Annotated in this window: 53 protein-coding genes and 1 pseudogene (1 of these 54 running past the window's edge); 36 read left to right on the plus strand and 18 right to left on the minus strand. The window is 61.8% G+C overall.

Going from position 1 to position 53,554, the window contains the following annotated elements; genetic code table 11:
* The 7 genes from AC0L3U_RS04090 to AC0L3U_RS04120 form a co-directional block, all read left to right on the plus strand.
* A protein-coding gene (locus tag AC0L3U_RS04090) for an ABC transporter permease (RefSeq protein WP_473360785.1) crosses the window boundary here: on the plus strand, positions 1–247 show its end. It extends 1,865 nt beyond the left edge of the window; only the last 247 of its 2,112 coding nucleotides appear in the window; its start codon lies off the left edge, out of view; its stop codon occupies positions 245–247.
* Between the two features lie 69 nt (positions 248–316).
* Positions 317–1,369, plus strand: a complete 1,053-nt coding sequence (locus AC0L3U_RS04095) for an SMP-30/gluconolactonase/LRE family protein (protein ID WP_473360786.1) — start codon at positions 317–319, stop codon at positions 1,367–1,369.
* On the plus strand, positions 1,366–2,907 hold the full coding sequence (locus AC0L3U_RS04100; RefSeq protein ID WP_473360826.1) for a sugar ABC transporter ATP-binding protein: 1,542 nt from the start codon (positions 1,366–1,368) through the stop codon (positions 2,905–2,907). Before AC0L3U_RS04095 ends, AC0L3U_RS04100 begins: the two co-directional genes overlap by 4 nt.
* A 13-nt stretch (positions 2,908–2,920) precedes the next feature.
* Positions 2,921–3,706 (plus strand): GntR family transcriptional regulator, encoded by a 786-nt coding sequence (locus tag AC0L3U_RS04105; protein ID WP_473360787.1) that lies wholly within the window; start codon positions 2,921–2,923, stop codon positions 3,704–3,706.
* Positions 3,703–4,578, plus strand: a complete 876-nt coding sequence (locus tag AC0L3U_RS04110; protein ID WP_039800042.1) for a 3-hydroxyacyl-CoA dehydrogenase family protein — start codon at positions 3,703–3,705, stop codon at positions 4,576–4,578. The genes AC0L3U_RS04105 and AC0L3U_RS04110 overlap by 4 nt, the downstream gene beginning before the upstream one ends.
* Positions 4,579–4,661: 83 nt before the next feature.
* Complete coding sequence (locus AC0L3U_RS04115; RefSeq protein WP_473360788.1) at positions 4,662–6,254, plus strand: AMP-binding protein; 1,593 nt, start codon at positions 4,662–4,664, stop codon at positions 6,252–6,254.
* A gap of 68 nt (positions 6,255–6,322) precedes the next feature.
* Entirely contained in the window at positions 6,323–7,570 is a 1,248-nt protein-coding gene (locus tag AC0L3U_RS04120; protein WP_473360827.1) for an acyl-CoA dehydrogenase family protein, read from the plus strand.
* Positions 7,571–7,805: 235 nt separating this feature from the next.
* On the opposite strand, the pseudogene AC0L3U_RS04125 reads toward AC0L3U_RS04120, so the two are convergent.
* From AC0L3U_RS04125 to dctP, 6 genes and pseudogenes are all read right to left on the minus strand, one after another.
* Positions 7,806–8,269: pseudogene (locus tag AC0L3U_RS04125) on the minus strand (IS630 family transposase); the annotation flags it as partial.
* A 304-nt stretch (positions 8,270–8,573) separates the two neighbouring features.
* Positions 8,574–9,482, minus strand: a complete 909-nt coding sequence (locus tag AC0L3U_RS04130; RefSeq protein WP_473360789.1) for a tripartite tricarboxylate transporter substrate binding protein — start codon at positions 9,480–9,482, stop codon at positions 8,574–8,576.
* A gap of 137 nt (positions 9,483–9,619) precedes the next feature.
* Complete coding sequence (locus tag AC0L3U_RS04135; RefSeq protein ID WP_473360790.1) at positions 9,620–10,537, minus strand: SMP-30/gluconolactonase/LRE family protein; 918 nt, start codon at positions 10,535–10,537, stop codon at positions 9,620–9,622.
* A gap of 13 nt (positions 10,538–10,550) precedes the next feature.
* Complete coding sequence (locus AC0L3U_RS04140) at positions 10,551–11,858, minus strand: TRAP transporter large permease (protein WP_249808537.1); 1,308 nt, start codon at positions 11,856–11,858, stop codon at positions 10,551–10,553.
* Positions 11,855–12,409, minus strand: a complete 555-nt coding sequence (locus tag AC0L3U_RS04145) for a TRAP transporter small permease (RefSeq protein WP_247300391.1) — start codon at positions 12,407–12,409, stop codon at positions 11,855–11,857. The genes AC0L3U_RS04140 and AC0L3U_RS04145 overlap by 4 nt, the downstream gene beginning before the upstream one ends.
* A 6-nt stretch (positions 12,410–12,415) precedes the next feature.
* The gene (gene dctP / locus AC0L3U_RS04150; protein WP_247300392.1) at positions 12,416–13,414 is read right to left on the minus strand and encodes a TRAP transporter substrate-binding protein DctP; all 999 of its coding nucleotides are present in this window, start codon (positions 13,412–13,414) and stop codon (positions 12,416–12,418) included.
* Positions 13,415–13,624: 210 nt separating this feature from the next.
* On the opposite strand from dctP, the gene AC0L3U_RS04155 reads away from it, so the two are divergent.
* Genes AC0L3U_RS04155 through AC0L3U_RS04165 form a run of 3 tightly spaced genes read left to right on the plus strand, consistent with a single transcriptional unit; the run spans position 13,625 to position 17,112 of the window.
* Positions 13,625–14,821 carry a CaiB/BaiF CoA transferase family protein gene (locus AC0L3U_RS04155; protein WP_247300395.1) on the plus strand — a complete coding sequence of 399 codons (1,197 nt, stop codon included), beginning with the start codon at positions 13,625–13,627 and terminating at the stop codon, positions 14,819–14,821.
* 38 nt (positions 14,822–14,859) lie between these two features.
* Positions 14,860–16,008, plus strand: a complete 1,149-nt coding sequence (locus tag AC0L3U_RS04160; protein WP_247300396.1) for an acyl-CoA dehydrogenase family protein — start codon at positions 14,860–14,862, stop codon at positions 16,006–16,008.
* A 12-nt stretch (positions 16,009–16,020) separates the two neighbouring features.
* Entirely contained in the window at positions 16,021–17,112 is a 1,092-nt protein-coding gene (locus tag AC0L3U_RS04165) for an acyl-CoA dehydrogenase family protein (RefSeq protein WP_473360791.1), read from the plus strand.
* On the opposite strand, the gene AC0L3U_RS04170 is transcribed toward AC0L3U_RS04165, so the two are convergent.
* Positions 17,109–18,056, minus strand: coding sequence for an IclR family transcriptional regulator (locus AC0L3U_RS04170; RefSeq protein ID WP_473360792.1), 948 nt, complete (start codon positions 18,054–18,056; stop codon positions 17,109–17,111). The two genes, AC0L3U_RS04165 and AC0L3U_RS04170, sit on opposite strands and share 4 nt — an antisense overlap.
* Before the next feature lie 101 nt (positions 18,057–18,157).
* Between AC0L3U_RS04170 and AC0L3U_RS04175 the strand changes: the two genes are divergently transcribed.
* Complete coding sequence (locus AC0L3U_RS04175; RefSeq protein ID WP_473360793.1) at positions 18,158–18,535, plus strand: hypothetical protein; 378 nt, start codon at positions 18,158–18,160, stop codon at positions 18,533–18,535.
* Here the strand turns inward: AC0L3U_RS04175 and AC0L3U_RS04180 are convergent.
* A complete protein-coding gene (locus tag AC0L3U_RS04180) occupies positions 18,522–19,325 on the minus strand; it encodes an enoyl-CoA hydratase-related protein (RefSeq protein WP_473360794.1) in 804 nt (267 codons plus the stop codon). The genes AC0L3U_RS04175 and AC0L3U_RS04180 overlap by 14 nt on opposite strands.
* Positions 19,326–19,430: 105 nt before the next feature.
* On the opposite strand from AC0L3U_RS04180, the gene AC0L3U_RS04185 reads away from it, so the two are divergent.
* From AC0L3U_RS04185 to AC0L3U_RS04240, 12 genes are all read left to right on the plus strand, one after another.
* A complete protein-coding gene (locus AC0L3U_RS04185; protein ID WP_247300401.1) occupies positions 19,431–20,210 on the plus strand; it encodes an IclR family transcriptional regulator in 780 nt (259 codons plus the stop codon).
* 138 nt (positions 20,211–20,348) lie between these two features.
* Positions 20,349–21,095 (plus strand): dienelactone hydrolase family protein, encoded by a 747-nt coding sequence (locus AC0L3U_RS04190; RefSeq protein ID WP_473360795.1) that lies wholly within the window; start codon positions 20,349–20,351, stop codon positions 21,093–21,095.
* A gap of 130 nt (positions 21,096–21,225) precedes the next feature.
* Positions 21,226–22,338: an ABC transporter substrate-binding protein gene (locus tag AC0L3U_RS04195; protein ID WP_473360796.1), complete on the plus strand. Its 1,113-nt coding sequence runs from the start codon at positions 21,226–21,228 to the stop codon at positions 22,336–22,338.
* A gap of 70 nt (positions 22,339–22,408) precedes the next feature.
* Complete coding sequence (locus AC0L3U_RS04200) at positions 22,409–23,251, plus strand: branched-chain amino acid ABC transporter permease (protein ID WP_473360828.1); 843 nt, start codon at positions 22,409–22,411, stop codon at positions 23,249–23,251.
* Between the two features lie 22 nt (positions 23,252–23,273).
* Positions 23,274–24,287, plus strand: coding sequence for a branched-chain amino acid ABC transporter permease (locus AC0L3U_RS04205; RefSeq protein ID WP_473288776.1), 1,014 nt, complete (start codon positions 23,274–23,276; stop codon positions 24,285–24,287).
* Positions 24,268–25,053: an ABC transporter ATP-binding protein gene (locus tag AC0L3U_RS04210; RefSeq protein ID WP_473360797.1), complete on the plus strand. Its 786-nt coding sequence runs from the start codon at positions 24,268–24,270 to the stop codon at positions 25,051–25,053. The genes AC0L3U_RS04205 and AC0L3U_RS04210 overlap by 20 nt, the downstream gene beginning before the upstream one ends.
* Positions 25,043–25,756 carry an ABC transporter ATP-binding protein gene (locus AC0L3U_RS04215; RefSeq protein WP_473360798.1) on the plus strand — a complete coding sequence of 238 codons (714 nt, stop codon included), beginning with the start codon at positions 25,043–25,045 and terminating at the stop codon, positions 25,754–25,756. The genes AC0L3U_RS04210 and AC0L3U_RS04215 overlap by 11 nt, the downstream gene beginning before the upstream one ends.
* A 37-nt stretch (positions 25,757–25,793) precedes the next feature.
* Positions 25,794–27,017, plus strand: a complete 1,224-nt coding sequence (locus AC0L3U_RS04220; protein WP_473360799.1) for a CaiB/BaiF CoA transferase family protein — start codon at positions 25,794–25,796, stop codon at positions 27,015–27,017.
* Positions 27,018–27,030: 13 nt separating this feature from the next.
* Complete coding sequence (locus AC0L3U_RS04225; protein WP_473360800.1) at positions 27,031–28,101, plus strand: acyl-CoA dehydrogenase family protein; 1,071 nt, start codon at positions 27,031–27,033, stop codon at positions 28,099–28,101.
* 11 nt (positions 28,102–28,112) lie between these two features.
* On the plus strand, positions 28,113–29,270 hold the full coding sequence (locus AC0L3U_RS04230; protein ID WP_247300416.1) for an acyl-CoA dehydrogenase family protein: 1,158 nt from the start codon (positions 28,113–28,115) through the stop codon (positions 29,268–29,270).
* A gap of 26 nt (positions 29,271–29,296) precedes the next feature.
* A complete protein-coding gene (locus tag AC0L3U_RS04235) occupies positions 29,297–30,073 on the plus strand; it encodes an enoyl-CoA hydratase/isomerase family protein (RefSeq protein ID WP_473360801.1) in 777 nt (258 codons plus the stop codon).
* Between the two features lie 7 nt (positions 30,074–30,080).
* Positions 30,081–30,941 carry an amidohydrolase family protein gene (locus AC0L3U_RS04240; protein ID WP_473360802.1) on the plus strand — a complete coding sequence of 287 codons (861 nt, stop codon included), beginning with the start codon at positions 30,081–30,083 and terminating at the stop codon, positions 30,939–30,941.
* Positions 30,942–30,962: 21 nt separating this feature from the next.
* On the opposite strand, the gene AC0L3U_RS04245 is transcribed toward AC0L3U_RS04240, so the two are convergent.
* From AC0L3U_RS04245 to AC0L3U_RS04275, 7 genes are all read right to left on the minus strand, one after another.
* Entirely contained in the window at positions 30,963–31,418 is a 456-nt protein-coding gene (locus AC0L3U_RS04245) for a PaaI family thioesterase (protein WP_473360803.1), read from the minus strand.
* A gap of 106 nt (positions 31,419–31,524) precedes the next feature.
* Complete coding sequence (locus tag AC0L3U_RS04250) at positions 31,525–32,694, minus strand: NADH:flavin oxidoreductase/NADH oxidase (protein ID WP_473360804.1); 1,170 nt, start codon at positions 32,692–32,694, stop codon at positions 31,525–31,527.
* 150 nt (positions 32,695–32,844) lie between these two features.
* The gene (locus AC0L3U_RS04255; RefSeq protein ID WP_106950580.1) at positions 32,845–33,168 is read right to left on the minus strand and encodes a hypothetical protein; all 324 of its coding nucleotides are present in this window, start codon (positions 33,166–33,168) and stop codon (positions 32,845–32,847) included.
* 180 nt (positions 33,169–33,348) lie between these two features.
* On the minus strand, positions 33,349–34,560 hold the full coding sequence (locus AC0L3U_RS04260; protein WP_473360805.1) for an ABC transporter substrate-binding protein: 1,212 nt from the start codon (positions 34,558–34,560) through the stop codon (positions 33,349–33,351).
* 100 nt (positions 34,561–34,660) lie between these two features.
* A complete protein-coding gene (locus AC0L3U_RS04265; protein ID WP_473360806.1) occupies positions 34,661–35,815 on the minus strand; it encodes an NADH:flavin oxidoreductase/NADH oxidase in 1,155 nt (384 codons plus the stop codon).
* A gap of 51 nt (positions 35,816–35,866) precedes the next feature.
* The gene (locus AC0L3U_RS04270) at positions 35,867–37,078 is read right to left on the minus strand and encodes a CaiB/BaiF CoA transferase family protein (protein WP_473360807.1); all 1,212 of its coding nucleotides are present in this window, start codon (positions 37,076–37,078) and stop codon (positions 35,867–35,869) included.
* A 16-nt stretch (positions 37,079–37,094) separates the two neighbouring features.
* Complete coding sequence (locus AC0L3U_RS04275; protein WP_473360808.1) at positions 37,095–37,940, minus strand: amidohydrolase family protein; 846 nt, start codon at positions 37,938–37,940, stop codon at positions 37,095–37,097.
* A gap of 457 nt (positions 37,941–38,397) precedes the next feature.
* Between AC0L3U_RS04275 and AC0L3U_RS04280 the strand changes: the two genes are divergently transcribed.
* Together AC0L3U_RS04280 and AC0L3U_RS04285 are read left to right on the plus strand one after the other, a co-directional pair.
* Entirely contained in the window at positions 38,398–39,138 is a 741-nt protein-coding gene (locus AC0L3U_RS04280; protein ID WP_247300438.1) for an IclR family transcriptional regulator, read from the plus strand.
* A gap of 372 nt (positions 39,139–39,510) precedes the next feature.
* On the plus strand, positions 39,511–39,966 hold the full coding sequence (locus AC0L3U_RS04285; protein WP_473360809.1) for a hypothetical protein: 456 nt from the start codon (positions 39,511–39,513) through the stop codon (positions 39,964–39,966).
* Between the two features lie 72 nt (positions 39,967–40,038).
* Here AC0L3U_RS04285 and AC0L3U_RS04290 read toward each other — a convergent pair whose 3' ends face one another.
* Positions 40,039–40,176 (minus strand): hypothetical protein, encoded by a 138-nt coding sequence (locus tag AC0L3U_RS04290; RefSeq protein WP_473360810.1) that lies wholly within the window; start codon positions 40,174–40,176, stop codon positions 40,039–40,041.
* A 309-nt stretch (positions 40,177–40,485) separates the two neighbouring features.
* Entirely contained in the window at positions 40,486–40,959 is a 474-nt protein-coding gene (locus tag AC0L3U_RS04295) for a cupin domain-containing protein (protein ID WP_473360811.1), read from the minus strand.
* Positions 40,960–41,064: 105 nt separating this feature from the next.
* Between AC0L3U_RS04295 and AC0L3U_RS04300 the strand changes: the two genes are divergently transcribed.
* Complete coding sequence (locus tag AC0L3U_RS04300) at positions 41,065–42,615, plus strand: winged helix-turn-helix domain-containing protein (RefSeq protein ID WP_473360812.1); 1,551 nt, start codon at positions 41,065–41,067, stop codon at positions 42,613–42,615.
* Between the two features lie 289 nt (positions 42,616–42,904).
* Positions 42,905–43,339 carry a YybH family protein gene (locus tag AC0L3U_RS04305; protein WP_473360813.1) on the plus strand — a complete coding sequence of 145 codons (435 nt, stop codon included), beginning with the start codon at positions 42,905–42,907 and terminating at the stop codon, positions 43,337–43,339.
* A gap of 18 nt (positions 43,340–43,357) precedes the next feature.
* On the opposite strand, the gene AC0L3U_RS04310 is transcribed toward AC0L3U_RS04305, so the two are convergent.
* Positions 43,358–43,588, minus strand: coding sequence for a hypothetical protein (locus AC0L3U_RS04310; protein ID WP_473360814.1), 231 nt, complete (start codon positions 43,586–43,588; stop codon positions 43,358–43,360).
* A 440-nt stretch (positions 43,589–44,028) separates the two neighbouring features.
* Between AC0L3U_RS04310 and AC0L3U_RS04315 the strand changes: the two genes are divergently transcribed.
* From AC0L3U_RS04315 to AC0L3U_RS04355, 9 genes are all read left to right on the plus strand, one after another.
* Positions 44,029–44,382, plus strand: a complete 354-nt coding sequence (locus AC0L3U_RS04315; protein ID WP_473360815.1) for a response regulator — start codon at positions 44,029–44,031, stop codon at positions 44,380–44,382.
* 144 nt (positions 44,383–44,526) lie between these two features.
* The gene (locus AC0L3U_RS04320) at positions 44,527–45,261 is read left to right on the plus strand and encodes an alpha/beta fold hydrolase (protein ID WP_473360829.1); all 735 of its coding nucleotides are present in this window, start codon (positions 44,527–44,529) and stop codon (positions 45,259–45,261) included.
* Positions 45,262–46,422, plus strand: coding sequence for a PAS domain-containing sensor histidine kinase (locus tag AC0L3U_RS04325; protein ID WP_473360816.1), 1,161 nt, complete (start codon positions 45,262–45,264; stop codon positions 46,420–46,422).
* A gap of 163 nt (positions 46,423–46,585) precedes the next feature.
* Positions 46,586–46,960, plus strand: a complete 375-nt coding sequence (locus AC0L3U_RS04330; RefSeq protein WP_473360817.1) for a hypothetical protein — start codon at positions 46,586–46,588, stop codon at positions 46,958–46,960.
* 153 nt (positions 46,961–47,113) lie between these two features.
* The gene (locus AC0L3U_RS04335) at positions 47,114–47,314 is read left to right on the plus strand and encodes a hypothetical protein (RefSeq protein ID WP_473360818.1); all 201 of its coding nucleotides are present in this window, start codon (positions 47,114–47,116) and stop codon (positions 47,312–47,314) included.
* A gap of 663 nt (positions 47,315–47,977) precedes the next feature.
* On the plus strand, positions 47,978–50,182 hold the full coding sequence (locus AC0L3U_RS04340) for a PAS domain S-box protein (protein ID WP_473360819.1): 2,205 nt from the start codon (positions 47,978–47,980) through the stop codon (positions 50,180–50,182).
* A gap of 454 nt (positions 50,183–50,636) precedes the next feature.
* The gene (locus AC0L3U_RS04345; protein WP_085357201.1) at positions 50,637–50,942 is read left to right on the plus strand and encodes a hypothetical protein; all 306 of its coding nucleotides are present in this window, start codon (positions 50,637–50,639) and stop codon (positions 50,940–50,942) included.
* A gap of 621 nt (positions 50,943–51,563) precedes the next feature.
* Positions 51,564–52,166 carry a LabA-like NYN domain-containing protein gene (locus AC0L3U_RS04350; RefSeq protein WP_473360820.1) on the plus strand — a complete coding sequence of 201 codons (603 nt, stop codon included), beginning with the start codon at positions 51,564–51,566 and terminating at the stop codon, positions 52,164–52,166.
* An 837-nt stretch (positions 52,167–53,003) separates the two neighbouring features.
* Positions 53,004–53,554: SGNH/GDSL hydrolase family protein (locus AC0L3U_RS04355; RefSeq protein WP_473360821.1), on the plus strand; the 551-nt coding region annotated here is incomplete at its 3' end.

The following is a 53,554-nucleotide window of genomic DNA, read 5'->3' on the forward strand; positions in this document are numbered from 1 at the left end:
TCCGCCGGACGAGTGGCTGTGCCCGGGCATCAACTACGGCTGCGTGATCAAGTTCGACGACCATGGCGTGGTGACGGAATCGCTGTGGGATCCAGGCGGGCTCTCGCATCCGACCATCACGTCGGTCCGCGAACACAAGGGTTATCTCTATATCGGCGGTCTCGAGAACAACCGTATCGGCCGCATTCGCCTGCAGGACGCCGACCCGACGTGGGAAGCGCACAAGTCCTATTGGGAAGGGGCCTGAGCCATGTCTCTGCTTGGCGATATCATCGATCGCGTGTTGTCTCCGAACCGGGAAATTCACGGCATTCCCGTGCTCGACGGCGCGTTCTCCCCGAACCAGCGGCTCGATGAGGCCCGCCAGCTCGGCGATGACATCGAGCGGCCGGACGACATCGTGCTGGGGCAGGACGGCACTCTCTATGTCTCGACCGGGAATCGCATCCTGCGTTGCACCGGGGCCGATTTCGAGACGCGTGCGGTGTTCGCGACGCTTGACGGGCCGGTCGGGGGACTAGCATGCGCGCAGGACGGCCGGCTGCTCGCCTGTGTTTCCGGCGCAGGGCTGTTGGCGCTGTCTCCATCTGGTGAAGCCGTCGGCAAGCTCGAAAGCGTCGGCGGCGAGAAGATTTCCTGTCCATTGTCGGTGACGGTCGCTCCCGATGGAGCGATCTATCTGACTGATGGCTCGCGCAACAACCGGCCTGAACTCTGGCTCGCCGATCTGATGCAGAACCGGGCCCCGTCGGGCCGTCTCATCGCCTGCAATTCCTCGCTCGGTGATGCGCGCGTGCGCGCGGAAGGTCTCGCATGGCCGCTCGGCGTGGTCATATCCGGGGACGGCAGGGAAGTGTGGGTCGCCGAATCTTGGGCCCACCGCTTGACCGCATTTTCGCGCGCGGGTGACGACAAGCGTGTGATCGCCAAGAACCATACCGGCTATCCGGCGCGGCTCGCCCGGGGCACGGACGGCGAAATCTGGATGGCCTTCTTCGCGCTTCGCACCCAACTGACCGAATTCGTCCTGCGCGAACGGGGGTTCTGCGAAGAGATGATGCGGACGGTTCCGCCCGAGCTGTGGATCGGGCCGGCGCTGGATGGTCGCCTCAATCCGCGCGAGCCGACCCAGATTGGCCGCATCAAGAAACTCGGAATCCAGAAGCCGTGGGCGCCGCCGCGCTCGTATGGCCTCGTCGCCCGTCTCGACGCTCAGGGTGGGGTGATGGAAACGTTGCACAGCCGCGTCGATGGCCGGGTCCACGGAGTCATGGCAGTCCGCCCGATCGGTTCCCGCGTGCTGGCGGTGTCCAAGGGGCGCGATTGCCTCGTCGAACTGCCGCTTGGTTGCGGCGTGCAAGAAGGATGAACGCCATGCCGGCGGAACAACAGGCTGCGGCCCCGCTGCTTCAGATCGTCAATGGAAGCAAGGTCTATGGCGGCCTTCACGCGATCGATGGTGTCAATTTCGATCTGCGACCAGGCGAAATACACGCGCTGCTGGGCGAGAACGGCGCGGGCAAATCGACGCTCTGCAAGGCGATTGCCGGCGCGATCACGCTGACCTCCGGCGACTATCTGATCCAGGGGCGCAAGGTTTCGTTCGCGTCACCGAAGGAGGCGCTGGAGGGAGGCGTCGCGATGGTCTACCAGGAATCCAGTCTGGTGCCCTCGATGACGGTGGCGCAGAACCTCGAGCTCGGCATGGAGAAGTGGGTCACGGTCTACAGCAAGATCAACATTGCGGCGACCCAGTCGCTGCAATCCATGAACTTCAACGTCGACCCGCTGGTGCTGGTGGAGAACCTCGGAACGGCGAAACGGCAGATGGTCGAGATCGTGCGTGCAGTTCGCCACAACGCCCAGGTCTTCATTTTCGACGAGCCGACCGCATCGCTGACCCCCGAAGAGACGCAGCATCTGTACCACCTTCTCAACACGCTGAAAGAGAAGGGTGCCGGGATCATCTTCATCTCGCACGCGCTGGAAGAGGCCCTCAACATCGCCGATCGCATCACTGTGCTCCGCGACGGAAAGCTCGTCGCCACTGCACCGGCGAAGGAGGTGACCCGCGATTCACTCGTGCGGATGATGGTCGGTCGCAAGGAGACGGCCGCGCAGTACGAGACCCACGGCGCCGATCCGGATGCGCCGAAGCCTCATGCGCCGCGCGGCGAGAAAGTGCTTTCGGTCGAAAACGTGACGATGGGCAGCATCGTCAAGAACATGTCGTTCTCCGTGTTCAACCGTGAAGTCGTCGGCATCTTCGGGCTGGTCGGAGCGGGGCGTTCCGAGATCGCGCAGATCGTCAGCGGCGCGCGCAAGCGGAACTTCCTGCGAGGCGGGATGATCTATCTGCGGGACAAGCCGGTCCGCTACCGGGTGCCGCGGCAGGCCGTGCGCGACGGCATTGCCTACATTACGGAGGACCGCAAAGTGGACGGCTTCTTCGAAACGATGACGGTGGATCAGAACATCTATCTTGGCTATCTGTCGTCACCGCGCGTCAAGCGGTTCCTCTATTCGACGCGCGAGATGAAGCGGATCGCCGATCAGTGGATTTCGGCGCTCTCGATCTCGGCATTGAAACGAACGCTGAAAATTGTTGAATATTCCGGTGGCAACCAGCAGAAAGTCGTGGTGGGAAAGTCCCTGGCCCAGGAGCCTTCGGTGGTCATCTTCGACGAACCGACCCGAGGTGTCGACGTCAGCGCTATTCCGCAAATCCACGATGCAATTCGCAAGCTCGCGCGCGAAAACAAGGCGGTTGTCGTGATTTCCTCCTATCTGCCGGAAATTCTGGCTATCTCGGATCGGATCCTTGTCGCTCGCGGCGGGCGTATCGTCGAGGAAATGGCGCGGGCTGATGCGACCTCGGACAAGATCATGTATGCGGCCATTCATTGATAAAGGGCCATTCATGAGTGCTGATCAGCGGTCCCCTCCTTGGAAAGACGTGGCGCGGGACGGCGATGAAGATGATCCGGATGCCGGCCGGCTGATGAGCGAGCGGATCGCAAGCGAGATTCGCAGCGCCGTGTTGAGCGGCGAGATGCGTCCGGGCATGCGTATTCGTCAGGAGCTTCTTGCGACTCATTTCGGGGCGAGCCGCATTCCCGTGCGCGAGGCGCTGAAGCAGCTCGAGAACGAAGGGCTCGTTGTGATGGCGCCGAATCGCGGCGCCTGGATTGCGGACGTCAATTCGGAAGAATCGATCGAAATCTACAAGATTCGCGAAGCCGTAGAGCCGCTCGCGATCGGTGAGAGCGTTCCGAATCTGACCGACGAGGATGTCGCAGCGCTTGACCGCATCGTGGGCGAACTCGAGCACGTGACCACGCTCGAGGACTATATCCAGCTCGACCGGGAATTTCATCTGCGTACCTATTCGCGCGCGGGGATGCCCCAGCTGCTCGCCATGGTCGAGCGCTTCTGGAACAGTACGCAGCATTTTCGGCGGCAGTTCGTGAGCGAAACCTACGCCAAGGACGGGTTGCCGTTCTCCGATCCCCAGCATGTCCTGATCATGGACGCGATTCGGGCGCGCGACGTCGACGCCGCGCAGGTTCTGGTGCGTCTCCACATCCGTCGGACGCGTGTTGTTATTCAGACGACCGAGCGCGGGGCGGTTTCGTCGCCCGTTTCGGGTCGCGGTGAGTTGCCGCGCCCGTCGCGGTTCGGTTTATCGAGGAAGAAGCAGCAATGAGCGGTTTTCAGAAAATAGGCGTTGTCGGCGCGGGGATGATGGGATCTGAGATTGCCCTGATGTTCGCGCTGGCGGGGTATCCGACCCTGCTCAGCGACGCGTCGCGGGAGGCCGCCGAGCGGTCGGTGGCGCGCCTCCACGATGTTCTCGATCGGGGCCTGCCGCGCGGCCTCTGGACCGCAGAGGCGGCCGCGACCGCGGGCCGCCAGCTTTCGATCGCGGATAGCCTCGATGCTTATACCGACCGTGATTTTGTCATTGAAGCCGTGTTCGAGGACGAATCACTGAAGCGCGACGTGTTCAAGAAGCTAGATGCGATTTTGACACCGGAGGCCGGTCTGGCGTCCAACACGTCGTCGATCTCGATCACGACGTTGAGCGCGGCGCTAGCCGAGCCGCGTCGCGCGCGGTTCATTGGAACACATTTCTTCTCGCCGGCATCGCGCATGAAGCTGGTCGAAGTTATCCCGGCCGCCGACACGGACGCAGCGTTTGTTGATGCGGTCATGGGCGTGATGGTCGCGATCGGCAAGGCGCCGATCCGCGTCAAGGATGTGGTCGGCTTTGCGGTCAATCGCCTGCTGCATGCGCTTGTTCTCGAATCGATCCGTCTCGTCGAGGAGGGGGTTTGCTCGGCGGCGGATATCGACGTCGCCTGCAAGCTCGGTCTCGGACATCCGATTGGCCCGTTCGAACTGATGGACAATACGCAGAACTCCTTGTCGCTCAGCGTTCACGAGATCCTTTATCAGGCTTACGGCGAGCGCTTTTTGCCGCGACCGTTGCTGCGCCAGATAGTAGCCGCCGGCTATAATGGCCGCAAGGCCGGACGCGGGTGGCATCGCTACGACAGTGGTGGCAAGAAGCAATGAGCGGCGACGCGGATCGAGCGTCGCGTAGGCGCGCCTACGAGGAAGCCGCGGGACGGCTGCGCACGCGTTTGGAGGCATCCTCCATGGCTCCTCCAGAGACTGGGCAACTGACGTCTCTCGATCTGTTTCGTGCCGCGCCGGGCGAGGCGCCGGCGCTACTCTATTTCGATACGATGCAGACCTATGCCGATGTCGACCGGTTGAGCGACCGGCTCGCTGGGCGGCTTGCGCGCAAGGGGGTCGGGCGCGGCGATCGGGTCGCTATCATTCTCCAGAACGTGCCGCAGTTTGTCATCGTCAGCGTGGCCGCCTGGAAGCTCGGCGCGATCGTCGTCAGCCTCAACCCGATGTACCGCACGCCGGAGCTCTACAAGCTGTTCAAGGACTGCGAGCCGAAGGCAGTGATCTGCCACGACGATCAATGGGACGATGTTTTCCCGGCCACCGGTTCGATCGATCCTGAACTGGTGTTCTGGACTGTCGCCCGCGAATTCCAGGGGCGAAACGACGTTCGCGTGCTGCCAGAGCCTGGCACAGCGCCGCCCGCCCGCGCGCTGGCGACGGCATTTGCCACTGATGCACCTGCACCGCCGGTACCCGACCTGGTCCCGGATGACATCGCTCTTCTGTTGTACACGTCCGGAACCACGGGCGTTCCCAAGGGGGCCATGCTCACCCATCGCAATCTGGTGGCGACCGCACTGATCTGTCGCGATCATTTCGAGCTGAGCAGCACGTCGCGCATCTTTGCGGTCGCGCCGCTGTTCCACATCACCGGCTTCGAGATCCAAATGGTCGCGGCCTTTGCTGCGAGTGCGACGATGGTGCTGACCTATCGCTTCCAGCCGCAGGTCGCGCTCGACGCCTTCCTCGAATGGCGGCCCACATTCATCGTCGGCGCTATCACCGCGTTCATCGCGCTGATGAACCAGGCCGGCGCGACGCGGCGCCATTTCGAAAGCTTCGTGCATATCTATTCCGGCGGCGCGCCGATCGCGCCCTCGGTCATCGATGCTTTTGCCGAACGGTTCGGGCGAGCGATTCGCAGTTCGTATGGAATGACCGAACTGACGTCCGCAAGCCATCTTGCGCCCAACGAAGGTCGGATTCCCGTCGATCCCAAGTCAGGCGCGCTGTCGATCGGCAAGCCGACATCGGGGGTCGATGCGATCGTCGTTGATGAAGAGCGCCGCCCGCTCGGGCCGGGCGAGCACGGCGAAGTAGTCGTGCGCGGCCTGGGCGTGATGGCAGGCTACTGGAGAAAGCCCGCGGAAACCGACGAGGTGCTGACGGACGGTTGGCTGCACAGCGGTGACGTCGGCTTCTTCGACGAGGATGGCTGGTTCTATCTCGTGGATCGCAAGAAGGACATGATCTCCGCCTCCGGCTTCAAGGTCTGGCCGCGCGAAGTAGAGGACGTGCTGTATAGCTTTCCGGGTGTGCGTGAGGCCGCCGTCGTCGGCGCCGCAGATTCCTATCGCGGCGAAACGGTCGTAGCCTTCGTCTCCGCTCAACCCGGCGCCATGATCGACGTCGCCGCGCTCTCGCGCTTTTGCCGGGAGAGGCTCGCCGCCTACAAATGTCCCGTCGAGATTCGCGTGTTGGAAGATCTGCCCAAGACGGAGTCCGGGAAGATTACGCGAAACATACTCAGGGACGGCACACGCAGCCGGTAAGGAGAACGCACGTGGATATCACCCAAAGCGAGCGTAGCCGGGACCTGGCCGGGCGTCTGCAGCGCTTCATGGTAGAACAGATCTACCCGAATGAGCGGCGATACTATCAGGAAGCCGAGCGACTTGGTCCCTGGGCCGTGCACCCGGTCGTCGAGGAGCTGAAGCCGCTCGCGCAGCAGGCCGGCTTGTGGAACCTGTTTCTGCCCGCTCACGAAGACGGGCTGACAAACCTCGAATACGCGCCGCTGTGCGAGATCATGGGACGTTCGCACCTTGCTCCCGAGGTATTCAATTGCAGTGCACCGGACACGGGCAACATGGAGACCATCTTGCGCTACGGCACGGAGGCGCAAAAGGAGCACTGGCTGAAGCCGTTACTGGCGGGCGAGATTCGGTCTTCGTTCGCGATGACGGAGCCCGACGTTGCCTCATCAGATGCGACCAATGTCGCCAGTTCGATCGTGCGTGACGGCGCCGACTATGTGATCAACGGTCGCAAATGGTACACGACCGGCGCGACCGACCCGCGATGCAAGATCATCATCTTCATGGGGCAGACGGCCCCCGATAGTCCCGACCGCCACAAGCGTCAATCGATGATCCTCGTGCCGAAAGATACGCCAGGGGTGCATGTCGTTCGTGCGCTGCCGGTGCTCGGCTTCTACGGCGTGCCGGATCGCGCATCCGAGGTGATCTTCACCAACGTACGCGTGCCGGCCACCAACATGTTACTTGGCGAGGGACGTGGATTCGAGATCGCACAGGGACGGCTGGGACCTGGACGTATCCATCATTGCATGCGGTTGATCGGGCTCTCCGAGCGCGTACTGGAGCGGATGTGCCGACGAGCACTGAAACGTGTGGCGTTTGGAAAGCCTCTCGCCGAGCAGACAGTCACGCTCGAACGCGTGGCCGAGGCACGCATCATGATCGAGCAGGCGCGACTGCTGACCCTCAAGGCGGCCTACATGATGGATACGGTCGGCAACAAGGCCGCGCGGCAGGAAATCGCGATGATCAAGGTCGTCGGGCCCAACGTGGCGCAGACGATCGTCGACTGGGCGATACAGGCTTTTGGTGGAGGTGGAACCAACAATGACCATTTCCTCTCGGCGGCACTCGCGACGACCCGCTTGCTGCGACTGGCCGATGGTCCGGACGAGGTCCATCGCAACCAGATCGGCAAGATCGAGCTGCGCCGTTCGCTCGATACCGATCCGGCACGGACCGGCGGTAGCGCCGATCCTTTGTCGCCCGACGAATCCGAAGCCTGGTCCGAAGGAGGCTTGTGGCCACGCCCGAAACGTCTGCTATAGATGCGTTGATGGCCTAAATTCAAATCGGAGCAAAGGATGGTACGCCTGGGTTAGTGGGCGCTGATTAGACGCTTTGGATAGGACCTGTTGAGGTCCCGACCGGTCCCCTGAGCCACTTCTATAGCGATCACGGAGCAGCCTTTGCGCTACCAAACAAGGTCGAACCTATCGAGCTCTCAACTACCAACGGGTGCCTTCCAAGCTCGGCGTATCCAACTGTCGAATCGCGCATGAGGTGCACGTGCCAACGCGGACTTTTGGCCAGCCATCTCCGGATCATAGGAGTCTTGTGCGTGACGCAGTTGTCCATGACAAGATGGACGTCGAGTTCGCGCGGTACAGCAGCTTCAATTTCGTCAAGGAACTTGCGAAATTCGGCGGTGCGGCGGCGCCCATAGCACTTACCAATCACCCGCCCGGTCGCAATTTCGAGGGCGGCGAACAGTGATGTGGTGCCATGCCTTTTGTCGTCATGGCTCCTTCGGGCCGGTTGGCCGGACGCATCGGCAACATCGGCTGGCTGCGGTCCAGCGCCCGGATTTGCGACTTCTCATCTATACATAGGACGATGGCATGCTCCGGCGGTGAGACGTAGAGGCCTACGACGTCGCGCGCTCTGGCCACGAAATTTGGGTCGGTCGAAAGCTTGAAAGTCTCCGTCCGGTGTGGCTGCAGGCCGAAGGCCCGCCAGATGCGTTGTCGTTCGACAAGCAAACGGAGTCTCCGCGGACTGATAAGGAAATTGCTGAAAGCTTATCAGTGGTGGCCGGGCCTAGATAAGGTGACGCCGCCGGCCCATCTAGCAGGCATGAGTTGTAGAAAGCCAGCTACGGCCATGAGCGGAAGTCAGATCGAACCGCATATGGTCGATCTCAGCGGATGCTTGGGTAAGCCTTTTTGGGAGCCCGAGGGAGCCCCGACGCCATTCGAATTCGATGACTTCCTACCGTCCATAGCTTGCAGCCAGTTACGGATTGGCATAAGCGGCTCCGATCGACTGAAGCTATTTCGGCTCGGCCAGTTCGCTCGCAAGCGGCTGCAACACCTTCGTCATATCGTCGAGACGCTTCTGCCATTCGGCTCCGGCCATGAAAGCGAGGACGGGAGCATCACCGGGTGAGCTCCTGATGTATTCGGGATCGCTGAGGCTCTCGGCGATCGCGGCTTCCAGCTTCTTCGCAATGTCATCGGGCGCGCCCTTCGGCAGCGCAAAGCCGCGTTCGGCGGTCATGATGACGGGAACGCCGGCTTCCTCGGCCGTTGGGACGCCGGGCAATGATAAGGAACGAGCCTTAGAAAGGATTGCGATAGCCCGGAGCTCTCCTTTGTTGGTGCCGTGAAGCTCAGGCACTTCGCTCAGGCTGACCATTCCTATATCCAGATGGCCGCCGAGCACGTCGGTCCTCTGCGCTGCTGTTCCGCGATAGGAAATCTCATTCGGCTCGACGCTGGCGGCCTTTGCGAGCATGCGGATGGCCAGATGCCCGTTCGTGCCTGCGCCGTTATGGCCGAACGTGACTGAACCGGGCGTCTTGCGCAGCGCGTCGAGAGCGCTAGTGATCGTCGTGAACGGGCTATCGTTGCGAACGACGATCACGCCGGGATCGTCGACCACGCGCGCAACCAGACGGATCTCGTCCATAGTGTACTGGGTCTTCCGCGTGATCGGCAGAAAGTTGTAGCCGGGCACGTTGACCACCCCCATCGAATAGGCGTCGGGAGCAGCGCGTGCGATCGCGGTGAACGCGATCTCGCCGCCGGCGCCGGGCTTGTTGAGGACAACAAAACGCGCGTTTCCGCCGAGCCGCTTCTCGACGAAAGGAAGCAGCTTGCGAGCCATGACGTCGGTCCCGCCGCCCGCGGCAAAGCCAACGACGACTTCGACCGGCTTGTTATCGGGCCACGCGGCCATCGCCGCCCCCGAGGCCGTCAGGCCAAGTATCAGTACGACTGTTCGAGCTTTCCCGAGCATGAAGGCCATTCTTTCGTTCCTCGTAGCAAACAATTGCCGGCTGTTGGGACTCGAACCCTTGCCTATCTCGTCCGGCACTACCGATGCGATTCCATGAGCCGTCCAGCAACAGGAACGCGCGCGACCAACACGCAACCGCTCTCGGATTCCGTAATGTAGAGGTTCTTGTTGTCGGAGCCGCCATAGGCCACGTTGGTCGTGGCGAGGCCCTGGCAAGAGCGAACCCGATAGAGCGGTTCGCCGAGGCGGCTGAAGATCCAGACGGTGCCAAGACCGGCGTGGGCGATCGCAAGGTTGTCCTGCTCGTCCATTGCAAGGCCGTCGGGGCCGCCTAGGCTGCCTGACAGCTGGATGAATATCCCGACCTTCGATGCGGTGCCGTCAGGCATCAGCGGTATGCGCCAGATGGCATTGCCCCGGGTGGCGGCCACGTAAAGAATGTGTTCGCTGCCGTTCAGCACGAGGCCATTTGGGCTGGGGACGTTGCTGACGATCTGGTCGAGCACTCCGTCCACCCGCAATCGATAGACGCGGCCGGTCGGGTCGTGAATCCCGGTTTGGCCCTGGTCGGTGAAATAGATGTCGCCGTTGCCGGCAAAGACCAGGTCATTGACGCCCTTGAAGCGCTCGGACCAGCGCCGCTCCAGCAGGGAGCTGACCTTGCCGCTGGCCGGGTCGAGCGTCATGAGGCCGTGGCGATAGTCCGTGATGACGATCCGCCCGTCGCTCGCGAGCTTCAACCCGTTCGGCTCGCCGTCATATTCGGCGACCAGCGTGAATTCTCCGGCGGGCGAGATGCGGAAGATGCGTCCGTAGGGAATGTCCACGATGTACAGATTACCGTCGCGGTCGAATGACGGCCCTTCAAGGAAGGAATCCGCCACCAGTCCGCGGCGGTTGACTAACGACCATGCATTGTCGGGGTCTTTGCGTCGAAACTTGTCCGGCAGGCGGGCAAAGACCTCAGTCTTGATTTCTTCGGGCGGTGCATACATCAGGGTATCTCGCTCAAGGCACGGCAGTGACTTGCGAAGGCAGCCACATTGCGATTTCGGGGAAGATCACCAGCAGGCCGAGCAGCGCGAACATGATCAGGTGAAACGGGATCGTGCCCGCGACGACGTCGCTCAGCTTGCCCGACCATATGCTCTGGATCACGAACAGGTTGATGCCGATTGGCGGCGAGATCTGGCCCATCTCGATGAACAGCACCAGGACTACGCCGAACCAGATTGGATCAATGCCGTACTGGACCAGGACCGGATAGAGCAGGGGCACCGTGACCACGATCATGCCGAGGCTTTCGACCAGGCAGCCCAACACCGTGTAAAGAACTAACAGGGCGAAGAAGAACTCCAGCCTGGAAAGCTTCAGGTTGACGAGGAACTGCGTAATCTGCTCGCCGACACCGGCATAACTGATCGCGTAGGAGAACAGGAAAGCGGCATAGACGATGAACAGGATGTTGCCGCAGACGCGCACCGTGGTTTGCAAGGCGTGCCACAGAATCGCGACGCTGAACTCGCCCCAGAACACTGCAATGATCATCGCCAGCACGCAGCCGACGGCCGCTGCCTCGGTTGGTGTGACCAGACCCGAATAGATGCTGCCGATGGTTCCGCCGATCAGCACCATGAACGGGATGACGTCGAGCAGGGCCGCGAGCAGTTCTCGACCCGAACGAGCGCCAAGCTCGCGCGGAGCGATCTCGGGTCTGAACCAAGCATGCATGGCGATATAGCCCATGAACATTGCGGTCAGCAGCAGGCCCGGCATCACGCCGGCCATAAACAGTTTGGCGACGGAGGTCTCGGTGAAGGTGCCGTAGACGATCATCGCGATGCTGGGCGGGATGAGGATGCCGAGCGTGCCTCCCGCCGCCAACGAGCCCGCAGACAGGCGCGGGCTGTATTTGCGTTTCTGCAATTCAGGAAGCGCGACGCGCCCAATCGACGCGGCGGTGACCACGCTCGAGCCGCTGATGGCGGCGAAGATGGCGCAGCCGGCAATGTTGGTTTGCAGCAGGCCGCCGGGAATCCAGGAAACCAGTTTGGACAGGCCGTGATACACCCGCAAGCTCAGCCGGCTCTCCTGCAGGATCTCGGCCATCAGGATGAACAGCGGGATCGCGCTGAGCGTGAAGCTGTTCATGCTGCCCCAACTGACGAGGCCGATACCCTTCAGTCCAGGCAGACCTGCATGCAGCACCAGATAAAGGACAGATGGGACTGTGATCGAAAACGGGATCGTCATTCCCACGCAGAGCAGCCCGACGAAGATCGCCAGGACAAAGATCAGTTCGACGCCCGGAGTCATGACTGCGCACTCCTGCGAAGGCGGCGAGCCTTGGTGAGTATGGTTCGGAGAAGGGCGAGGCAGAGCAGGAACATGCCGATGGCCATGGTGGTCTGCGGCATCCACAGCGGCGTCTGCAGCGGCGTGGGCGCCACGTCCTCCGCGCGCCACGAGTTCATGACCAGGCGCGTCAGCTGCCAGGTAATCGACGCGGAGGCGACCAGCGACATCAGGTCGAAGACGATCTGCGACGCCAGCCGCGCGGATTGTCCGAGGCGGGCCTGAACCAGTTCGACCCGGTGAAATGCGCCATGGGCTTCGGCGACCGACATGCTCAGGAAGGTCATGGCCACCAGCAGATAGCCGCCAATCTCATCGGTGATCTGGAGCGATGTCGCAAACAGATTGCGTGCGATCGCCTCTGCTCCGATCAGGATGATCATGGCCATCAGGAAGAGCGCGCAAATCGCTTCTGAGGCGTTCTCGACCGGGCCAGGGCCCGAGGAGACGTTGTCGATGAAGTGGACGGCGCCGTCAGGCGCCACCTCCTTGATCTCCATGCTGCCAGCCATGATCGATTACCGGCCAAGCGCCGCACGTACCTGCTTGAGCGCGGCCGCAGCATCCGGCCCCTTCGATTTTGCCCATTCATCCCAATAGGCCGAAATCGCCTTGGTGCCGACGTCGAGATCGCCGGGTTGCGGCTCGGTCACCGTCATGCCGCCTTCGGCGAACTTCTTGCTGAGGCTGTCTTCCTCGTCCGCCATCGCCTTGGTGATCAGCGGCATGTTGTCGGTGACGGCCTTGCGGACTTTGGCCTGGATCTCCGGCGACAACTTGTTGAAGCGCTCCTTGTTCACGATGACGACGGAGTTGAAGTAATTGATGCCCAGCCGGTAATTGAACTTGAGCAAGTCCTTCCAGGTGTTACCGCCGCCGGTGTTGGCAGTGAGGACGCCATCGACGATGCTGCGGTCGAGCGCGGACGGAACTTCCGGGGCGCCGAGCGTGACAGGCACGCCGCCGAGCCGCTTGATGAACTCGCCTTGCTCGGGCGATGTCACGCGGATCTTCTGGCCCTTGACTTCGGCCAGCGACGTCAGCTTCTTGCTCGAGAATGCCACCTGGTAGGGATAGAGGTACTGCCCGAGCACCAGAAGGCCCTTCTTTTCGAACGCCTTTTCCAGGTACGGCGCCATGATGTCCGCCGCCTTTTTGTATTCGCCCAGAGACCGGATCAGCATCGGCAGCCGCAGGACGCCGCCAATCGGCACGTTGCCGAGGAAATATCCGTCGTCGCCCATCTGCACGACGTCGTCGCTGACGGCCTGTGTAATCGTGGTGGTATTGATGGGGAGCGAGCCCCCGAGGTGCAGCCGGACCGACAGCTCGCCGCCGGTGTCCTTTTCGATTTGCTCCGCGACGGCACTCATGCCCTTGGCCGCAGCGACTGTCGCCACGGGATTATAGATATAGAGATCCCATTTCTCGGCGGCTGCGGCTGGCGCTGTAAGGCCCGCGAATGCAAATGCCCCAGCGATCACGCCCGCAAAATGGCGACGGCTCGTCGATATCATTGTTTTCTCCCAAGTCTTTTTGTGGTTGGGCGAAACTATGTTTGATCGCGTTCCCGCCAGCAAGAGAGCGGAGGGGCGTAATCAATCGCATATGTGATAATTGGCGTGATCGTGCCGAACCGTATTGATCGGATTGCGATCACGTAGAAGTTGGACGTCCCGCGCGGAACGCGCCGGCCCTCGCGGCCAATTGAATGAGAGAGCTTCGGGATGGACACGACCCCTGCAGACGGCCCGTTGGGCGGAATTCGCGTCATCGACCTGACCAACGTGATTATGGGACCGTTTGCGACCCACATCATGGCCGATCTCGGGGCTGACGTGGTCAAGATCGAGAGCGAGGAGGGTGACTCCTTTCGCACCTATCGCCCCAATCGCAACGAAGGCATGGCCGGCGGCTTTCTCCATCTCAACCGCAACAAGCGCAGCGTCTTGCTCGACCTGAAGCAGCCCGCGGGAATGGATGCGCTGCGCAGGCTGATTGCGACAGCCGACGTGTTCGTCCACTCGTTGCGACCCAAGGCCATCGACAAGCTCGGGCTTAGCTATCAGGCCGTCCGCGCCATCAAGCCTGATATCATCTATTGCGGCGCTTACGGGTTCAGCGAGAAGGGGCCCTACCGCGACAAGGCTGCCTATGACGATATCATCCAGGCCGGCTCCGGGCTCGCTGCATTGCATATGGTCGCGCGCGGCGAGCCGGCCTTCATGCCGACGGTGCTATGCGACAAGCTGTCCGGGCAAGCGATCGCCTATTCGGTGATGGCAGCTCTGTTCCAGCGTGAGCGTGGTGGCGGAGGGCAGGCCATCGAAGTGCCGATGTTCGAGACCACGGCGGAGTTCGCCTATATCGAGCATTTGCTCGGCTTTGCCTTCGAGCCGTCGCTCGGCGACCCCGGCTATGCCCGCGTCGTCAGCCCGCGCCGCAAGCCGTTTCGCACCGGCGACGGTTATATGTGCATCCTTCCCTATTCGGATCGCAACTGGCGCGACTTCTTCGACTTCGTGGGGCGCCCGGAAATGAAGTATGACGCCCGCTTCTTTCCGCTGGTCGAGCGAGTAGCCCATCTTGAGACACTCTACGAGATCATCGAGCAAGAAGCCCCTCGGCATTCTACCGCCTCATGGGTGTCGTTCTGCGACGACGTCAGCATTCCCTGTATGCCCGTCCTGGGTCTCGCCGATCTGCCAAACGACGAACATATGAAGGCGGTCGAGATGTTCAGCCGCGCCGAGCATCCATCGGAGGGAGCATACAAGTCGATACGGGCGCCGGTGTCCTTTAGCTCCTCGCCGTTCCGAATCCGCCGCCATGCGCCGCGGTTGGGCGAACATACGGCCGAGTTGCTCGCGGAGATCGGAGTGCATGTGCCGGAGACAATCTCCCCGAGCGGCAAGAGCAAGTGAGGCGGGTTGATGATGGATATTGTGCCATGGAGGCTTGAATGCGCGCGTTCCGGTTCGAATCTCTGACCTTACCGCCCGAAGCAGACGCGATGCGGCGCAAGGTCCGCGCCTTCCTGAAGGAGGAGCGTGACGGCGGTCGCTACGCCGCACACCGGACATCCTGGTCGACATTCGATCCGGAGTTCAGCAAGCGCGCCGCCAAGGCGGGCTATATCGGCATGACCTGGCCGAAACGCTATGGCGGTGGCGAATACTCCAACTTGCAGCGCTTCGTCGTGACCGAAGAGATGCTGGCGGCCGGCGCGCCGGGCGGCGCGCACTGGATCGCGGATCGGCAGTCCGGTCCGCAGATTCTCAAGCATGGCAGCGAGCGGGCGCGCGAGCTGATTTTGCCTCGGATTGCCGCGGGCGAGTGCTATTTCGGCATTGGCATGAGCGAACCCGATTCCGGCTCCGACCTTGCGGCCGCCCGCACCAAGGCGGACAAGGTCGAAGGTGGCTGGGTGATCAACGGTACCAAGATCTGGACCTCGAACGCGCACCGCGTCCACTACCTGATCGTGCTGGCTCGCACCGAGCCGCCCAGCGAGAACCGTCACGCCGGCTTGTCCCAGTTCATCGTGGATACGGGCTCGGAAGGCATCGAGATCAGGCCGATCATGAACCTGTCGGGAGGGCACGAGTTCAACGAGGTATTCTTCAAGAACTGCTTCGTTCCCGACGACATGATGATCGGAAAACCCGGCGAAGGCTGGACGCGCGTGACGGGCGAGTTGGCGTTCGAGCGCGCCGGCCCGGATCGCTTTATGTCGGATATCAGGCTTCTCGTCGAACTCGTCGACAAGATCGGGCGCGAGCCGAATGAGCGGCAGGCGGTCGAGATCGGCCGGCTCGCGGCTCACTTCGCCACGTTGCGCCGGATGTCGTCGTCGATCGCCGGGCTATTGGAGCGTGGCGAAAGTCCGGTCACCGAAGCTGCACTGGTCAAGGATGTCGGCACGGCATTCGAGCGGGAAGTTCCGGAAGCGGTGCGGAAGCTGTTGCCGGTCGAGGCAAGTCTCGATGATGATGACGAGTATTCGCAGGCGATGGCACATGTGTTGCTGCACGCTCCATCGTTCACCATTCGCGGCGGCACGCCGGAAATCCTGCGCGGGATGATTGCCCGCGGTCTTGGTCTGCGCTGACGGGGAAATGCCATGGAAGACATGTCCGCCATTGTGCTTGAACAGGCCGATCGCCTCTTTGCGCAACACATCGACAAGAAAGTTCTCTCCGCAGCCGACGCCGGGCAATGGCCTGATGAGCTCTGGGGCGCGGTGGAAGATGCCGGCCTGCCGTTGGCGCTGGTGGCCGAATTGAAGGGCGGCGCAGGGCTCGCGCCCGACGTTGGGGCAAACCTGATCCGCAGGTCCGCATTTCATTCCGCGCCGCTGCCGCTGGCGGAGACCATGATCGCCAACGCACTCTGGACCGACGCGGGTGGCGAAGTCATCGCAGGCGCGGTGACGCTTGCGCCGGTTAATTCGAAGGATCGTATCACGCTCGTCTCGGGTGCAGCAGGCATGGCTTTGCAAGGTATCGCCCGGCATGTCGCGTGGGGCCAGCAGGCTCCGACCGTGCTTGTCCTTGCACGCGACGCGAACGGCAAGGCCTTCCTCTGCCGCGTGCCGACTGCCAAAGCGCGTTCGAACAAGACGCGGCGCAACGTCGCCTACGAGCCGCGCGAAGGTGTCGACTTCAGCGGCGTGCAGTTGGCCGTGAGCGATGTCCTGCCGGCGCCCGCCTGTATCGGAGCTGACGGCCTGATGCCATTCGGCGCGGCTATCCGCGTGCAGCAGATGATCGGCGGGATGGAACGGTGCATGGATTATGCGCTGTCCTACGCCAATGAGCGCGTGCAGTTCGGCCGCCCGATCGCGAAATTCCAGGCCATCCAGCACATGCTGGCGATTGCGGCAGGCCACTTTGCCGCGGCGTCTGCGGCAGGCGACGCCCTGACGGAGTCGCCGCGGCTGGGCGACAACGCGCTGGCCGTGGCGATTGCAAAAGCACGATGCGGTGAATCGGCCGGTCAGGTCGCGGCCCTGTGCCATCAGGTCCATGGCGCAATGGGGTTTACCCAGGAACACCCGCTGCACTACGCCACCCGGCGGCTCTGGTCGTGGCGCGACGAATGGGGCGCGGAGCCCTGGTGGCAGGAAAAGATCGGCCGGATGATCTGCGCGCAAGGCGGCGAGGGCCTATGGCCGCTGCTCGTCGACCGACCGGTAGCCGCCGGCGCGGCCTAAATTGAGGCTGTGGGGCGAAGATAGCGCTGCACGACATCGTTGAGCAGCGTGACGATCTCCGTCTGCCGCCGCGTGATGTCCTGGAGAGGGCCGGATACCGCGACCGCAAGCGCGCGGTTCCAGCCGTCGATGCCCTCGGGCAGCGGCACGGCAATCGATCCCGCGCCCGGCGTGACGAGGCCGGCCGAGAAGAAGAACCCCTCACGCCGCGTGCGCTCGACGTTTTCCAGCACCTGATTGATGTCGATCCGGGATATGTCGAGCGCGGCTTCCGCGTTGGTGCGCGTGCACAAGCTGCGGATCTCCTTGTCGCTGCTCGAAGTCAGTAGCGAAAACCCGGTGGCCGACCAGACCACGAGGCGTCTGGACCCGGGCGGGACATGAAAGCGCATCGTCGCGCGGGCCTGCAAAACGTGAATATACTGCGCATAGATTCCGGTCCGCGCGGCGATGATGACGGTGTCGCCCGTTTTATGGGACAGCTCTTCGAGCATTCGCATCAGGCTGCCGTTTCTGACGGGGCCCTTGTCGAGCCAGGTCCCGAGCAGGGTGACGCGCGGTGAGGGCAGGAAGCTGCGGCTTTCCTGCAGATAATCCATGTAGCCGAGCTCGACGAGGCAGTTGAGCAAGATCGAGGTCGACGATTGCGGAAATCCCAGCCGCTCGGCCACTTCGGCCACGCGCGCGTCCCGCTGGATCTCGTCGAAGAACTCCAGAACTCGCAGCACACGTCCCGCAGACTTGACCGATCCCGCGGCCGGCGGGCCGTAGCTCGTGGCTTCCGTGATCTGATCGTCCGCTGTCGCTCTCTTGCTTTTTCTGGCCATCGTCTGATTGTGCCGGCTATACTGCGGAGATCCGGTGATGCCGAGTCGACATTCTGATTTCATGTCTATCTGACGGCAGGTTAGTCGGGTCGCGCAGGCAGGTCCAGCCGAGTGCATCGACAGGGCCGGTATCCCGTTTCAGCGTAACCGTGATGACTTCCACATCGTGCTCGGCTCTAATATACGGCGACGGTGAATGGTAGGCGTCTGAGTCGCTTGTGAGTTTCCAGCTTTCGATCCTGAAGATTCTCGACGGCCAGACCGACGGACGCGCCAGCCTCGAGGTCATCAAGCAGCACCTTGCCGTCCTCTATACGAGTGGCCAGGAATGGACCGGACGGATGAATCGGCTTGCCGAACGTGCGCCGGATCTTGATATCTTCGGCCACAAGCTGGTCGTGCGCGAACCGGGCGTGTGGAGCATCACCGAGGAAGGCCGCAGCTTTCTCGTCATCCTCGAGCGGCCCGCCGCGGTCCATCGCGAAATTGCGTCCGCCGAGCCGAGCCCGGCCGTCCCGATTACGGGGGGCAAGCACTCGGCCGGTACCGCATTTTCGTTGAACGACGCATGCGCCCTCGCGCTCACCTGCCGGTGAAGCGCGGCGCCCGCTTCTCGATGAAATGGGCAACGCCCTCTTTGAAGTCTTCCGTCACGCGGCAGATCGCGACTTCGCTGTTCGCGAGCTGCGTGGCTTCGGCCAGGGTTTGCCGGGGAGCCGCGGTCAGTTGCTGCTTGATGATCCGCATCGAGCGGGGGGAGCAGAGTTTGGCGAAGTCTGAGGCCGTCTGTTGCACGGTCTCGCGAAAAGTATCCGCGGGCAGCATTCTGACCAGGCCGAGCCGCTCGGCTTCCGCCGCCTCGACCACGCGGCCCGAAAGAAGAAGGTCCGCCGCGTTCATCGGCCCGATGAGCTGACGCAACATCCAGGCGCTGCCGTGCTCCGCGATCAGGCCGCGCCGGGCAAAGGACGTGGTCAGTTTTGCGCCAGCTGCCATGAAGCGGAGATCGCAATACAGCGCGATGCAAAGACCAACGCCCGCGACCGCGCCATTGATGCCCGCAATGATCGGTTTGGGAACGGCGAGCAGGTAGCTGTAGCGCTGCTCCAGATCGTCGTCGCTTATGGGGGGAACGACGGGTGCGGCGGTTGCGGTTCCCGACAACGCGTCGGAGAGGCGGCCCATGTCGGCGCCGGCGCAGAAGCCCCGGCCCGCGCCGGTGATCACGATCGCGCGCACGCCGTCGTCCTCGGACGCGATCGCCATCAGGCGGCGCAGCTCGATCTCCATGACCGGCGTCCAGGCGTTCATCTTGTCCGGCCGGTCGAACGTGATCGTCGCGACGCCATCGGACACTTCGAACTTCATCTGCTCGGCAGAAACCATGGTGACCTCCGTTGGCAAGCCTTCTAGCAAACGCTGGAAATCCGCGAAATGGCTTTCGTCTACGAGAAAACTTTTCTATCTATGTGAAAAAGCAAGCGAGGAAGCATGTCCAAAGAGGTCATCAAGACGGCCAAGCGGCTGTTCGAGATCCTGGAATATTTCGATGAAGTGCAGCGGCCCTTGAGTCTCAAGGAGGTCGCGCTGCGCTTCGGCTACCCCGTCTCAAGCGCGTCCGCGGTCCTCAAGAGCATGGTGGTGCTCGGTTACGTCGACTTTGACCGCTATTCGCGGACCTACATGCCGACGATGCGTATCGTGCAGCTAGGGCACTGGGTGCAGGGCGCGCTTTTTGGCGAGCGCGGAATTTCGGCGCTGGTGAACCACCTCAACAAGGAAACCGAAGAGACCGTCAGCATCGCGACCCAGAGCGACCTTTACATGCAATATATCCATGTCCAACCTTCGCCGCGCACGATCCAGTTTTCGATCAAGCCCGGGACGATCCGGCCGCTCGCGCGTTCGGGCCTCGGATGGATGCTGCTGAGCGCGCGTTCGGACGAGACCATCGAGAAGCTCGTGCGCCGCATCAATTTCGAGGAGGAAGACCGAAAGAAGAAGGTCGACCTGAAGGAGCTAATGCAGAAGCTCCGTAAGATCCGCAAGGATGGTTACGTCATCTCCCTTCACACTGTAACGGCCGGAGCGGGCGTCATCGGGATGTTGTTGCCGGAGCGGCGCCACGGCCGCATCCTGGCGATCGGCGTCGGCGGTCCGGTCGAACGACTGGTATCCAAGCGAACTCAGATCCTGAGATCGCTGCGCGAAGGCATCGACAAATTCGTTACGCGTGAGGATCGCGCATCCGCGACAAATGCCCGCAACTGAACGGATCGATTTTCACATATCTGTAAATACGCGCGCATATCTGTAATGCTCTGGCTTTCAGCTACGTCCCGGCACATTCTTCCGCCCACTCCACGCCTCGAACGCGCGGGGATACAAGATGGTTAGAAGGGTGGAGTCGTGCAGGAGAAGGTCGTCGATCTGAAAACCAAGGACGGGGTGATGAACACGTACGTGTTTCACCCGGACCGTCCAGGACCGTTCCCTGTCGTCATCTTCTATATGGATTCGGTCGGCGTCCGCGAGGAGCTGTCCGACATGTGCCGACGTCTGGCGACAGTCGGCTATTACGTCGTCATGCCGAACATGTACTACCGCATGGTCCGCTGCGTCGATCTCGACGCGAACCGGCTGTGGGACCCCGCCTGCGCGGATAAGCTGGAGTTCATGTGGAAGCTCAACCGCCACCTGACCAACACCATGGTGATGGAAGACACCCAGGCCATATTCGACTTCCTGGCCACTGAGCCGACTGCGCGGCAGGGCAAGACGGGATGTGTCGGCTATTGCATGAGCGGCCGCTACGTCTATCGGGCGATGGGCGTGTTTCCCGATCGCATGGCCGCCGGCGCCTCCGTCTACGGCGCGCGCCTCGTCACTGACCAGCCGGACTCCGCCCATCTCGTCACCGACAAGATCGAGGGCGAGATCTACTTGGCGCTGGCCGAGCATGATCACTACGCGCCTCCCGAGATGCTCGAGCAGGTATTGCGGGCGATCAAGACGACCGGCATCAACGGGCGGATGGAATACTATCCGGAAGCCGAACACGGCTTCGCTTTTCCAACCCGGCGCCTCTACCACAAGGCCAGCACAGAGCGGCATTGGGAGCGCCTGTTCGATCTCTTTCAGCGCAATCTGAATTGAGCTCGGGCGCTGAGTCCATCAGAAATCAAAGGAGCCGCCGCGTTGCCGCGGGCTGGCGAGACAAATCATAGGGGGAAGAACGATGAAGCGTGCGGATCGCCGAAATGTAATGTTGTCTTTGGGGGCCATCGTGGCGGCGACTGTGCAGCTCGCTGGCGCGCCCGGCGCGATGGCGGCTGACCCGGTCAAGATCGGCCTTGCGCTGCCTCTGAGCGGCGCAGCGGCGACTTATGGGCAGGAATTGCAGCGCGGCGCTGAATATGCAGCCGACCTCGTCAACCAGCGCGGCGGCATTCTCGGCGGCCGGAAGATCGAACTGGTCTTCGAGGATGAGAAGGGCACGCCGCAAGGCGGCGTCGCCGCGGTCCAGAAGCTGATGTCGGTGGGGCGCGTAAAAGCGATAACCGGGGGGACGAACAGCTCGGTCGTGCTTGCCGAATCTTCGGTCACTAAGAAGCGTATCCTGCAAGTAAACGCTGGCGCGCAGGCTGATGCGATCACCGATCAGGGCAGTCCCTGGCTGTTTCAAATCAACAACACGGTGTCGCTCAACTCCGAATCGTTCAATGCCTACATCGTCAAGACGCTAAAGCCGAAGACGCTCGCCTACATGGGCGAGAATTCCGAGTTCAACAAGACGGTCCTTGAGAAACTCAAGGCGAGCCTCCAGTCCGCAGGCATTGAGCTGGTGAGCATCTCTACCTATGACGCCGAGACTAACGATTTCACGTCCATTCTCACCAAGATCAAGGCGAGCAATCCGGACATGATCTACGTCGCCGACGCCTATCCGGCGCGCGCCGCACAACTGTGGAAGCAGGTGCGCCAGCTCGGCGGCTTCAAGATCGAGGTGATGTCGCCGGGCGTGGTGACGCCGGGCATGATCAAGCCATCGGAGGGCGCCATGAACGGCGTCATTACGGGAGAGATATTCATGGCATCAGATCCCGGCGCCGAAGGCAAGGAGTTCGTCGAGAACTATCAGAAGAAGTTCAACTCCTCTCCGGGAAAAGGTGAGCTTGTGATCTTCGAGGCGATTAATCTCATCGCCGCCGCGATGGACAAAGCCGGTACCGACAGCGACTACGACAAGATCTCGAAAGTCATCCGCGAAAACTCCTGGCCGAGCCCGAGGGGACTGCTCAAGTTCGACGAGAAGGGCAGGGCGCGGGCGCCGTACTTCTACATTCAACGAGTCGAAAACGGGGCTGTCGTCCAGGTCGAGCGCGTCGCCTCGAACTGACGATCGCGCGGATCAAATTTAGAAGGCACGTACGGCTTTGGAACTTCTGGTTCAAACCCTCGTCAACGGATTGGTGCTTGGCGCCGGCTATGCCGTCATCGCCGTAGGCCTGACGCTGATCTTCGGAATCGTGGGCATTGCAAACTTCGCCCATGGTGCGTTCTTCGCCATGGGCGGCTATGCCTGCTACCTGCTGACGTCGCGAGGCATGAACTATTTCATCGCTGTTCCGTTGTCGGTGCTGATCGTTGTGGCCATTGGCGCCATCACTGAATGGGTCGTCATTCGTCGCAGCCTGTATGGCGATTCACATCACGGCTCACTGATCGTCACGTTCGCGCTCGGTCAGGCGGCGGTGGCCGGATTGATCCTGATCTTCGGGCCGGACCCGCTCCCGGTGACATCGCCGCTCGGACAAAGCACGATGCGATTTCTCGGAATCTTCGTGACGTCGCAACGCGCGTTCATCTTTGTCTGTTCAGTTCTCGTGCTCGGCGCGCTCGGTCTGTGGCTCCGTCTGAGCATAAAGGGCCAGCAGGTCGTGGCCGTCGCCCAGAACGCGCGTGGCGCGCTCTATTCCGGCATCGATGTTCCCTGGATCCGCGCGCTGGCCTTCGTGCTAGGCGTCGCCGCCGCTGGTCTTGCAGGCGCGCTGTTGGCGCCGATCTCGACGATCTATCCGACCATGGGATACAGCGCCTTGATCGTCGGCTTCACGGTCGTCATCCTGGGCGGGATGGGCAGTATTCCGGGCGCGATGCTGGGTGCGCTTCTGATCGGTGTCGCCAACGCGCTGTTCGAAACTTACGTCTCTGTCTCGTGGACGCCCGCGCTGGGCTGGGGCCTCGTCATCGCCACGCTGCTGTTCCGACCGCAAGGACTGCTTGGCCAAGTCCAGCAGCATCGGCACTGAGATGGCAATCCAGGATTTCGGCATGACGATGGACAGGAAGCGGGCCGGCGCCATGAACGGCGAAAGGGCCGGGCGCGCCGCGCGAGAGGCCATTTACGTCGCATGCGCAGTCGCGGCCATCGCGGCGTTCGCCTTCGCGTTCACCGACCCGTTCGTGGTGACCCTCGCCGGGTACACCTGTGCGTTCGCCCTGTTTGCTCTGAGCATCAACATCATCCTCGGCGGCGTCGGCGAGGTGCCGCTCGGCCAATGCCTGTTTTTCGGCGTCGGCGCTTACGGCGCGGCGATCGGAATGGGCAAGCTCGGGCTGCCGTTCGAGGTCGCGGTACTGATCGCGCTCGTGCTTTCCGTGGTGCTGGCCGCCATCATTGGCGTCATCACGCTGCGTCTGACCGGCGCCTATTTCTCGATCGTGTCCTGGGGCCTGACCGGCGTCGCCATGGTCGCAGCAACGAATCTCGAGGAGATCACCGGGGGACCGCTCGGCCTGTTCGGCTTTCCGCCGATCGAGATCGGTTCGCTCCAGCTGTCGGATCCGCAGACCTACTTCGCGGTCACCGCCACCATTCTTCTGCTTGCGATCGTCTTCCTGGTGGCCCTGCGCCGGTCTCCTTTCGGCGCCGCCATGGACAGTGTCCGCCAGAATCCTCATCTCGCGCGCTCGGTCGGCGTCGATGTGGCGCGCGTCCGGCTTAAGGCTTTCATGCTGAGCGCGCCGTTTGCCGCGCTGGCTGGTGCGCTCGCCGTTCCCTACACGCAGATTGTCACGCCCGAGGTCTTCAGCGTCGCGAACACGGTGGACGGGCTCCTGATGGTTCTGCTGGGCGGCGCGCAGCTGGTGGTCGGACCGGTGATCGGCGCGGCGATGTTCACGCTGATACCGCAGGCTATGAACCTCGATCCGAACGTGAGGATCCTGGTGTTCTCGTCGATCATCATCCTGATCATGATGTTTGCCCCCGGCGGACTGCATCAACTGGGCGTTGCTCTGCGTGACCGGCTCGGAAGGAGGACAGATGACGATCGCAGCCGCTGAGCGTCCCATCGTCTCGGCCCGGGACATCGTCAAGCGATATGGCGGCGTGACGGCCCTGAACGGCGTCAGCCTCGATGTCGAGGAAGGCGAAATCTTTGGCATTATCGGCCCGAATGGTGCGGGCAAGTCGACGCTGTTCGACATCCTCTGCGGCATCACCGTGCCGACGAGCGGATCCATCCGCATCATGGGAAGCGAGATCTCGGGGATGCCGCCGCATCTCATCGCGCGCTCAGGCGTCGCCCGAACCTTTCAGAGAACTGCGGTGTTCGCCGAAAGCACGGTGCTGAAAAATCTCCTGTTCGGGCGCCATGCGAGCTTTCACCACGGCGTCCTTGGCCGGATCGTCGGCAGCAAGTCCTATGTCCGGGATCAGCAGGCCTTCCAGGCCCGCGTCGAGGAGGTTCTTGCGCTGATCGGCCTCGACGGAGAGCGGCACCGGAAGGCCGGCGTGCTAGCCTATGGCGTGCAGCGCCGGCTGGCCGTCGGAATCGCACTGATGTCCGATCCGAAGATCATGTTCCTCGACGAGCCCGCCGCCGGCATGAACGGGCGCGAGACCGCCGACTTCATCGCCCTGATCCGTGCGATCGCACCGGGGCGGACCATCCTGATCGTCGAGCACGACATGGCGGTCATCCGGCAGCTCTGCGGCCGCGCGCTCGTCGTTGTCGACGGCAAGCCTGTCGTGGTCGACGCGCCGCATCACGTTCTCAGTCATCCGGAAGTCGTGACCGCCTATTTGGGGGCTGACGATGACGAGTGATGGCACGCTGCTGACCGTCAAGGACGTCTCGGCGGCTTACGGCAAGGTCGTCGCGCTCCGCGGCGTCTCGCTCTCCGTCAACCGCGGCGAGATCGTCGCCATCCTCGGCGCCAACGGCGCGGGTAAAACCACGTTGTTGAACGCGATCTCCGGCGTCCTGCCGATCACTGCGGGCCGCATCGAGTTCGCGGATCAGCGCATCGACGGGCGCAAGCCCTGGACGCTCAGCCGGGCCGGCATCAGCCACGTCCCCGAAGGGCGCGAGATCTTTCCGTCGATGACGGTCGAGGCGAATTTGAAGATCGTCGACGCATTCGGCAACGGTCCCGTGTTTACGGTCGATGACGTGCTCAACATGTTTCCGCGCCTGCGCGAGCGTTTCCGGCAGGCCGCCGGAAATCTCAGCGGCGGCGAGCAGCAGATGCTGGCGATCGGCCGCGGCTTGATGGCGCGTCCGCGGCTCATCCTGTTCGATGAGCCGTCACTCGGTCTGTCGCCGTTCTTCTCCAAATTCGTGCTCGGCGCGATCGGAGCGCTGCGGGCCAAGGGCCTCTCGGCGCTTCTAGTCGAGCAGAATATGCGCGCGGCGCTCAAGATTGCCGACCGGGCCTATGTGCTCAGAGTGGGCTCGATCGTGCGCGAAGGAATGGCCGGCGAAATCGCTGATGCCCCCGACATCCAGGAAGCCTATCTCGGCGCTTAGCGGACATAGCTCTTTGCAAGGGATTTGAGACAGACACATGCAGGGTCGACGCAATCTTCCGCTCGATGGCCTTACGGTCATCGATCTTGGTCAGGTCTATCAGGGCCCTTACGCGACTTATCTGATGGCCAAGGCCGGGGCCCAGGTAATAAAGATCGAGCCGCTTGCCGGAGAACCGGTTCGTCAGCGCGACAGCGTCAGTCGCGGGTCGGGCGCACCGTTCGCGATGCTGAACGGTCACAAGAAGTGCATCACGCTGGATCTGAAATCCGCGAAGGGCAAGGAGATCCTCAAGCGCCTGGTCAAGGACGCCGATGTCCTGCTGGAAAACTACGCGCCGGGCGTGATGGATCGGCTCGGGATCGGCTGGTCCGTGCTGCACGAGCTCAATTCCCGGCTAGTCTATGCGTCGGGATCCGGTTACGGACTGTCGGGCCCGGATAAGGACAATCTGGCCATGGACGTGACTGTGCAGGCCGTGTCGGGACTCATGAGCGTTACCGGCTTTCCGGATAGCCCGCCCGTCAAGGCCGGTCCGGCGCTGGTCGACTTCATGAGCGGAATTCACCTCTATGCCGGGGTGATGACGGCGTTGTACGAGCGGCAGATCACGGGCGTCGGCCGGCTGGTGGAGGTGGCGATGCAGGAGGCCGTGTTTCCCGCGCTCGCCTCGAACCTGGCCTACATGTACGACATCGGCAGGGCACCCCCGCGCACCGGCAATAGACACGGCGGGCTCTCCGCGGCGCCATACAATGTCTATCCGGCGAGTGACGGCTACATCGCGATCATTGCGACCAACGACAAGCATTGGGGCAATCTGCTGCAAGCGATCGGACGGACCGAACTCGCGGACGATCCGCGATTCCGCGACAAGGTCGCGCGCGTTCGCAACATGGACGAAACCGACCAGTTGATCGTGGACTGGAGTTCGAAGATCACCCGCGAGGAGGCCTGCGCTGCACTGGCGAAATTCAAGGTGCCGTCCGCACCGGTCCGCGACCTAGAAGAGGTGTGCAACGATCGACACATGCATTCACGCGGCATGCTGGAATGGATCGAGCATCCGCAGTTCGGGCGGATCGTCATTCCGGACAGCCCGATCCGCATTCACGGCGCGGACAGGCTGCCGGCCGCGGTCTCCTCCAGATTGGGCGCGAACACCGATGAGGTGCTGTCGTCGATGCTCGACATGTCGGAGCCCGAGATCGCTACGCTGCGGGGCGAGGGCGTGATCGGCCCGCGCCCCCCATCCACATAGTGAGAGAATGACGATGTCAGCTTCCGAAACCCTCGTCGTCGAAACAGCCGCGCGTGTCCTTGCGGATCTGGCCGATCCGCAGACCATTGTCCAGAAGCGCGACGATGCCTGGAAGGCGCCGCTTTGGTCGTTTCTTCAGGAGATAGGACTGGACCTCGCCTGGGCTTCCGAGACCGCCGGCGGGGCAGGGGCGTCGCTCGGCGATGGCTTCGGCATCATTCGCGAGGCCGGCCGCGCGGCATTGGGAGTGCCGCTCGCTGAAACGCTTTTGGCCGGGTGGCTGCTAGACCGCGCGGGTCTGACCGCGCCGGGCGGGCCGATGACGGTGGCGCCGGTTCGCCCGAAAGATCACCTCACACTCGACAAGACCGGACGCGTCAACGGCCAAGCCCGCATGGTGCCCTTCGCGAGCGATGTCGAGCATCTCGTCGTGCTGGCCAATGGCAACGAGGGGCCGTCGATCGCTCTGGTCCGAACGGCCGATTGCAAGCTGAAGCCCGGCAAAAGCCTCGCGAGCGACGCGCGCGACACCGTGGGTTTTGCGAACGTTCTGCCGGTTCATCGTGCGCGCCTGAAGGAATCGGGAGCGCGCGAGAAGGACGTCCTCCTGCTGATGGGCGCAGCCGTGCGAGCGCAGCAGATTGCGGGCGCTCTGGACAGGATCCTCGAACTTTCGGTTCTTTATTCGCAGCAGCGTGTCGCGTTCGAGAAGCCGATCTCGAAATTCCAGGCGATCCAGCACAGCCTTGCGCGGCTCGGCGGTGAGGTTGCTGCGGCTGCGTCCGCGGCGGCGTCGGCGGCCGATACCATCGCCAACACCGGCTTTGATGACGACGCCGCGCTGCTTGAGATCGCAGCGGCTAAGATTCGCTGCAGCGAGGCCGCCGAGGTCGGAACCGGCATCGCCCATCAGGTGCACGGCGCGATCGGATTCACCGATGAACATATTTTGCATCGGTTCACGCTGCGCCTTCTTTCATGGCGCGATGAGTTCGGCGACGAAACGTTCTGGAGCCTCAAGCTCGGCGAGTTAATCACCGCCAGAGGTGCCAGGGAACTCTGGCCCCTGCTTGCCTCTCGCTGAAAGGAGCCGCGATGTCTCTCATTCATTTCGACGCCATGCGCCTGCCGGATCATTGCCAGGAGTTGCGCAAGGAGGTCCGGGCGTTCCTTGAGAGCGAGATCGCAGCGGGCACGTTCGATCCCGATAGGCCCGAAGTCGGCGCGAAGAATGCCGATGAATTCTCCCGCCGCGTCGGCGCGAAAGGCTGGATCGGCATGACTTGGCCGAAGAAGTATGGCGGGCAAGAGCGCAGCTTCCTCGAGCGCTATGTCGTCACCGAGGAGATGCGGATTGCCAATGCACCCGTGCGCCGCTTTTTTGTGGCGGATCGGCAGAGCGGCCCAACCCTCATTCGCTACGCGGACGAGAAGATCAAGCAGGACGTGCTTCCCCGCATCATCCGCGGCGAGCTGTTTTTCTGCATCGGCATGAGCGAGCCGAATTCCGGCTCGGATTTGTTCGCGGCGAGCGCGAAGGCGACCAGAACGGACGGAGGCTGGCTGATCAACGGAACGAAAGTCTGGACCAGCAGCGCGCACATCGCGGACTACATGATCGGCCTGTTCCGGACCTCCGGCTCGACCAAGGAAAACCGGCGGCACGGCCTCACGTCGTTCCTGGTCGACATGAAGACGCCTGGCATCACCTGCCGGCCGATCGGGCAGATGAGCGGCCAGCGCGACTTCAACGAGGTCGTGTTCCAGGACGCGTTCATTCCGGACGATCATGTCATCGGGGAGGTCGATGGCGCCTGGAAGCAGGCCACGAGCGAGCTGGCTTACGAGCGCTCGGGGCCTGAGCGGTTTCTCGAAACCTACGATGCGTTGCTTGCGCTTACCAACGCAGCGGGCGCCAAGCCGGACGTGAGGGTGACCGTCGGCATCGGGCGGCTGGTCGCGCAATTGCACACGCTGCGCCGCATGTCCGTTTCGGTGGCGGGGATGCTCGAGGCGGGCCGCGAACCCGTCGTCGAGGCCGCGATCGTCAAGGATCTCGGCACGGTCTGGGAGCAGGGTCTGCCGCATCGGGTCCGCGAGCTCGCTTCGCTGCTCGACCTCGAGGACGACGAAGAGGACGCCTTCCGCAACAAGCTGGATTTCGAGCTCAAGATCGCGCCGAAGCTCACAATCCAGGGCGGCACCACGGAGGTCCTGCGCGGCATCATCGCGCGCGGGCTTGGACTTCGCTGATCAAGACAAAAGGAATCTGACTCCACATGAGCACTGATATCGCGGTTACCACGCAAGGCCACGTCGCAACGATCGAGATCCAGCGGCCACCGCTGAATTATTTCGATCTCCAGCTCATTCGGGACATCGCCGACGCACTCGACAAGATCGATGCGAACGGCGAGATCCGCGCCGTCGTCCTTGCCGCGCAGGGCAAGGCGTTTTGCGCCGGCGCGGATTTCAATACGCCGGCCCGGGACGCGCCGGCCAGTGGCGACCAGCGAGACGGCGGTCACCTCTATATAGAGGCCGTGCGCATCTTCCGGAACAAGAAGCCGATCGTCGCAGCGGTGCAGGGCGCGGCAATCGGCGGCGGCTTTGGTCTGGCGATGTCGGCGGATTTCCGCGTGACGTGTCCCGAGGCCCGCTTTGCCGCGAACTTCACGCGCCTGGGTTTCCATCCCGGCTTCGGACTGACCGTCACGCTGCCCGAGGCGATCGGCAAGCCGAACGCCGAGTTGATGTTCTACACCAGCCGGCGCGTCAGTGGTGAGCAGGCACTGGCGATGGGATTGGCGAGCGTTTTGGTCCCTCAGGACCAAGTTCGCGCGGCCGCGATGTCGCTCGCGCAGGAAATTGCCGAATGCTCGCCGCTCGGCCTTCTGTCGACCCGCGCCACCATGCGCGTGGGACTCGCGGACCGCGTCAAGCATGCGACAGATCACGAACTCACCGAGCAGAATCGCCTGCGCGTGACCGCCGATTTCCGCGAAGGGGTCAAATCCACGGCGGAGCGCCGGTCCGCCAATTTCACCGGCAAGTGAGGTCACCATGACGGAAAAGCTCGAAAAATTTCCGGAGGGAAGTTGCGATTGCCACGTCCACATCTATGGGCCGTTCGATCGCTTCCCCGTCGACTATTCCGGAAAATTCGCTCCGAAGCAGGAGTTCCCAGTCGATATGCTGTTCGACGTCTGGAAGACGATCGGCATTTCGCGCGGCGTGATCGTCCATGCCGGCAATGCCGGCTCGGACAACGAGGTGACGCTCGAGGCCTTGAAGGGCTTTCCGGACAAACTGCGCGCCGTCGCGATCCTCAATCAGGATGTCACAGACAAGCGGCTGGACGAGTTGACCGATGCCGGCTTCAAGGGCGTGCGCATCAATCTCCTGTATCAGGACGGCAAGCCCGTGTTGTCGGGCGGCGGCATGAATCTGGACGACCTGAAGGCCTTGGCGCCGCGCATCGCCGAGCGCGGTTGGCACGCGCAGCTCTGGATCGAGACCGGCGATCTGCAGCAACTGGCGCCCGAAATCGAGAAGCTCCCGCTCGACTTCGTCATCGACCATCAGGGTCGCACCATGGCAGACAAGACCGTCAATTACAGTGGCTACCAGTGGTTTTGCGACCGCGGCCTCAAGAGCGGCCGCTATTGGTGCAAGCTGTCCGGTGCGGATCGCAACACGCGAGTCGGCAGCCCGTACAAGGACACTGAGGACTTCATGAAGGCGCTGGTCGCGGCCAACCCCGACCGGCTGGTCTGGGGCAGCGACTGGCCGCACGTCGGCCACGCCGACGACGCCGTCCCGAAGGAGTCCGTGCTGATGGATCTGTTCAGGCGCTGCGTGCCCGACCAGGCCGTCCGCAGGAAGATCCTGATCGACAATCCGGCCAGACTCTACGGCTTCTGAGAGCCGAGAGCTGCGAAAGGATTACGCGGGGCTGGTCCCGGCGGGGTTCTTGGGCCGTAGAGCCGCTGTCGAACTCGCCGTTGCGATGAGCACGTCGTTTGAATCCCGCAGCTCGGCTTCCAGGAAGCCGACGCTGCGTCCCTGCCGGACGACCTTGCCGTAAGCCCGATACAGGCCCGGGTGTGCGGGCAGCAGGAATGCGACCTTGATCTCGAGGCTCGCGACTGTAATCAGGTACTCGCCGCGCAGCAGGCTCGCGGTCGCCATGGCCGCATCGAGCCAGCCCGTCACGATTCCACCCTGTACGATGCCGCCCCTGGGATGCCCTTCGGTGGAATGGCAATGCCGAGGCTCGGCATGCCATTCGATCACGACACGATCGCGTGTCTGATCATAGGAAACGGCGCCGACGCCTAGCAACTCCCACGCCGCCGGCCGTCGCGCCTCGGTCTGCTTGATCAAGTCTTCGTACGACATGTCTGGTCATAGCCCGTAATTGCTGGATGTTCACGAGGCGAGCCGCAGCACGCCTCGCAAACAATCAGCACAGGCAATGTCGCTACACAACAGCGCCCGGCGGAGATCAGCTTTCCGACGCGATGCCCTTTTGCCACGTGGAGGGATTTCCGCCAAAGCCGCGGCGGGCCCGTTTTTCGAGCCAGTAGCCCATTTGCGGCGGGACCGCGCTGAAGGTCGGATCGACGCCGAGCTTCTGCGCCGCGTCCATCGCCCAGTTCGGGTTGTGGATGAACTCTCGGCCGACAGCGACGAGGTCGGCTTTCTTGTCCTGAAGGATCGCTTCGGCCTGATCGCCGTGAATGATGAGGCCGACCGCCATGGTCATGATGTCTGCCTCGCGGCGGATATAGTCCGCAAACTGGACCTGATAGCCGTACTCGTTGAGGCGGAAGAAGTTGGGGACCTTACTGTTGAGGCCGCCGGTGCTGCAGTCGATGACGTCGACGCCCTTCGTCTTGAAGATGCGGACCAGCCTGGCGTTCTCAGCCGGACCCCAGCCCGCCTCGTCTTCGATCGAAAGACGGACGAACAGCGGCTTTGGCGCCGGCCAGTTGGCGCGCACGGACTCGGCGACCTCGATGGCAAATCTCATCCGGTTGGCTTCGCTGCCGCCATAGTCGTCTGTTCGCTCGTTCGCCTCAGGCGACAGGAACGAATGGATCAGATAGCCATGGGCGGCATGCAGCTCGACGACGTCGAAGCCGGCCTGGTCGGCGCGCGCCGCCGCCTTGCCCCAGGCGTCGATCGCATCAGGAATCTCGTGACGCTCCAGTGCGCGCGGCGTGAAATAGCCATTGCCGAACGCAAGCGCGCTCGGACCGATCAGGCCCCAGCCGTCGACGTCGTCGACGGCTGCAAGCTCTTGGGCGGAGAGGGTTCCATCTCCCTCCCAGGGACGCCGGGCCTTTCCCTTCCGGCCGGTGTGTCCAAGCTGGATGCCGGCTGCAGCGCCGTTCGACTTGATGAAGCTCGCGATGTCGCGAAGCGGCGCGATGAACTTGTCGTCCCAGATGCCGAGGTCCCCGACCGTCCCGCAGCCGCGGCGCTCGACCTTGGTCGACTCGACGATGACAAGGCCCGCGCCGCCTGCGGCGAACTTGCCCGCATTGGTGATGTGCCAGGGGGTCGGAAAGCCGCGCTCTGCAACGTATTGCAGCATCGGCGGGACCACGATCCGGTTCTTGATCTCGACACCACGGATACGTAGTGGTGAGAACAGCAGCGTCTCGTTCATCCGGCCTCCCTTGTTGATTTCAGATTAGGGAGCTGGCCCACATATGCCAATGCACGTCAGGGACGGCATCGCATTTCTATGGATGTGAAAAGAGGGGCTGACGATACCTTGTTGGCTGGACGGCGTCGTTCACGCGACCGTTGACCTCCGCTATTCTGTGTCGGGATGGTCTGCAAGAATTGTCGCCAACGCTTTTCCCGATTTCGCGAGAATCTTCTGCCTTGCTTCCGCGATCTGCTCCAGGGGCGGTGCGATCTCCCGCAATCCCATCTCGACCCCAAGATCGTTGAGGGCTCTCTGGTCGAACGCGATCGAGTCGTCGGCCCAGCGGTTCATCTGCTCCGCCCAGAGCTTGCAAAGATCGTTGGCGGAGAGTTGTTCGTACCGGCGGCCGCGTACGAGATAGGATTGCCGATTGTCCGATTGACGATTCTTGAGCAGCAGCTCGACAGCTTCTCGCGCCTGATCGGTCATGGACCACCATTTTCCGAAGCGTGTCGTCGAGATCCTCAATTCGGGTTCGTTGCGAGATAAGCATAAACTCTGCGGGACCGGAAGCCAAGCCGGCCACTTCATCCCGATCGAGCGCTGGAAGCTGCGCCCTGAGCGGCAGCACCGGGCTGCCGCTCAAAGATCCTTCACGAAGCCTGGAGATCAGAACTTCTTCATCAGCGAACACTTGCTCTGTTCGCGGGGAATGTTGGCGTCTTCGGCCGGGACCGTTGCGACGACGTCGTAGAAGTCCCACGGCTCCTTGGACTGCTCCACCGTCTTTGCCCGCAGCAGGTAGTAGTCGTGGATGTGCATGCCGTCCTCCCGAACGTAACCCTTCTCCGAGAAGAAGTCGCTCACGGGCATCGAACGGAATTTTGCGAGCACGGCTGCGGTGTCGAGGGTTCCAGCAGCTTCGACGGCCTTCAGATAGTGCAAGGTGGCCGAGTACATCCCGGCCTGGACCATGGTCGGCATGCGGCCGACCTTGTCGAAGAAGCGCTTCCCGAACGCGCGCGAACCGTCATTCCGATTCCAATAGAAGGCTTCCGAGGTGTACAGACCCTGCAGATTGGGAAGACCCACCGACTTGGCATCCGTGATCTGGAACAGCAGAGCCGCGACCCTCATCTTGCTCTTCTGTCCGAGCAGGCCGAACTCGTGCGCCTGCATCAGCGAATTGGTTGTGTCGCCGCCGGCATTGGCGAGAGCCAGCACGTTGGCGCTCGAGTTCTGCGCCTGCAGCAGGAACGACGAGAAGTCGCTGGTGTTGAAGGGGTGCCGCACCGAGCCGACCACCTTGCCGCCGGACTCCTTGAGCACGGCGGACGCGTCGTTCTCGAAAGCTTGTCCGAAAGCATAGTCGGCCGTCAGGAAGTACCATTCGTTGCCACCCTGTCCCAAAAGCGCCTTCGCGGTGCTGCGCGCCAGGGTGTAGGTGTTGTAGGTCCACTGGAAGGTGTTGGGAGAGCATTTCTCGTTCGTGATGGCGGATGCGCCGGCCGACGACACGATCATCATCTTGTTCTTGTCCCGGACCAGATCAGCCAGAGCCAGCGCGACCGCGGAGTTTCCGATATCGAGAATGACATCGACGTTCTCCGTGTCGATCCATCGCCTGGCGATGCCCGAGGCGATATCCGTCTTGTTCTGGTGATCAGCGAACACGAGCTCGATCGGCCGTCCCAGCAATTTTCCGCCGAAATCGGCGATCGCCATCTTGGCGACTTCAACGGCTGCGGGCCCCGCGGCATCCGCATATTGGCCCGACTGATCGTTGAGCACGCCGAGCTTGACCGGCTTCGACGCAGGCGTCTGCGCGTGAGCCGAAGCAAGACTGAGGAAAACCATCGACGCAGCCAGTACATTTCTCATTTTTCACTCCCCTTTGAATTTTTTTTGACTTTCGAGATCAGGATTGATCTTGCGACACCAGCCGCGTTGGCGACCGATCTATTCGGCCGCCTCGCGGTATCTATCGCTCGACCCCGTCCAGACTTTCTCCGGCGGCACGAAGGGCTCCGCCCCATTTGGCAAGCCACCAGCTATATTGCTCAGGCCATTGCTCGAAATGACCGGTCAGCCCGAAATGCTCCGCGGCGTGAAGCGCCCAGAACGGATCGTAGAGCATCTGGCGTGCCATGAAGATGAGGTCGGCCCTGCCGTCCTGCAGAACCTTCTCTGCAAAGTCCGGGGTCCGGATCATGCCAACCGCGCCCGTCGCAATGTCGGCCTCGCGGCGAATGCGTTCGGCAAACGGCACCTGATAGCCTGGACCGCGACCGAGATTGGCGTTGGTCGATCCCGCGCGAAGATTGCCGCCCGTCGAACAATCGACCAGATCGACACCGAGCTCCTTTAATTTGTGGGAGAAAATGATGCTGTCTTCGATTTCCCAGCCGCCGTCGATCCAGTCGGTCGCGGAGATGCGCACGAAGAGAGGCGTAGACGAGGGAAGTGCGGCCCTCACGGCACGCGTCACTTCGAGCGGAAACCGCATCCGGTTTTCGAGGTCGCCGCCGTATTCGTCGGTGCGGAAATTGGCGAGCGGCGACAGGAACGATTGCAGGAGATAGCCGTGAGCCATGTGAAGCTCGATGATGTCGAAGCCCGCAAGCACAGCCCGACGCGCCGTGGCGACGAAGGCATCGCGTACGCCGACGAGTCCGTCCTTGCTGAGAGGGATGGGAGTCTGGAAGCCATCAGAGAATGCCACATCCGACGGCCCCGTGGGCACCCAGGTTTCCTCTCCCATTTCGATATCGCGGTCCGTCAAATGGCTATTGCCCCGGAACGCGCGCTGCTGGCTCGATTTGCGTCCGCCGTGATTGATCTGGATCGCTGCCTTTGAGCCGTGCGACTTGATGACATGAACGATCTGACGCATGCCGTCGATCTGGCCGTCCTCCCATAGTCCGGGATCGCCATTGGTAATGCGCCCCCTCCGGGAGACCGACGTCTGCTCGACGAAGACGAGCCCGGCCCCGCCCTGGGCAAATTTGCCATAGTGAACCAAGTGGAACGGCGTGACGTAGCCGTTCACGGCCGAATACATCCCCATCGGCGAAACGACGATGCGGTTGCTCAGCTCGACGCCGCGGAATGCAATGCTTTCAAACAGCTTGACCATTGTGATCTTCCCCTGAATTGGCGGACCGGGGCATTCGCCCCTCGACGTTCGTCATTGTTGTGCAATGGCGCCGGAGCGGCGTAGCTCATCAATCTCGCTGCTGGACAGGCCGAGATATTCCGACAAGACCTCTCCATTGTGCTGACCGAGACGCGCGGACGGAACGTACTCGGGCGTCGCCGTATCGTGCAGCACCAGCGGGCTGCGATGAACGAGGATGTCGCCGTATTCCGGATGCGAGATCTCGCGCAACATGCCGCGGGCGTGGAGGTGTTTGTCCTCGGTTACTTCGCGCAGGTCGCGAACGGCGGCGCAGGGCACCCTGTTGACGCGGCAAAGCTCGGTGATCTCGTCGCGCGCGAGCTGCGAGGACCAGTCGGACACGATCTGGTCCGTCAGATCGATGTGCTTCAAGCGGTCTAGCACGGTCTTGAACCTGATATCGTCGGCCAGCTCCGGCCGTCCCATCGCGCGCGTTAGTCGGGTCCAGTGGGATTCGTTGACGCTGATGATGGCGACATAGCCGTCGGATGCCGGATAGACATTGTAGGGCGCTTCGGCGAGCCCGCCGTGACGATTGCCGGTGCGGGGGGCCGCCGCCTTACGGTTGAAGACATCGGCCAGGTTCGAGGCCATCGCCGGATAGACGGTCTCGACCATCGCGATCTCGACCAGTCGGCCGCGGCCACTTTTCTCCCGATCGTAAAGGGCCGTGAGGATGCCGGCGTAGAGATGCACGCCGCTGATGAAGTCGGTGATGGCTGGACCAGCCTTGACCGGAGGACCTTCGGCAAATCCCGTTACGCTCATGATGCCTGACACGGCCTGGATGGTGAGGTCCATCGCCAGATTGTCCCGGCTGGGCCCGGACAGGCCGTAACCGGTGGCCGAGCCGTAGATCAGCCGCGGATTAACGGCGCTGAGTGCAGCATAGCCGACGCCCAGTCGATCGAGCACGCCGGGGGCGTAGTTCTCGATCAGCACGTCGGCCTTCGACGCGAGCTCCTTCAGGACCCTGACGCCGTCGGGCGACTTCAGGTTCAGGCTGATGTTGCGCTTGTTGGCGTTCAGCATTGCGAACGGGACGGCGTTGCCCTTGCTGATGCGGGCGCGATGACGCACCGGCTCGCCGTTCGGCGGCTCCACCTTGATGACGGTCGCGCCGGCCTGCGCCATCAGGAAACCGGCATACGGGCCCTGATAGACCTGGCCGAGGTCGATGACGATCACGCCGTCGAGCGGCAGCTTCTTGTTGTTGTCCAAGGTGTCCTCGATCCTGTCAGAAATTGTAGAGCCGCGCCGGGTTGGCGATCAGGATCTTGCGGCGGGTGGCTTCGTCGGGGACGCAGTCGTGCAGCAGACGAAGCAGGTCCTGGAGATCGGGCATCGTCTCGGCGCTGTGGCCGACATGGGGCCAATCGCTGCCCCACACGACCTGGTCGGGCGCTGTTTGGACGATGGCGCGCATGAAGGGCGCCGTGTCCGCATAGGGGCGGCCGACGCGCGTGTTGCGGTCGGCACCGGAGATCTTGGTCCAGTAGCGCCCGGTCTTCAGCCGGTCGGTGAAGGCGCGGAAATCCGGATGATCGTGTCCCTTGTCGGCCATGGTCCGTGACATGTGGTCGATCACGTAGTTCAGTGGCAGTTTCTCGAGCTCGGCCGCGGTGGCGGCAAGATCCGAGCTCTCGATCCAGAGCTGCGCATGCCAACCCCGCTCCGCGATGCGGGGGGCGAGCTTGACCAGATCGTCGTAGCTGGTGCCGAGCGTTGAGACCGGCTTGCCGTCCTGCCGGATCATGGTGACGCGCACCGCCTTGAAGCCGATGTTGGTGAGTTCATCGAGCCGCCGATCCGAGACATCGGGCCGCAGGATTGCGACGGCACGAAGCCTGTCGGGGTAGCGGCGCAGCGCATCGTAAGTGACGGCGTTGTCGTCTCCTGATCCGACCGCATGGACGATGACACCGCGCGTGATGCCGAGCTTGTCCCAGATGGCAAAGGCGTCTTCGATTGTGAATGGCTTTGCGGCGGTGAAGCGGCCCTCATTTCCAGGCGGAAAGCGATCGAAGGGGCCGTAGATGTGAAAATGACAATCGCAGCTGCCTTCAGGCAATCGGTAGTCCATGGAAGCAAATCCCTGTTCGGTCTAGGTGTTGCCGCCGCTGCACACGATGGCTTGCGAGCCGTCGCCGAGCGCGATGGTTGATCTCTGGAAGCATGGTCGCGAAGGGGTTGGGTTCAGCGGCGGGAGCCCAAGCGAAGACAGGTCGAACCGACGACATCAGTCGATAGCGATGGACAAATTCATTCCCGGCTTCATCACGCCCTCCCTGCAAGCGTGCGCCACCTTGGCGGGCGCTTTTCATTCTTGAACGGTTGCTACGCCGCGGCCTTTCCGGCCGCTGCAAGACTAGAGGCAGGGCTCTTCTGAGTCCATCATGTTACATATACATGGTTCTATTTCTATATATGTGTAAGATGCTTGTTGTCATAGAAGGGAGGGGCTAGACTGCGGCCGAATTCCGCAATCGGCTCGACTCGTCAAGGTACCTATCAGCCAATTACATTCCAGATATGTGTAAATGATGAGCTCCAGCATCAAATCAGCCAAGCGGATCTTTGAAGTCCTCGAGTACTTCGAGGAAGTGAAGCGTCCAATTTCGTTGAAGGAAGTGGCGACGAAGTGCGACTATCCGACTTCGAGTGCCGCGGCCTTGCTCAAGAGCATGGCGATGCTGGGGTACCTGTTTTACGACAGCTACAATCGCACCTACATGCCGACCATGCGCATCGCCCAGATGGGCCGCTGGCTGGACAGCGGGTTGTTCGGCGACAGCGCAATCCTTGCGCTGGTCGATTTCGTCCATGGGAAACTCGACGAGCTCGTCAGCATCAGCACGCAGTCCGATCTGCATGCGCAGTACATTCACGCGTTACAAACCAGCAAGCGCCTGCGGTTCGAAGTGAAATCCGGCGACGTCCGGCCGCTTGCGATCAGCGGCATCGGACGCACGCTGCTCAGCGGCCATACCGATGTCGAGATTGAGCGGCTCCTGCGCCGCATCAACGCTGTCTGCCCCCGGGAAGAGCACTTCGAGCTGAATGCGCTGATGAAGATCGTCAACGGCATCCGGCGCGACGGCTACATGTTCTCAAGACACATCATCGTCCAGGACGCTGGCGTGATCGCGGTCCTGCTGCCGAAGCGCGATTTCGGCCGCGACCTGGTCCTCGGTGTCGGCGGCCCGGTGTCCCGTCTCGAGGAGCGGCAGGACGAAATATTGGCTTGTATCCGTGAAGGCATCGCGCGGTTCCTGTCGTGACGTCTGCCGTTCGGCCGAACCCAACTTGCTCAAGACACAAAACGGACCTCAAGCCGAGCCCGCCGTTCAAGTCACCAACGGGGGGCGCATCGGCGGCAGCAGGTCCAAATCAGATTGGACTGCCTTCGGCGTTGAAAGGATACGTACACTTCGAAGTATGCTGAGTGCATTGTGGGACTGGCTTCGCTGACGAATCGATCATCCCCGTGGGGCAGCCGCTTGGCCCGTGTGACTCGGGCACGCACGCGAACAGGTTGGTCCTAAGTCTCCCAAGCTTGTTCTGTTTTGATGATGCTTCGAGATTTCGCCCGCGTCCTGGCCCCGATAGTTTCCGGGTTTCTGATCTACACCGTCAGGGTGCCCCGAGAGCATTTGATCGACAGCCTGAACGGCCCGCGATTCAAATGCGCTCCGCTCGACGAAACCGCTTCCTCCATGGCTCGCCTCGCGCAGGCGGACGAACTGGTGCTTGGTGTATCCCGTGAAAAGCACCATCGCTATCTCATCAACGACAGCTCGACGCGGGGCTTCAGCCTGTACGACGGACATGATTGGGCCGGCTACGTTTACATCGACGACGGCGGCCATATCGGTCCGCTCGCGGTCCTGCGGTCCGGCGCCGTAGCCACAGCCTTCAGGACGGCGCTAGGGTTGGCTGTCGAGAGTGGAGCACCGCAAGTATCGGCATTTCTGCCAGGCGCCAGCGAAGCCACCCTGGCGACGGCGCTGGAGCACGGCATGCGGATCAAATTCCCGATGCTGCTGATGTCATCTCGCGATTTCGGCAGTTGGGCCCAGTACCTGCCTCGGAATCCCGGCTTTATGTGAAGCGACCAGATCCGGCGGTGTACTTGCATACTTCTGGGTGCATGATGGAACTGCACTGACCAGCCCATCTTCTCAGAAGGCCGAGGGGCGGCCGCTCACGACCGAATGTCCGGTCACTACTAGCTCCGGTTGCTGCACCAGCAAGGCAGCGACCCCGACCAACAGCAGCATCGAGGCGATCATGATGGCAATCCACTTCCTGTCCTCCATGAAGACAGCAATACCCGCTGCGCCACCTCGTTCCGAGCATGGCCGCAGCCCGCTGCAAAAGATCACGAAGATCTCAGCCCTTCGACCTCCGGCAGAGGTCGTTGAACTTGGCCCGCATCGTCGAGAGCAGAGGTCCGGCGGAGACGTCGCGACCCCTGCCGCAGCCCTGTGGATTTCGCGCTCCTAGGCGCGGATCTGCCCACGCATACGCACGATCTCGTCCCGGAGATCCGGTAGAGTTCATGAGCGCAGCACCGCGGACCAGCGCAGGTGAGGCCTTTTGACCACAAGGACTCCGCCACCCCTAAATCATGGCTTCATGGCGTAGTCTCTCAGCGCCGATATCTGGTCCGTATCGTACCGGGCCCTCAAACTCGCGATCTGGTCCGGGTCCGCCGCACCACCCTCAGCCACCATCTCCGCCAACTCCGCGAAATAATGTTCGTGCCCCGGCGGCGATACCGTCATCAACACGCGCGCCGGCTTGTCGGTAGAGTTAGCGATGTTGTGCCGGACGCCGGGAGGCAGAAACAGGTAGGTGCCCGCCGCGGCACGCACGCGTTCCTCTCCGACCTGCCAGTCGCATTCTCCCTCCAGTACATAGAACGTCTCCTCCTGCACCCGATGAACGTGCAGCCCGGTGGCGAAGCCTGGAGGAATCGTCCACTCGAACATCGAGGTGTGCTTGGTGTCCTCACCCGTCACGAGGAAAGCCATCGGTTGGCCCGCCAAGGTCACGCTGTTGCCCTGGCCGGGCCGGCGGATGATCGCCTTTGCTGACATCGGGTTCCTCCGCAGTTTTGGTGTTCGGACACGTGGCCTGAGACTGCGCTCGCGTCGACGAAAGGTCGTGAAAGAACTCCGAAATTGTTGCAAAATCTCCCTCAAATGGACCGCCATACCCCATCGGCTCTCTACAAGTTCGGCCCCTTTGCGCTCGATGGGGAGGCTGCCATGTTGTTGCGGGCGGGTGAGCCGGCTCTCCTTGGCCGTCGTGCTGTAGCTCTGCTGCGCGTGCTTCTGGAGTGTGCCGGATCTCCTGTCTCAAAGGACGCGCTGATCGAGGCGGCCTGGCCGGCCCTTGCCGTCGAGGACAGCAACCTCACTGTCCAGATCGCCGCCCTTAGGCGCGCGCTGGAGCACGAGGGCGGTGCCGGCTGGATCGAGACCCTCCCGCGTCGTGGTTACCGCTATGTGGGCCCGCCGGTTATGCGGAGCGAGTCTGGGGTGAGGGAGATGAACTCTCCAGAGCTGCCCATCCCGGAAAGGCCCTCAATCGCGTTGCTGCCGTTCGAGCATTCGGGGGACAGCTCCTGGTTCGCCGACGGGATGGTCGATGACATCATCACTGGGCTGTCGCGCATCAAGTGGCTCGTCGTGATCGCTCGCAGTTCGAGCCTTGTGTATCGCGCCGTTGCAGTGGACGTAAAGCAGGTCGGGCGCGATCTTGGCGTTCGCTATGTCCTGCAAGGCAGCGCCCGGCGGAACCACAATCGCGTACGCATTAACGTGCAGCTCGCCGACAGCGGCACTGGAGTGCAGATCTGGGCGGAGCGCTACGATCGCACGCTCGAAGACGTCTTCGCACTGCAGGATGAGATAGCGCTCGCAGTGGTCGGCGCCATCGAGCCAAGCCTCCGCAAGGCCGAGGTCGAGCGTGTCCGCCGCAAGCGCCCCGAAAGCCTTGATGCGTACGAGCTCGTTCTTCGTGCGCAACCTGATGTCGATTCCGGAATGCCGGACCGTGCCGAGACGGCATTGCCGCTGCTGATGCGCGCGCTCACTCTCGAACCCGCTTACGCGCTGGCGCACGGCCTCGCGGCCATGGCGCACCATAATCTATTCCTGCGGGCCGGTCTCAAGGAGGAACATCGCCTGGAATCCGTGCGCCACGCCCGCCTCGCACTGGAGCACGGGCGCGACGATGCACTGGCGCTCACCTTCGCCGGCTTCTCGCTCGGAATGGACGCCCACGATCGCGCCGCAGCCTTCGCCGCCTTCGAAACCGCGCTTACGCTGAGTCCATCGACTGCGCTCGGCTTCATCCTCGGCAGCGTCGTACATAGCTGGGCAGGGGCAGCCGAGCCGGCGATCGCGTGGGGGCAGCGCGGCCTAAGGCTTAGCCCTTTCGATCCTTGGGCCTTCGCGGCGTTCGGTTCGCAGTCGATCGGGCATTTCCTGCAAAGTCGGTGGGAGCAAGCGGCCAAGGCCGCCTACCACGCGGTTCAGTCGAACCCGGCCCACAGCATCAACTACGTTATTCTGATTGGACCTCTGGTCGCCCTCGGCCGGCTCGACGAGGCGAGGGCCGCTGCGGCCCGGGTGCTTGAGCTGCAGCCGAATTTCCGGATTAGCCGACAGTTTGCCGGCGTCGGTTGCGAGGCGGCTCTCGCATCGAAGCTCGGTGTCGAGCTGGTTGCAGCAGGGCTGCCTGAATAGGCCCTCCGCCAGCGAGGAAGCTGGAGCAATGGGACAATAATTCGTGAGCATTGGGACGACTGCGCTGGCTTTCTTCGCCGGCGTTTCGATCTTAGCGACTGCCCGACTTTGGCCTCGTATTGGGGCGCACAATCGCAGCTTCAAACGCCCGTCGGACTCGGAAAATTGAAAAGAAGGTGGTGCGCCGTAGACCGCGACTTCATCAGGTGGGCAAGGTGCACGCCGACAGAAACCAGCCAGCGCCACGGTAAGTCAGCCTGATCTGAAACTACCAACAACGGAGCCATTCATGGTGAGAACCACAGTCGCGGTCGCGTTCCTGCTCTTTATCTCGATCTCGCTGGCACTCGGGCAAGAGAAGCTATCGGCCGAGAGTGCGAGCGCCAATCTCCAGAAGAATTTTGCATCCGCGTACAATCGGGGCGACCTTGAGGCAATGGGGGCAGCGTTTGACGAGAACGCAATCAGAGTCACTCCTAGCGGAATCTTCCAGGGCCGCGATGCCATACGACGAAGTTTCCAACAAGCCCTAAAGATAGGACTGCACGACTACTCCGTCAGGCGTGTCATATCTCGACGCGAAGGTTCGTTCATACTCAACGTCGGAGAGTGGCAGGCCAAAGTGGGCGATCAGCCCTTCCATGGCTACTACAGCGCAATACTGGCGGGCGAGGGCGACGAAACGAGGATCATTGAAGAGACGGTCAGCATCGCGGCTCCATAAGCCCGCGTTGCAGGTAGCTCATTCTTTTCCTTTTGGCACCATTCGACCTTCATGCACCTCATGCGTTATGGCCCGGCTGTCCTCTGAAGCAAGCAAACGCTTCACCAGTCGCTCACCGCACCAGAGTTCGACGAAATTACCGTGCAGCATCTGCCTCGCCCAGACGACGGCGTCTTCGTCGTTGGCGCAGACGAATGTGCGGGAGTTCTCGTGACCATTCGCATCAACGATGCAGGCTCGATATTGCATTACCAGTTCTCTCGATTCAGCGTTCAGTTCGACCGAACTGTAAGCACTGGCTCGCAAAAATCGAACTACTTTCGCTCGCGTAGACCTAGCCGCGCGTGCTAGAACGAGCACGACTGCTGTGAGGGTCGGCGCGTGGTCTTTCACACGTGGCGCCGATGTGCAGGCAAGTCATCGGATCGCCCTGCACGCGTGGCGACGGCACCCGAAGCACCTTACCAATGGTGGATTGACTATCGTCAAAAAAATCAGGATAGGGTCATCAGTATTTCTCGCTTGCGGTTCCGCGACCAGCAGCGCCCACTCTCGGCAAGTGAACGGTTTGCCTCTGGTTACGTTGTGGCTGGCAGCCCCTGCGTCGTGTCTGAGGGGGCTCTGAAAATGAGAGATGCGAGAGGATGCACCTGAACTCCCAAGACATCGGAGGGAGATCGATCGTTCTCTTGGTCGAGGATGAAGATCTTCTTCGCGAAATGCTCGAGGAGACATTGCTGGAGGCCGGTTTCGGCGTCCTCAGCGCCGCGTCCGGCGAGGAGGCTGCCGACCTGCTCAGCGGGAGTTCTCTGCCCCGAGCCCTGGTCACCGACATCAATCTGGGCCGCGCCCGAATGGACGGATGGGCGCTGGCCCGTCGCGTACGGGAGCACGATCCAAGCTGCGCAATCGTCTACGTCTCCGGCGATAGCGCCCATCGCTGGGTGTCGAACGGTGTGCCGCGTAGCGTGATCCTGCCCAAGCCCTTCGCGCCGGCGCAGTTGGTCGAGGCTCTGTCCGAACTCCTCATCCGAACGTCATAGCTGCCCGGCGCGCGAAGGGGATGCGTACGGATTCAGTTCCCCCTAGGCTGGTTGAAACCACAAGAACTGTCTCACGCTCAGGGGTACCAAGTGTCGATCGAGTTCCGCAACAACGTGCAAGTCCGCGGCCGCGGCGAGCGTGCGATGATGTTCGCTCATGGGTTCGGGTGCGATCAGAACATGTGGCGGTTCGTGGCGCCCGCGTTCGAGGCAAATTTCAGCACGGTGCTGTTCGACCACGTCGGAGCGGGCCGCTCGGACCTCGCCGCTTACGATCGCCAGAAGTATTCCAAATTGTCCGGCTATGCCGACGATGTCGTCGAGATTGGCCACGCGCTCGGGCTGAAGGGCGCGGTCTTCGTGGGCCATTCCGTCAGCGCGATGATCGGAGTGCTCGCTGCGATCAAGGATCCGACATTGTTCGAGAGCCTTATCCTTGTCGGCCCTTCGGCGCGCTACATCGACGATGGCGACTACGTCGGCGGCTTCAGCTCCCAGCAGATCGAGGAGCTTCTTTCTTTCCTGGAAGAGAACCACATGGGGTGGTCGGCCCAGATGGCGCCTGCCATCATGGGCAATCCCGACCGTCCCGAACTCGGCGAGGAACTGACCAACAGCTTCTGCCGGACCGATCCCGCGATCGCCAAGGAGTTCGCCCGGGTCACGTTCCTCTCCGACAATCGCGCGGACCTGGCCAAGGTCAACGCTCGCACGCTGATCCTCCAGTGCAGCGAAGACATCATCGCCGGGCAGCAGGTGGGTGCGTACGTGCAGCGCAACATCCCGAACAGCAAAATGGTGGTTCTGAAGGCAACCGGCCATTGTCCCAACCTGAGCGCGCCTGACGAAGTCGTTGCCGCAATCCGAGATTTCGTCTGAGTGAACAATAATTACCCCGCCGATAGCGATTTCGAAGACCTCTACGAAAACGCGCCATGCGGGTACCTCTCCGTTCGTCCGGACGGCCGCATCGATCGTGCCAATCGAACGCTGGCGGGCTGGATGGGCTACCAGCCCGACGACCTTCCCGGGATGCGGGTGAGCGAACTGCTCAACATGGCGGGACGCATATTCCTGGAGACCCACGTCTCGCCGCTGCTGCGCATGCAGGGTTTCTTCGACGAGTTCGCACTCGATCTCCTCACCAAGAGCGGGGCACGGCTGCCGGCAATCGCGAACGCTCGCGAGCGTCGAAATGATAGCGACGCACTGCTGTTCACTCGTCTGACGATCATGCGTGCCGCGGACCGGCGCCGCTATGAGCGCGGGCTGATCGACGCCCGCAAGGAAAGCGACGAGCTCAAGACCGCTCTAGAGGAGCGCCTTCAACAGGAGCGCGAAAATGCTGAACTGCGCGAGCAGTTCATCGCCGTGCTCGGCCACGACCTGCGCAACCCTCTCGCATCCATTGCGGCCGGTGCACGGCTGATGCTGAAGGCCAAGACGCCGGAGGACGCGCTGCGGCTCGAGGCCATGATGCAGAGCAGCGTCGGCCGAATGGCCAAGATGATCGAGAGCGTCATGGATTTGGCACGAGGCCGCCTTGGCGGAGGCATCTCGCTGTCCAAGTCAATTACGGCGATTGAACCCGTGCTCGACCAGGTCGTCGCCGAATTGACGGCGGCCCATCCGGAGCGCCGCATCGAAACCAGCTTCGAGGTCGAGACCCCGGTCTTCTGCGATCCGGCCCGTATCGCCCAGTTGTTCTCGAACCTGCTCGGCAACGCAATCAGCCACGGCGCGCCGGATCAGCCAGTGCGGGTCCAAGCTGCCGCCAAAGCAGAAATGTTTGACCTCTCGGTGGCGAATGGAGGTGCGGCTATTCCGGAAGAGGCGCGGACGCGCCTGTTTCAGCCGTTCTACCGAGGAAAGACGCACGGTCCTTCGCAAGGACTGGGACTTGGCTTGTACATCGCGGCGGAAATTGCCAAGGCGCATGGGGGCTCGATTGAGGTCGCGTCGTCCGAGACAGAGACTAGGTTCACGATGCGAATGCCCCTGGAAGGCGACGGGTCGCTTCGGCCGCATTCCGCTCCATAGAGCAAGCAGCGCGCGGCGGATATTGCCCATATATATGATCAAGGCGTGACGGCGAGTCCTCGCACGAAAATCCGCGTGCATCGAGCGTTAGGAACGTGTGCTGGCTTCTCGGCATCCTACTCTGGAATTCGTATGCTGCCTTTCAAATGAACGAGTGATTGTCGTGACTGGTTTTCATTACCTCAGCCTCTTTCGGCGTCGGGCGTGCGGGGCTTTATACCGAAGCTGCCAGGAGGAGAGACGAAAAAAAGGGCTGCGCCTGCTCCAGGGCTGGCTCACCCCACAGCAGCGATTGCAGTTTGATCGGAAAGGCTATTTCGAAGTGGTCGGGTCCGATACGGGAACGCGGTACCGCATCCGTCGGGGCACGTCGGCCAATGTCCGCGAGGTCGATGCATCCCGTCGACTGGGAATGGGATGGTGCTTTGTTCCGGATGGTGAGCTGGTCGAAGGGGATGTGATGCTGGTGCAAAAGATAGCCTTGGAGACGAGCGAACTTGAGACACTGGCCATCGCCAAGAACTTCTACGGATGGTGATGTCGGAAGTCTAAGGGCCTCCGTCCGCTCGCGTATCGTCAATTCGTGAGCGACCAGGTTCCGTGTTCACTTGTGTACAAAGTGTCTCATCCTTAAATCTCGGTTGCAGCAAGCAAGGATCGCGCTACCCGCCAACAGCAGGAGTTGCGCCATATGGCTTATAGCAAACCCTTCGATATCGCCGTCATAGGAGCTGGCGCAACAAAGCTGTCGGTGGTCGCTCTCGATCTGGAAAATGCGGAGGAGGCCTGCGCGGTGGGGAAGCGGATGGCCGAGACGACTGGGCGAACTGTCACCGTTCGGAATGCAGACGGCGAGGTCCTGGGTATTTTTCCAGGCGCCAATAAGAACTAGGAACCGCCAATGGCACTCGGCATTTGCGGACATGCCGACGTTCTTTTTCGAGCTCAACGATGAGGCCGCGCCCGTCAAAGATGGGAACAGTGGTGGCTTGAGTAAAGCCGACACCAGGAGCAGCAGTCCATTCAGCGAAGCGAGCCCAGCGAGCACGGAAAACGACACGCTTCCAGGGGCTCCGATCGGCAGCAAAGACGAAGTAATCGACCACTGTACCGGGCCAGCTTCGAAGCCTTAGACTTTCAACGGCCTCTCGCTTGCCCATGGCGAGCGGCTGCGGCTTCCCATGCTCGCGGGCACGCAGCGCGCAACGCACGCCGAATGCGGTGTGCAACTCCGTGGTCTTAGCCGCTGCGGCTTAAGAACCAGATTCTGGGCGGTCGTCCTGTTGTCGCGCGCCTCCTCGACGCGAGGAGCTATCAGGGGCAAGGCACAGATAGATCGACTGATCTCGCTCTGGAGCTTTATGCAAACCCCTCATGGAGCGATTTCAGGTGCGACCGGCTCAATCGGCCGCAGGTATCATTGTAAAGCTGTCGGGAACTGGAACCTTCGTTGATCGTTGCCCCATGCCAATGGGGGCAATCCATCAATCAAGCAAGTGACGGTCGGCGTGTCCGACGTGTCGGCGCCAGAAGAGCGCGGCCCGCTGGGAGGCTCATGACGCGAAATAGCGAAGATCAAAAGCCGGAAATTGCCGCATGGCAATGGAGGCAAATCGTCAACGGCGCGACCGATACCGCCATCGTCACCACCGACCTGCGTGGCCGGCTGACGAGTTGGAACGTTGGCGCTTGCAACATTCTCGGGTGGACAGAAGAGGAGATGATCGGCCGCTCCTTGAGCCGGGTCTTTGCGGAGGAGGACCAACAGGCCCAGCTTAGCCGCGAAATCGCCGACGCGATGACAAAGGGCAAGGGCGGCGGCGAAGAAGGTTGGCGTCTTCGCAAGGATGCCTCACGTTTTTGGGCGGTCGGAGAGCTCAGCCCGATCCGGGATAAATCGAATGTCGTAGGTTTCATCAAGATCCTGAGGGATCGCACGGCGCAGCGCGAAGCCGAGGAAGCTATCCGAGAAGAGCGGCACGCGCTCGAAGTGCTCAACCGTGCCGGCTCGGCGCTCGCAGCGGAGACAGACCTCGAGCGCCTCGTTCAGATCGTTACGGATGCGGGTGTGGCGCTTACGGGGGCCGAGTTCGGCGCCTTCTTCTACAACGTCATCAACAATGCGAGCGAGAGCTACATGCTCTATACGCTCTCCGGAGCGCCGATCGAGGCATTCTCGAAATTCCCCATGCCGCGCAACACGGAGGTGTTCGCGCCCACCTTTCTGGGCCAAGGGATCGTTCGTTCGGACGATATCACCAAAGATCCGCGCTACGGGAAGAACTCGCCCCGCAAAGGGATGCCTGAAGGCCACCTGCCGGTCCGGAGTTATCTCGCCGTATCCGTCATATCCCGAACGGGTGAAGTGCTCGGCGGTCTTTTCTTCGGGCATGCGCGGACTGGCGTGTTCAACGAGCGGTCGGAGCGGGGCCTGTCCGGGCTTGCGGCCGAAGCCGCGGTCGCGATCGACAACGTCCGCCTGTCCCAAGCCATGCACCGAGAGATCGAGGAGCGGAAGCGGGCGCAAGAGGCGATGGTCGAGCTCAATGCCACTCTGGAGCGACAGGTGACGGAGCGGACCGAGCAGTTGCGCAAGAACGAGGAAGCCTTGCGCCAGTCCCAGAAGATGGAGGCCGTAGGCCAACTGACAGGCGGCGTGGCGCACGACTTCAACAATCTGCTGCAGATCATTCTGGGAAATCTGGACACCCTGCAACGTAATCTTCCGGCTGAATCGGGTCGGTTGCAGCGGGCGGCGCGAAACGCGATGACGGGCGCGCAGCGGGCAGCCACCCTAACCCAACGGCTCCTGGCATTTTCGCGTCGGCAACCGCTCGATCCCAAGCCGCTCGATGTGAACGCACTTGTCAACGGACTGTCTGACATGATCCATCGTACGCTCGGCGAAACGATCGACGTGGAAACTGTCCTTGGTGCAGGCGTGTGGCGCGTCGAAGCCGACCCAGCCGAATTGGAGGCGGCTGTCATCAATCTAGCCGTGAACGCCCGCGACGCGATGACGAATGGCGGTCGACTGACGATCGAGACCAGCAATGCGCACATCGACGAGGCGTACGTCGCCGCGCACACCGAAGTCGTGCCGGGCCAGTACGTTGCCATCGCGGTCACGGACATGGGCGTCGGCATGGATTCGAAAACGGTCGCTCAGGCTTTCGAGCCCTTTTTCACGACCAAAGCTGTCGGCAAGGGCACCGGACTGGGGCTCAGCCAAGTGTATGGCTTCGTCAAGCAGTCCGGCGGTCACGTCAAGATCTACTCGGAAGTGGGGCAGGGAACGACGGTGAAGCTGTACTTGCCGCGGCTCGCGACGCAGGCGGCGGGTGCCGAGCAAGTCGAGTCCAATCCAAGTCCCGAAGCCGCACAGGAAGAGACCGTCCTCGTCCTCGAGGATGATGACGAGGTGAGAGCATATTCGGTCGAGACTCTTCGCGAACTCGGCTACCGCGTCATCGAGGCTCACGACGGACCCTCGGCCTTAAGGCTCCTGGAGCGGCAGCCCCGGGTCGACCTCCTTTTCACCGACGTTGTTTTGCCAGGCGGCCTGACAGGAGCACAGGTCGCCGCCCAGGCGAAGACGGTCCGTCCAACCTTGAAGGTGCTGTTCACGACCGGTTACGCGAGGAACGCAATCATCCACCACGGCCGGTTAGACAAGGGCGTGCAGTTGCTCGTGAAGCCATTCAGCTTCAGCGATCTGGCGGCGAAGGTGCGTGACGTCCTCGACGGCGCCTCGGACTAGTCCAGCTGCGGCTGCAAACAGGCGAGGCGACGACCATCGCACCAAAGTTCCACGGGGTGTTCGTCCACCATCGCTGCGGCCTTCCTTGCTTCGACCTTCGTCGCGCACCAAACTCACAGCGTTGTCGAGTTCGTCGAGCACGTAACCTGATAGATCATCATGCTTGGCTCGCCGAACGGCTCGACGCGTACGTCACATAAATTAACATAGGTTTGGGATTGCCAAAACTTCCCGGCATTCGTCAGATTTTAGTTGGCAGAAGCGAATCATATTGGCATGCTCCTGTGACCGGGGCTGGCACGTTCATCTCGCATCTATTTACACCCGGGTTCTGAAGCAACGGCAACGCTGCGGCAGGCGTTTCAGTACGTGTTATTTAGATCAACTCATGAACTCCTGAGGCCGCCTTTAGGTGGCCTCTTCGTTGAGAGTTCAATTCTGCGGGGACATTGCAATGGCAAAACCAGCCGTTTCCCGTGATGCTTTTCGTGGACTATTCGCTTTGTACTGGGCGAAGGCTCATCACGATCACAAAGCCGAAGCCGAGGATTGCCTTTTGACGTTGTTCGGGTCTGCGGAATACATTCCCGATCGCCTGCTGCAGCAATGGTCTGAAAAAGCTGATCTACTCGGTCCAGAAACCGTCGGTAGTGTAGTGGAGCCGCGGGCCCGTGAAATCGCCAGCGGCGGCGCGCGGTACGACCATGCGAGTGATTTTCTCCACTCGCTCCTGAGAGACCTCGGGCGAAAAATGCAGTGATCAGATGCGCCGTTTCCGCCGCTCTTACCGCGCGCCTCTGATCAACTTTGACCTCATTGACAATCTTCTGCCGGCACGCAGCTCGTTAGACCGGCGTAGCCTTTTAGCCCCTCGATCTCAACCCGCGCCTTCCTGGGTCTAGGGAGGTGCGTGGCGCCTCAATCTTCGAGGCGAGCGACCAGGCTGCTGGAGAAATTCGAACGCGATACGGAGCCATCAATAACATTTGGAAGATTGCCCTGGTGGCCTTGTAATGAGCTGCAGTCCTGCTGCACTCGGTGCCAGTCAACAGAGGGGTGCCTGACCGGTCAATGACGGACCACCGCCAGCCACGACCGCGTCTTTGTACGGTCAGATCAAAGAGAGCAAAATCGCCGGCGTTCATTAGGCAAACCTTCAATACGCACTTGGAAATCGAGAATACATTACAAATTTGACAGGAGAACCTTCGGGCGGTGGTAGAGTTCCACGCCTGCATAGGTCTGATATTATTTGAAGCTTAAATGTATGACGCTACTCGACGATCTCCGGTAGCCATCCATATAGAATGCGACCAAACATCCGCGTCGCAAATTTACGGCATGCTTCAATCTCGAGTTGCTCCACCGAAAGCCTGGACAGATGTCCCACTCACCTACCGACAAGATCGCGCTCTTCATCGATGGCGCCAATCTCTACGCGACGGCAAAAACTCTGGGCTTCGACGTCGATTACAAGCGCCTGCTGAAGGAGTTTCAGAGCCGCGGGACCCTGCTTAGGGCGTTCTACTACACCGCCATCATCGAGGATCAGGAGTACTCCTCGATCCGGCCGCTGATCGACTGGCTCGACTACAACGGCTACACCGTCGTCACCAAGGCGACCAAGGAGTTCATCGACGCCTCCGGCCGCCGCAAGGTCAAGGGCAACATGGACATCGAGCTCGCCGTGAACGCCATGGAGCTCGCCGAGCACATCGACCAGATGGTCCTATTCTCGGGAGACGGCGACTTCCGCTCCCTGGTCGAGGCCGTTCAGCGCCTGGGCGTGCGGGTCACCGTGATTTCCACGATTGCAAGCCACCCGCCGATGATCGCCGACGAGTTGCGCCGCCAGGCCGACGTCTTCACCGACCTCGTCGAGCTGCAGTCCAAGCTCGGCCGCGACCCATCCGAACGCCCCGCCCCGCGAGACCGCGTGCCTAAATTCTTGCAAGAGCCGAAGGGAAACGATCCTCTAGAATAAACAACCGGCGAAAATGAGACTGGAACGGTCGGCGAGGAGCGTCGCGCTACACGTGGCGCCTAAATCCTACCGCCCGGTGTGCCACACAGATCGGCAACACATCAGACATGATCGCACGCTAAAGCTTATCAGTCCAAGAGCCCGTCTGGCTAAACCCGTTCGGGCCGCGCCGCATAGTCTTCACGTCGTGGCGTGCGGTAGCCGCTCTAATTCCACCCAGGGCGCTCACTGTGGGTCGCCCGCCGGTGGCGGAGGCCTAGCGCGTAGGCGCTACAATACCCGTATTCGTATTACCCAAATCCTGCACAGCCTTGTTCATCGTAGGATCGTTGACGTAGCCGCTGGCGGGGGTCGAAGAGCCATTGTTCTCATTCCTAGCCGGATCGCCCAGCCGATTTCCCGTGGTTTGACGGTTGAGAGCGTTGCTCGTGTTAGGTCCGGGCGAACCACCCGTACCGTTCACGGTGCCACTGCTCGACATCGAGCCGCCCGCTGTGCTGCCTGAGCCTGTTCCTCCTCCCGAAGCTCCACCTGAACCACCTCCGCCAGCTTGTGCCAAAGCCGAGGTGCTGGTCAAAACGAGCGCCGCTACCAAGAGAAATCTGGAAGATCTCATTCTGAACTCCTATGCTGCAAGGAACAAACGCCCCGGCTCGATCCCGTTCCAAATGGAAGTCGCACCAGGACAATAAGGCGCTGAATCAGATTACTTGGGGGGAGCATGATCGGATTCTGCAACCAGCGCAGGGCGCCATGCACTTCCGCCGAGCAGCTAGGTAGGGACGAAATGCTCTTGGTACAGCTGCGCTGATGATCTGCAACTGGGAGACGACGTGAATGCCTCTGATGCGTCACCTCATCGTCGAAGGTTCAAGCTCCAGTGTCGATAATGGCGGGGCTAGGACGATATCGTACCACACCCTCTACCTACCAAACGCTGTCCATGAGACTAGTCAGCAATGCTTTGCGAGGGATGGTGCTCTTCTTGCAGATATGCTCGGCCGACAACCGTCTGTGATCGCCGCATTCAAAGATGTCCCGAACATCCTGTTCGTTCAGGCCGGACAAAACGATCTTCGTTCGACTGACACTTCAGCGTGGCTTGCTGCATTTGCCGGGTGTTTGGCCACTTTCCAGGATGCAATTAAATCCTCACGCAAAATCGTGCAGCTCGGAATCAGCACTCACAATCCTCGTAACGAAGGTCTCTTCAATGTTAATCGGGCCACCGCCGATGCGGGTCTGCGACGTTTTCCGGGTGAAGGAAAGTGCGACTTTGTTGTCGATTGGGCTGCCGATCCGACCTGGGGCCCTGACTCCGCTGCCGCAAACCAAGCTTTATACCCTGACGGCACGCATCCTTCGCAGGGCGGACAAAGCAACATGGA

This window comes from Bradyrhizobium sp. Kon69, from assembly GCF_055807515.1.

Excerpts from the sequence above, each read along its gene's own strand:
- AC0L3U_RS04280 (WP_247300438.1), top strand. The coding sequence starts at position 38,398 with ATGATGAGCTCCAGCATCAAATCAGCCAAGCGGATCTTTGAAGTCCTC.
- AC0L3U_RS04115 (WP_473360788.1), top strand. The coding sequence starts at position 4,662 with ATGGCTCCTCCAGAGACTGGGCAACTGACGTCTCTCGATCTGTTTCGT.
- AC0L3U_RS04275 (WP_473360808.1), bottom strand. The coding sequence starts at position 37,940 with ATGGACTACCGATTGCCTGAAGGCAGCTGCGATTGTCATTTTCACATC.
- AC0L3U_RS04220 (WP_473360799.1), top strand. The coding sequence starts at position 25,794 with ATGCAGGGTCGACGCAATCTTCCGCTCGATGGCCTTACGGTCATCGAT.
- AC0L3U_RS04145 (WP_247300391.1), bottom strand. The coding sequence starts at position 12,409 with ATGGCTGGCAGCATGGAGATCAAGGAGGTGGCGCCTGACGGCGCCGTC.
- AC0L3U_RS04265 (WP_473360806.1), bottom strand. The coding sequence starts at position 35,815 with ATGGTCAAGCTGTTTGAAAGCATTGCATTCCGCGGCGTCGAGCTGAGC.
- AC0L3U_RS04250 (WP_473360804.1), bottom strand. The coding sequence starts at position 32,694 with ATGAACGAGACGCTGCTGTTCTCACCACTACGTATCCGTGGTGTCGAG.
- AC0L3U_RS04165 (WP_473360791.1), top strand. The coding sequence starts at position 16,021 with ATGGAAGACATGTCCGCCATTGTGCTTGAACAGGCCGATCGCCTCTTT.
- AC0L3U_RS04140 (WP_249808537.1), bottom strand. The coding sequence starts at position 11,858 with ATGACTCCGGGCGTCGAACTGATCTTTGTCCTGGCGATCTTCGTCGGG.
- AC0L3U_RS04310 (WP_473360814.1), bottom strand. The coding sequence starts at position 43,588 with ATGCAATATCGAGCCTGCATCGTTGATGCGAATGGTCACGAGAACTCC.
- AC0L3U_RS04235 (WP_473360801.1), top strand. The coding sequence starts at position 29,297 with ATGAGCACTGATATCGCGGTTACCACGCAAGGCCACGTCGCAACGATC.
- AC0L3U_RS04205 (WP_473288776.1), top strand. The coding sequence starts at position 23,274 with ATGACGATGGACAGGAAGCGGGCCGGCGCCATGAACGGCGAAAGGGCC.
- AC0L3U_RS04295 (WP_473360811.1), bottom strand. The coding sequence starts at position 40,959 with ATGTCAGCAAAGGCGATCATCCGCCGGCCCGGCCAGGGCAACAGCGTG.
- AC0L3U_RS04170 (WP_473360792.1), bottom strand. The coding sequence starts at position 18,056 with ATGCACTCGGCTGGACCTGCCTGCGCGACCCGACTAACCTGCCGTCAG.
- dctP (WP_247300392.1), bottom strand. The coding sequence starts at position 13,414 with ATGATATCGACGAGCCGTCGCCATTTTGCGGGCGTGATCGCTGGGGCA.
- AC0L3U_RS04160 (WP_247300396.1), top strand. The coding sequence starts at position 14,860 with ATGCGCGCGTTCCGGTTCGAATCTCTGACCTTACCGCCCGAAGCAGAC.
- AC0L3U_RS04155 (WP_247300395.1), top strand. The coding sequence starts at position 13,625 with ATGGACACGACCCCTGCAGACGGCCCGTTGGGCGGAATTCGCGTCATC.
- AC0L3U_RS04110 (WP_039800042.1), top strand. The coding sequence starts at position 3,703 with ATGAGCGGTTTTCAGAAAATAGGCGTTGTCGGCGCGGGGATGATGGGA.
- AC0L3U_RS04180 (WP_473360794.1), bottom strand. The coding sequence starts at position 19,325 with ATGGTTTCTGCCGAGCAGATGAAGTTCGAAGTGTCCGATGGCGTCGCG.
- AC0L3U_RS04100 (WP_473360826.1), top strand. The coding sequence starts at position 1,366 with ATGAACGCCATGCCGGCGGAACAACAGGCTGCGGCCCCGCTGCTTCAG.
- AC0L3U_RS04260 (WP_473360805.1), bottom strand. The coding sequence starts at position 34,560 with ATGAGAAATGTACTGGCTGCGTCGATGGTTTTCCTCAGTCTTGCTTCG.
- AC0L3U_RS04230 (WP_247300416.1), top strand. The coding sequence starts at position 28,113 with ATGTCTCTCATTCATTTCGACGCCATGCGCCTGCCGGATCATTGCCAG.
- AC0L3U_RS04335 (WP_473360818.1), top strand. The coding sequence starts at position 47,114 with ATGGCTTATAGCAAACCCTTCGATATCGCCGTCATAGGAGCTGGCGCA.
- AC0L3U_RS04135 (WP_473360790.1), bottom strand. The coding sequence starts at position 10,537 with ATGTATGCACCGCCCGAAGAAATCAAGACTGAGGTCTTTGCCCGCCTG.
- AC0L3U_RS04320 (WP_473360829.1), top strand. The coding sequence starts at position 44,527 with ATGATGTTCGCTCATGGGTTCGGGTGCGATCAGAACATGTGGCGGTTC.
- AC0L3U_RS04255 (WP_106950580.1), bottom strand. The coding sequence starts at position 33,168 with ATGACCGATCAGGCGCGAGAAGCTGTCGAGCTGCTGCTCAAGAATCGT.
- AC0L3U_RS04245 (WP_473360803.1), bottom strand. The coding sequence starts at position 31,418 with ATGTCGTACGAAGACTTGATCAAGCAGACCGAGGCGCGACGGCCGGCG.
- AC0L3U_RS04305 (WP_473360813.1), top strand. The coding sequence starts at position 42,905 with ATGGTGAGAACCACAGTCGCGGTCGCGTTCCTGCTCTTTATCTCGATC.
- AC0L3U_RS04185 (WP_247300401.1), top strand. The coding sequence starts at position 19,431 with ATGTCCAAAGAGGTCATCAAGACGGCCAAGCGGCTGTTCGAGATCCTG.
- AC0L3U_RS04130 (WP_473360789.1), bottom strand. The coding sequence starts at position 9,482 with ATGGCCGCGTGGCCCGATAACAAGCCGGTCGAAGTCGTCGTTGGCTTT.
- AC0L3U_RS04345 (WP_085357201.1), top strand. The coding sequence starts at position 50,637 with ATGGCAAAACCAGCCGTTTCCCGTGATGCTTTTCGTGGACTATTCGCT.
- AC0L3U_RS04300 (WP_473360812.1), top strand. The coding sequence starts at position 41,065 with ATGGACCGCCATACCCCATCGGCTCTCTACAAGTTCGGCCCCTTTGCG.
- AC0L3U_RS04240 (WP_473360802.1), top strand. The coding sequence starts at position 30,081 with ATGACGGAAAAGCTCGAAAAATTTCCGGAGGGAAGTTGCGATTGCCAC.
- AC0L3U_RS04225 (WP_473360800.1), top strand. The coding sequence starts at position 27,031 with ATGTCAGCTTCCGAAACCCTCGTCGTCGAAACAGCCGCGCGTGTCCTT.
- AC0L3U_RS04210 (WP_473360797.1), top strand. The coding sequence starts at position 24,268 with ATGACGATCGCAGCCGCTGAGCGTCCCATCGTCTCGGCCCGGGACATC.
- AC0L3U_RS04290 (WP_473360810.1), bottom strand. The coding sequence starts at position 40,176 with ATGGAGGACAGGAAGTGGATTGCCATCATGATCGCCTCGATGCTGCTG.
- AC0L3U_RS04340 (WP_473360819.1), top strand. The coding sequence starts at position 47,978 with ATGACGCGAAATAGCGAAGATCAAAAGCCGGAAATTGCCGCATGGCAA.
- AC0L3U_RS04215 (WP_473360798.1), top strand. The coding sequence starts at position 25,043 with ATGACGAGTGATGGCACGCTGCTGACCGTCAAGGACGTCTCGGCGGCT.
- AC0L3U_RS04105 (WP_473360787.1), top strand. The coding sequence starts at position 2,921 with ATGAGTGCTGATCAGCGGTCCCCTCCTTGGAAAGACGTGGCGCGGGAC.
- AC0L3U_RS04120 (WP_473360827.1), top strand. The coding sequence starts at position 6,323 with ATGGTAGAACAGATCTACCCGAATGAGCGGCGATACTATCAGGAAGCC.
- AC0L3U_RS04350 (WP_473360820.1), top strand. The coding sequence starts at position 51,564 with ATGTCCCACTCACCTACCGACAAGATCGCGCTCTTCATCGATGGCGCC.